The sequence below is a fragment of the Alphaproteobacteria bacterium genome (assembly GCA_030740435.1).
Classification (GTDB): Bacteria; Pseudomonadota; Alphaproteobacteria; order UBA2966; family UBA2966.
Genome location: JASLXG010000039.1, coordinates 1 through 55,413 on the forward strand (window position 1 = coordinate 1; position 55,413 = coordinate 55,413).

57 protein-coding genes (1 of these 57 only partly in view) are annotated in these 55,413 nt (G+C 67.5%); 36 read left to right on the forward strand and 21 right to left on the reverse strand.

Annotation, left to right across the window (positions count from 1 at the left end; translation table 11 throughout):
- Positions 1-234 precede the first annotated feature (234 nt).
- Together tsaB and QGG75_04475 are read left to right on the forward strand one after the other, a co-directional pair.
- Complete coding sequence (gene tsaB / locus QGG75_04470) at positions 235-900, forward strand: tRNA (adenosine(37)-N6)-threonylcarbamoyltransferase complex dimerization subunit type 1 TsaB (protein ID MDP6066494.1); 666 nt, start codon at positions 235-237, stop codon at positions 898-900.
- The gene (locus QGG75_04475) at positions 897-1,244 is read left to right on the forward strand and encodes a ribosomal-protein-alanine acetyltransferase (protein MDP6066495.1); all 348 of its coding nucleotides are present in this window, start codon (positions 897-899) and stop codon (positions 1,242-1,244) included. Before tsaB ends, QGG75_04475 begins: the two co-directional genes overlap by 4 nt.
- Here QGG75_04475 and QGG75_04480 read toward each other — a convergent pair.
- Entirely contained in the window at positions 1,225-1,461 is a 237-nt protein-coding gene (locus tag QGG75_04480; protein ID MDP6066496.1) for a sulfurtransferase TusA family protein, read from the reverse strand. The two genes, QGG75_04475 and QGG75_04480, sit on opposite strands and share 20 nt — an antisense overlap.
- A gap of 161 nt (positions 1,462-1,622) precedes the next feature.
- On the opposite strand from QGG75_04480, the gene QGG75_04485 reads away from it, so the two are divergent.
- From QGG75_04485 to QGG75_04600, 24 genes are all read left to right on the forward strand, one after another.
- Positions 1,623-2,036 carry a MucR family transcriptional regulator gene (locus tag QGG75_04485; GenBank protein MDP6066497.1) on the forward strand — a complete coding sequence of 138 codons (414 nt, stop codon included), beginning with the start codon at positions 1,623-1,625 and terminating at the stop codon, positions 2,034-2,036.
- A 54-nt stretch (positions 2,037-2,090) separates the two neighbouring features.
- Positions 2,091-2,567 carry a Fur family transcriptional regulator gene (locus QGG75_04490; GenBank protein ID MDP6066498.1) on the forward strand — a complete coding sequence of 159 codons (477 nt, stop codon included), beginning with the start codon at positions 2,091-2,093 and terminating at the stop codon, positions 2,565-2,567.
- Positions 2,568-2,693: 126 nt separating this feature from the next.
- Positions 2,694-4,058, forward strand: coding sequence for a tRNA (N6-isopentenyl adenosine(37)-C2)-methylthiotransferase MiaB (gene miaB / locus QGG75_04495; protein ID MDP6066499.1), 1,365 nt, complete (start codon positions 2,694-2,696; stop codon positions 4,056-4,058).
- A 64-nt stretch (positions 4,059-4,122) separates the two neighbouring features.
- On the forward strand, positions 4,123-5,109 hold the full coding sequence (locus QGG75_04500) for a PhoH family protein (protein ID MDP6066500.1): 987 nt from the start codon (positions 4,123-4,125) through the stop codon (positions 5,107-5,109).
- A complete protein-coding gene (ybeY, locus tag QGG75_04505; GenBank protein MDP6066501.1) occupies positions 5,102-5,638 on the forward strand; it encodes an rRNA maturation RNase YbeY in 537 nt (178 codons plus the stop codon). Before QGG75_04500 ends, ybeY begins: the two co-directional genes overlap by 8 nt.
- Positions 5,625-6,617, forward strand: coding sequence for a hemolysin family protein (locus tag QGG75_04510; GenBank protein MDP6066502.1), 993 nt, complete (start codon positions 5,625-5,627; stop codon positions 6,615-6,617). The genes ybeY and QGG75_04510 overlap by 14 nt, the downstream gene beginning before the upstream one ends.
- Positions 6,618-6,630: 13 nt before the next feature.
- Positions 6,631-8,247 carry an apolipoprotein N-acyltransferase gene (gene lnt / locus QGG75_04515; GenBank protein ID MDP6066503.1) on the forward strand — a complete coding sequence of 539 codons (1,617 nt, stop codon included), beginning with the start codon at positions 6,631-6,633 and terminating at the stop codon, positions 8,245-8,247.
- 193 nt (positions 8,248-8,440) lie between these two features.
- Positions 8,441-8,869 (forward strand): helix-turn-helix transcriptional regulator, encoded by a 429-nt coding sequence (locus QGG75_04520; protein ID MDP6066504.1) that lies wholly within the window; start codon positions 8,441-8,443, stop codon positions 8,867-8,869.
- Positions 8,870-9,061: 192 nt separating this feature from the next.
- Positions 9,062-10,231, forward strand: a complete 1,170-nt coding sequence (gene metK / locus QGG75_04525) for a methionine adenosyltransferase (GenBank protein MDP6066505.1) — start codon at positions 9,062-9,064, stop codon at positions 10,229-10,231.
- Between the two features lie 28 nt (positions 10,232-10,259).
- Complete coding sequence (gene trmB, locus QGG75_04530; protein ID MDP6066506.1) at positions 10,260-10,949, forward strand: tRNA (guanosine(46)-N7)-methyltransferase TrmB; 690 nt, start codon at positions 10,260-10,262, stop codon at positions 10,947-10,949.
- A 181-nt stretch (positions 10,950-11,130) separates the two neighbouring features.
- Entirely contained in the window at positions 11,131-11,637 is a 507-nt protein-coding gene (gene rimP, locus QGG75_04535; GenBank protein ID MDP6066507.1) for a ribosome maturation factor RimP, read from the forward strand.
- Between the two features lie 28 nt (positions 11,638-11,665).
- Entirely contained in the window at positions 11,666-13,264 is a 1,599-nt protein-coding gene (gene nusA, locus QGG75_04540) for a transcription termination factor NusA (GenBank protein ID MDP6066508.1), read from the forward strand.
- Between the two features lie 28 nt (positions 13,265-13,292).
- Positions 13,293-13,961 (forward strand): RNA-binding protein, encoded by a 669-nt coding sequence (locus tag QGG75_04545; protein ID MDP6066509.1) that lies wholly within the window; start codon positions 13,293-13,295, stop codon positions 13,959-13,961.
- A 39-nt stretch (positions 13,962-14,000) separates the two neighbouring features.
- Entirely contained in the window at positions 14,001-16,583 is a 2,583-nt protein-coding gene (gene infB, locus QGG75_04550) for a translation initiation factor IF-2 (GenBank protein ID MDP6066510.1), read from the forward strand.
- Positions 16,584-16,769: 186 nt separating this feature from the next.
- Positions 16,770-17,153: a 30S ribosome-binding factor RbfA gene (gene rbfA / locus QGG75_04555; protein MDP6066511.1), complete on the forward strand. Its 384-nt coding sequence runs from the start codon at positions 16,770-16,772 to the stop codon at positions 17,151-17,153.
- Positions 17,154-17,163: 10 nt separating this feature from the next.
- The gene (truB, locus tag QGG75_04560; protein MDP6066512.1) at positions 17,164-18,060 is read left to right on the forward strand and encodes a tRNA pseudouridine(55) synthase TruB; all 897 of its coding nucleotides are present in this window, start codon (positions 17,164-17,166) and stop codon (positions 18,058-18,060) included.
- 15 nt (positions 18,061-18,075) lie between these two features.
- Positions 18,076-18,345, forward strand: coding sequence for a 30S ribosomal protein S15 (gene rpsO / locus QGG75_04565; protein MDP6066513.1), 270 nt, complete (start codon positions 18,076-18,078; stop codon positions 18,343-18,345).
- Positions 18,346-18,530: 185 nt separating this feature from the next.
- Positions 18,531-20,738 carry a polyribonucleotide nucleotidyltransferase gene (gene pnp / locus QGG75_04570; protein MDP6066514.1) on the forward strand — a complete coding sequence of 736 codons (2,208 nt, stop codon included), beginning with the start codon at positions 18,531-18,533 and terminating at the stop codon, positions 20,736-20,738.
- Positions 20,735-22,132, forward strand: coding sequence for a nitronate monooxygenase (locus QGG75_04575; protein MDP6066515.1), 1,398 nt, complete (start codon positions 20,735-20,737; stop codon positions 22,130-22,132). Before pnp ends, QGG75_04575 begins: the two co-directional genes overlap by 4 nt.
- Before the next feature lie 156 nt (positions 22,133-22,288).
- On the forward strand, positions 22,289-22,711 hold the full coding sequence (locus QGG75_04580) for a Fur family transcriptional regulator (protein MDP6066516.1): 423 nt from the start codon (positions 22,289-22,291) through the stop codon (positions 22,709-22,711).
- Positions 22,712-22,893: 182 nt separating this feature from the next.
- A complete protein-coding gene (locus QGG75_04585; protein MDP6066517.1) occupies positions 22,894-23,313 on the forward strand; it encodes a rubrerythrin family protein in 420 nt (139 codons plus the stop codon).
- A gap of 90 nt (positions 23,314-23,403) precedes the next feature.
- Positions 23,404-24,762, forward strand: a complete 1,359-nt coding sequence (locus QGG75_04590; GenBank protein MDP6066518.1) for a heterodisulfide reductase-related iron-sulfur binding cluster — start codon at positions 23,404-23,406, stop codon at positions 24,760-24,762.
- Positions 24,759-25,352, forward strand: coding sequence for a DUF3501 family protein (locus tag QGG75_04595; GenBank protein ID MDP6066519.1), 594 nt, complete (start codon positions 24,759-24,761; stop codon positions 25,350-25,352). The genes QGG75_04590 and QGG75_04595 overlap by 4 nt, the downstream gene beginning before the upstream one ends.
- Before the next feature lie 17 nt (positions 25,353-25,369).
- Entirely contained in the window at positions 25,370-26,380 is a 1,011-nt protein-coding gene (locus tag QGG75_04600) for a cobalamin-independent methionine synthase II family protein (GenBank protein ID MDP6066520.1), read from the forward strand.
- 132 nt (positions 26,381-26,512) lie between these two features.
- On the opposite strand, the gene QGG75_04605 is transcribed toward QGG75_04600, so the two are convergent.
- The 10 genes from QGG75_04605 to mutM all read right to left on the reverse strand — a co-directional run bounded on the left by QGG75_04605 (position 26,513) and on the right by mutM (position 38,319).
- Positions 26,513-28,387, reverse strand: coding sequence for a PBP1A family penicillin-binding protein (locus QGG75_04605; protein MDP6066521.1), 1,875 nt, complete (start codon positions 28,385-28,387; stop codon positions 26,513-26,515).
- A 35-nt stretch (positions 28,388-28,422) separates the two neighbouring features.
- Positions 28,423-30,870: a DNA topoisomerase (ATP-hydrolyzing) subunit B gene (gene gyrB / locus QGG75_04610; protein ID MDP6066522.1), complete on the reverse strand. Its 2,448-nt coding sequence runs from the start codon at positions 30,868-30,870 to the stop codon at positions 28,423-28,425.
- 11 nt (positions 30,871-30,881) lie between these two features.
- The gene (gene recF, locus QGG75_04615; GenBank protein ID MDP6066523.1) at positions 30,882-32,048 is read right to left on the reverse strand and encodes a DNA replication/repair protein RecF; all 1,167 of its coding nucleotides are present in this window, start codon (positions 32,046-32,048) and stop codon (positions 30,882-30,884) included.
- Positions 32,049-32,140: 92 nt separating this feature from the next.
- Positions 32,141-33,259 carry a DNA polymerase III subunit beta gene (gene dnaN / locus QGG75_04620; GenBank protein ID MDP6066524.1) on the reverse strand — a complete coding sequence of 373 codons (1,119 nt, stop codon included), beginning with the start codon at positions 33,257-33,259 and terminating at the stop codon, positions 32,141-32,143.
- 292 nt (positions 33,260-33,551) lie between these two features.
- Entirely contained in the window at positions 33,552-34,937 is a 1,386-nt protein-coding gene (gene dnaA, locus QGG75_04625; protein ID MDP6066525.1) for a chromosomal replication initiator protein DnaA, read from the reverse strand.
- A 3-nt stretch (positions 34,938-34,940) separates the two neighbouring features.
- A complete protein-coding gene (locus tag QGG75_04630) occupies positions 34,941-35,408 on the reverse strand; it encodes a rhodanese-like domain-containing protein (protein MDP6066526.1) in 468 nt (155 codons plus the stop codon).
- Between the two features lie 407 nt (positions 35,409-35,815).
- Positions 35,816-36,082, reverse strand: coding sequence for a 30S ribosomal protein S20 (gene rpsT / locus QGG75_04635; protein MDP6066527.1), 267 nt, complete (start codon positions 36,080-36,082; stop codon positions 35,816-35,818).
- 114 nt (positions 36,083-36,196) lie between these two features.
- Entirely contained in the window at positions 36,197-36,973 is a 777-nt protein-coding gene (locus QGG75_04640; protein ID MDP6066528.1) for an enoyl-CoA hydratase, read from the reverse strand.
- Between the two features lie 69 nt (positions 36,974-37,042).
- Positions 37,043-37,405, reverse strand: a complete 363-nt coding sequence (locus QGG75_04645) for a hypothetical protein (GenBank protein MDP6066529.1) — start codon at positions 37,403-37,405, stop codon at positions 37,043-37,045.
- 68 nt (positions 37,406-37,473) lie between these two features.
- Positions 37,474-38,319 (reverse strand): bifunctional DNA-formamidopyrimidine glycosylase/DNA-(apurinic or apyrimidinic site) lyase, encoded by an 846-nt coding sequence (gene mutM / locus QGG75_04650; GenBank protein MDP6066530.1) that lies wholly within the window; start codon positions 38,317-38,319, stop codon positions 37,474-37,476.
- 65 nt (positions 38,320-38,384) lie between these two features.
- Here mutM and QGG75_04655 point away from each other — a divergent pair, with 65 nt between their 5' ends.
- From QGG75_04655 to moeB, 7 genes are all read left to right on the forward strand, one after another.
- Positions 38,385-39,161, forward strand: a complete 777-nt coding sequence (locus QGG75_04655; protein MDP6066531.1) for a class I SAM-dependent methyltransferase — start codon at positions 38,385-38,387, stop codon at positions 39,159-39,161.
- Between the two features lie 15 nt (positions 39,162-39,176).
- Positions 39,177-40,730, forward strand: a complete 1,554-nt coding sequence (gene ubiB, locus QGG75_04660) for a 2-polyprenylphenol 6-hydroxylase (protein ID MDP6066532.1) — start codon at positions 39,177-39,179, stop codon at positions 40,728-40,730.
- 115 nt (positions 40,731-40,845) lie between these two features.
- A complete protein-coding gene (gene coaBC / locus QGG75_04665) occupies positions 40,846-42,048 on the forward strand; it encodes a bifunctional phosphopantothenoylcysteine decarboxylase/phosphopantothenate--cysteine ligase CoaBC (GenBank protein ID MDP6066533.1) in 1,203 nt (400 codons plus the stop codon).
- A 4-nt stretch (positions 42,049-42,052) separates the two neighbouring features.
- Positions 42,053-42,505, forward strand: coding sequence for a dUTP diphosphatase (gene dut, locus QGG75_04670; GenBank protein ID MDP6066534.1), 453 nt, complete (start codon positions 42,053-42,055; stop codon positions 42,503-42,505).
- Positions 42,502-42,957 carry an Rrf2 family transcriptional regulator gene (locus QGG75_04675; protein ID MDP6066535.1) on the forward strand — a complete coding sequence of 152 codons (456 nt, stop codon included), beginning with the start codon at positions 42,502-42,504 and terminating at the stop codon, positions 42,955-42,957. The genes dut and QGG75_04675 overlap by 4 nt, the downstream gene beginning before the upstream one ends.
- Before the next feature lie 9 nt (positions 42,958-42,966).
- Positions 42,967-43,929 (forward strand): cysteine synthase A, encoded by a 963-nt coding sequence (cysK, locus tag QGG75_04680; protein MDP6066536.1) that lies wholly within the window; start codon positions 42,967-42,969, stop codon positions 43,927-43,929.
- 6 nt (positions 43,930-43,935) lie between these two features.
- Positions 43,936-44,757: a molybdopterin-synthase adenylyltransferase MoeB gene (gene moeB, locus QGG75_04685; GenBank protein MDP6066537.1), complete on the forward strand. Its 822-nt coding sequence runs from the start codon at positions 43,936-43,938 to the stop codon at positions 44,755-44,757.
- 176 nt (positions 44,758-44,933) lie between these two features.
- Here moeB and QGG75_04690 read toward each other — a convergent pair whose 3' ends face one another.
- A complete protein-coding gene (locus QGG75_04690) occupies positions 44,934-45,923 on the reverse strand; it encodes a D-glycerate dehydrogenase (protein MDP6066538.1) in 990 nt (329 codons plus the stop codon).
- A 160-nt stretch (positions 45,924-46,083) separates the two neighbouring features.
- Here QGG75_04690 and QGG75_04695 point away from each other — a divergent pair, with 160 nt between their 5' ends.
- Positions 46,084-46,623, forward strand: coding sequence for an SH3 domain-containing protein (locus QGG75_04695; GenBank protein MDP6066539.1), 540 nt, complete (start codon positions 46,084-46,086; stop codon positions 46,621-46,623).
- Between the two features lie 21 nt (positions 46,624-46,644).
- Here QGG75_04695 and QGG75_04700 read toward each other — a convergent pair whose 3' ends face one another.
- The 5 genes from QGG75_04700 to QGG75_04720 all read right to left on the reverse strand — a co-directional run bounded on the left by QGG75_04700 (position 46,645) and on the right by QGG75_04720 (position 50,718).
- Entirely contained in the window at positions 46,645-47,358 is a 714-nt protein-coding gene (locus tag QGG75_04700) for a SprT family zinc-dependent metalloprotease (GenBank protein MDP6066540.1), read from the reverse strand.
- Entirely contained in the window at positions 47,355-48,281 is a 927-nt protein-coding gene (locus QGG75_04705) for a dihydrodipicolinate synthase family protein (GenBank protein ID MDP6066541.1), read from the reverse strand. The genes QGG75_04700 and QGG75_04705 overlap by 4 nt, the downstream gene beginning before the upstream one ends.
- A gap of 39 nt (positions 48,282-48,320) precedes the next feature.
- Positions 48,321-48,758, reverse strand: coding sequence for a YcgN family cysteine cluster protein (locus tag QGG75_04710; GenBank protein ID MDP6066542.1), 438 nt, complete (start codon positions 48,756-48,758; stop codon positions 48,321-48,323).
- Complete coding sequence (gene phaZ, locus QGG75_04715; protein MDP6066543.1) at positions 48,755-50,008, reverse strand: polyhydroxyalkanoate depolymerase; 1,254 nt, start codon at positions 50,006-50,008, stop codon at positions 48,755-48,757. Before phaZ ends, QGG75_04710 begins: the two co-directional genes overlap by 4 nt.
- A gap of 125 nt (positions 50,009-50,133) precedes the next feature.
- Entirely contained in the window at positions 50,134-50,718 is a 585-nt protein-coding gene (locus tag QGG75_04720; GenBank protein MDP6066544.1) for an SCO family protein, read from the reverse strand.
- Between the two features lie 149 nt (positions 50,719-50,867).
- Here QGG75_04720 and QGG75_04725 point away from each other — a divergent pair, with 149 nt between their 5' ends.
- On the forward strand, positions 50,868-51,926 hold the full coding sequence (locus QGG75_04725; GenBank protein MDP6066545.1) for a cobalamin biosynthesis protein: 1,059 nt from the start codon (positions 50,868-50,870) through the stop codon (positions 51,924-51,926).
- On the opposite strand, the gene QGG75_04730 is transcribed toward QGG75_04725, so the two are convergent.
- From QGG75_04730 to QGG75_04745, 4 genes are all read right to left on the reverse strand, one after another.
- Positions 51,923-52,612, reverse strand: coding sequence for a lipid-binding SYLF domain-containing protein (locus QGG75_04730; protein ID MDP6066546.1), 690 nt, complete (start codon positions 52,610-52,612; stop codon positions 51,923-51,925). The two genes, QGG75_04725 and QGG75_04730, sit on opposite strands and share 4 nt — an antisense overlap.
- A 357-nt stretch (positions 52,613-52,969) precedes the next feature.
- Positions 52,970-53,605: a histidine phosphatase family protein gene (locus QGG75_04735; GenBank protein MDP6066547.1), complete on the reverse strand. Its 636-nt coding sequence runs from the start codon at positions 53,603-53,605 to the stop codon at positions 52,970-52,972.
- A 27-nt stretch (positions 53,606-53,632) separates the two neighbouring features.
- Entirely contained in the window at positions 53,633-54,469 is an 837-nt protein-coding gene (locus QGG75_04740; GenBank protein ID MDP6066548.1) for an ABC transporter permease, read from the reverse strand.
- Positions 54,466-55,218, reverse strand: a complete 753-nt coding sequence (locus QGG75_04745; protein ID MDP6066549.1) for an ABC transporter ATP-binding protein — start codon at positions 55,216-55,218, stop codon at positions 54,466-54,468. The genes QGG75_04740 and QGG75_04745 overlap by 4 nt, the downstream gene beginning before the upstream one ends.
- Positions 55,219-55,341: 123 nt before the next feature.
- Between QGG75_04745 and QGG75_04750 the strand changes: the two genes are divergently transcribed.
- Positions 55,342-55,413: the beginning of an ActS/PrrB/RegB family redox-sensitive histidine kinase gene (locus QGG75_04750; GenBank protein MDP6066550.1), read on the forward strand. 1,254 nt of this gene lie beyond the right edge of the window; the window shows 72 of its 1,326 coding nt (coding positions 1-72); the start codon lies at positions 55,342-55,344; the stop codon falls past the right edge of the window.

Here is a 55,413-nt window from a genome sequence, read left to right on the forward strand (position 1 = left end):
TGTCGCGCCGACAGGGTAGGAACGCTGCGCAGCGCGATGTGGGACATCGGGCAAGCAGCGTGACACACTCTGTCGGCGCGACAGCGCCGCCCGAAGGGTCGCCCCCAGCTGCGCGCCCGCTACGGAAAAGCTCGAAGAGCGTAGTACCACTACGCTCATCGACCTTTTCCTTCCGGATCACATCACCTGGGAGCTTTGCTGTCCGTGATCTGGTGAGAAATGCGGGCTAACGGCATGAAGGTGCTGGCCTTCGACACCACGCTGGAGGCCTGCTCGGCGGCGCTGTGGCAGGCCGGCCGGGTGCTGGCCGCGGAGCACCGGCACATCGTGCGGGGCCACGCCGAGGCCTTGCTGCCGATGCTGGAGAGGGTGAGGAAAAAGGCCGGGCTCGACTATGGCGAGCTCGACCTGATCGCCGTGACGCGGGGTCCCGGCACCTTCACGGGCTTGCGCATCGGCCTGGCGGCGGCGCGCGGACTGGGCCTGGCCAGCGGCCGGCCGGTGCTCGGCCTGACCAGCCTCGAGGCCTTGGCGGCCGGGGCCCAACCGGCGGCCAACGGGCAAAGCCTTTTAGTAGCCATCGATGCCCGTCGCGGCGAGGTCTACGGCCAGGCCTTCGATGCCCAACTTATGCCGCTTTGCCAGCCTTTCGCGAGGTCCCCCGCGGCCGCGGCCGAGGTCCTGCCCGAAGGCCCGGTACTGGTGCTGGGCTCGGGCGCGGCGCTGATCCGTGAGTGCCTGGCGGAGCTGCCGCCAGGCCTGCGTTTCAGTCCCGGCAACGAGCAGCCCGACGCCGCCGTCATGGCCGCCCGGGCCGCCGCCCTGGCGGCTGCCGGAGAGCTCCCCCAGCGGCCGCCGGCGCCGCTCTACCTGCGCCGACCCGACGCCCGCCTGCCGTGAAGGCGAGTCTCGCTAGTGCCGCCCACCTGGGCCTGCTGGCGGCGCTGCACGGCGTCTATTTCGATGAGTCCTGGGACCAAGATGCCATCGCCGGCCTGCTGGCCACGCCTGGCGCTTTTGCCCTGATCATGACCGACGGCGCCGACGAAGAGGCCTTTGCCGGCCAGGCCCAGGACCTTGGTGCCGGCGAGCTGTTTCTCGAAGTGGCGGAAGACAATGGCGCCGCCCTCGCCCTCTATGCTGGCGCTGGATTCGTTCAGGTGGGGCGGCGGCAAGGCTATTACCAAGGTGCCGGCGGGGCCCGGGCGGCCTTGGTCTTGCGCTCTAACCCTCGGCCTTCCTGAGGCGCAGGATGTGGACGGCGGCGTCTTCCGAGGCTTCCAGACTGAGCACGGTGTGGCCTTCCTCGGCTACCGAGCGCGGCACGTTCTTGAGCGGCTCGCCTTGGGGCAGCCGCACCTCGGCGATTTCGCCCGGTCGCATGCGCTCGATCAGCAACTTGGTCTTGACGAATGTAATGGGACAAACGTCGGCGGTAATGTCGAGATAGTGATCGGCCATTATGTCACTCGTTGCCGCTGCTACTGTCATCGCCAATAGTCCCCCGCCAATAATTCACCGCCAATAGTCCTCAAGGAGTCCGCAACGGGCTATTTTATGTTGATCCTCGAAGACGCAACCAATATACACAACATATCAATTGTCGCGAGGTTGTGATTTCTATGTCCCAGGAAACAGATACCGCTGAACTGCTTGCGCTAACGACCGATATCGTGGCCTCCCACGTTGCCAACAACTCGGTCAACGTGGCCGACCTGCCCGGGCTCATTCAGCAGGTCTTCGGGGCGCTTTCGGAGCTCGGCAATCCCTCCCAGGCGCCGGCCGCCAAGCCCAAACCAGCCGTCAACATCAAGCGCTCGGTGATGCCCGATTACATCGTCTGCCTGGAGGACGGAGTCAAGTTGAAGATGCTCAAGCGCCATCTCCAGACGCGCTACGGCATGACACCCGACGAATACCGCGAACGTTGGGCACTGGCGGCCGACTATCCCATGGTGGCGCCCAACTATGCCGCCCAGCGCAGTGCCCTGGCCAAGAAGATCGGCCTCGGCACCAAACGGCGCAAGAAAAGCTAGGGGTAGCAGAGCCTCCAGCGTCGGAATCCACCTTACCGGGCGGCGAGCTGAACCATGGTGACGAAAGAGACCACACCCTCCAGACTGGAGCGCCTATGCGTCGCCAAAGGCCTGAAAATGACCGGGCAGCGGCGTCTGATAGCCCGGGTGCTGTCGGATTCCTACGACCACCCCGACGTCGAGGAGCTCTACGGCCGGGCCAGCCGGATCGACCCCAAAATCAGCATCGCCACGGTCTACCGCACGGTGCGCCTCTTCGAGGAGGCCAACATCCTCGAGCGCCACGATTTCGGCGACGGCCGGGCGCGATATGAGCGCCTGCCGGACGAGCACCACGATCATCTCATCGACATACGTAGCGGTCGCGTGGTGGAGTTTCATGACCCCGATATCGAGGCCCTGCAGCAAGGCATCGCCCGACGTCTTGGGTTCCGGCTGATGGGCCACCGGATGGAGCTCTATGGCGTGCCCCTCGAAGACGAAGACGGCGGCGGCAACCACCAGCGGGACGACAATGGCGACAAGGATTGAGAGCCCATCGGCTGCCTTCAACTTGACAGACATCCGGCAAGTGCTAGTGTTTTCAAATAGATCCGAGCCTTGCGACGGCGGCGCGCCGGATGGCGGCCCGCGCCCAGGCAAGGGCTGAGAGCGCCTTTGGCCAAGAAGCTGTTCGTCAAAACCTACGGCTGTCAGATGAACGCCTACGATTCCGCGCGCATGGCGGATCTCATGGCGCCCCAGGGTTATACTCTGGCGGCCGCGGCCGAAGAGGCCGACATGGTCATCCTCAACACTTGCCACATCCGCGAGAAGGCGGCGGAAAAGGTTTATTCGGAACTGGGCCGGCTGCGTGCCCTCAAGCGAACCCGGCGGGCCCGGGGGGGCGATCTGGTCATTGCCGTGGCCGGTTGCGTGGCCCAGGCCGAGGGCGAGGAAGTGCGCCGGCGCGCCCCCTGGGTCGATCTGGTGGTCGGTCCGCAGGCCTTCCACCGCCTGCCCGAGTTGGTGGCCGGAGCGGCCAGCGGCGGCGCCAGCGCCATAGCCACCGACTTCCCGGGGGCTGCCAAGTTCGACCACCTGCCCGCGGAAGCCACGGGCCGCGGTCCCAGCGCCTTCCTCACGGTGCAAGAGGGCTGCGACAAGTTCTGCACTTTCTGCGTCGTGCCCTACACCCGAGGCGCCGAATATTCGCGCCCGGTGGCCGAGGTGACAACCGAGGCCGCGCGCCTGCTGGCCGGCGGCAGCCGCGAGATCACGCTCTTGGGCCAGAACGTCAACGCCTACCACGGTAGCGGCCCGGCTGGGCGGCCCTGGGGTCTGGCCCGCCTGATCCGCGGGCTGGCCGACCTCGAGGGCCTGACGCGGCTGCGCTACACCACCTCGCACCCGCTCGACATGGACGCCGAGCTGATCGCCGCCCATGCCGAAGTGCCGGCTCTCGCGCCATACCTCCATCTGCCGGTGCAGTCGGGCTCCGACGCCGTGCTGGCCGCCATGGGCCGCAAGCACCGGGCCGGAGACTACCTGCGCCTGGTCGAACGGCTGCGCGCGGCGCGTCCCGATCTGGCGCTTTCCGGCGACTTCATCGTCGGCTTTCCCGGCGAAAGTGACGCCGATTTCGCCGCCACCTTGGCCCTGGTCCGCGAAGTGGGCTACGCCAGCGCCTATTCCTTCAAATACAGCGCTCGGCCGGGCACCCCGGCGGCAGAGCTGCCGGGACAGTTGCCCGAGGCCCTCAAGGCGGCCCGCCTGGCCGAGCTGCAAAGCCTGCTCGAGGCCCAGCAACTGGCCTTCAATCGTGCCTGCGAGGGGCGCCGGCTCGAGGTGCTGCTGGAGCGTCCGGGGCGCCAGCCCGGCCAGCTCGTGGGGCGCAGCCCCTATATGCAAGCCGTGCACTTGCAGGCGCCCCCCGAGCTGACGGGCCAAGTCGTCAATGTCACCATCGAGCGCGGCCTGGCCAACAGCCTGGCGGCCCGCCTGACTGAAGAGCCGGACGAGCTGGGGGCCGATGCGGCGTGAGGACCGAGCGACCTTGAAGAGCGATCGCGACAGGGATACCGATGGCGGCCCGGCGCCGCTATTCATGGATTTCGACGACAACGGTCTGTTGACGCCGCTGTTTGGCGAGCACGACCGCAATCTGGCCCTCATCGAGAAGCGCCTCGAGGTTGCCATCACGCCACGCGGCAACCGGCTCTCGATCGAGGGCAGCGCCTGGTCTCAGCAGGTGGCCCAGACCGTGCTGGCGGATCTCTATGCCCGCCTGCAGCGGGGCCTGGAGACCGGCAGCGGCGAGGTCGACGGCGCCATCCGTATGGCCGAGGCCACGGTGGGCCGCGGCGCCCAGAGCGCGGCCCTGGACGAGGACGTCGTCATCCGCACGCGCCGCCGGGTGATCACGCCGCGCTCGCCCTTGCAGGCCGACTATGTGCGCCGGCTGCGCTCGGGCGAGCTGGTGTTCGCCCTGGGGCCGGCCGGCACCGGCAAAACCTATCTGGCCGTGGCGGTCGGCGTATCATTGCTGCTCGACGGCCTGGTCGAGCGTGTCATCCTATCGCGCCCGGCGGTCGAGGCGGGCGAGAACCTGGGCTTTTTGCCCGGCGACCTCAGGGACAAGGTTGATCCCTACCTCAGGCCGCTGTTTGACGCCCTCAACGACATGCTGCCCACCGACCAGGTCATGAGGCGCATCGAAAACGGCGAGATCGAGGTGGCGCCGGTGGCTTTCATGCGCGGGCGCACGCTGACCCGGGCCTTCGTCATCGTCGACGAGGCACAGAACACGTCCATGGTGCAGATGAAGATGCTGTTGACCCGGATGGGCGAGGATTCGCGCATGGTGGTGACCGGCGATCTGTCGCAGATCGATCTGCCGCGGGGCACTCGTTCGGGACTGGCCGACGCCGCCGAACTGTTACGCGGCACAGAAGGCGTCAGTTTCGTGCGATTCACCTCCGATGACGTGGTCCGCCACCCCCTGGTGACACGCATCGTGCGGGCCTACGACGAACGCGACCGCCAGTTTGGCGAAAGCGCCTCGAGCGCTGACGATGGTGGCAACCATGATTGAGCCGGCGCCTGCCGCTGGGCCGGACCGCATCGAGGTGGCGCTCGACGTCGCCGTGCCCTCCTGGCGGCACATAGGCGAGGGACCGGGGGCCCTAGAGACCCTGGTCGAGCGCGCCGTGCGGGCTGCCGTGGCGGCCACCGCCCGGCCCCCCGAGGCCGACCTCGAGATCTCCGTGCTGCTCAGCGACGATGCCCAGGTGCGGGCGCTCAATGCCCGCCACCGGGGCCGCGACCGGGCCACCAACGTGCTCGCCTTTCCCGCCGATCTGGCCGCGGCCGAGGTCGCGACAGAATTGCCCGGGTTGCTCGGCGATGTAGTCCTGGCCTTTGAAACGGTGGCCGGCGAGGCCCGCGATCAGGGCAAGACAGTGGCCGATCACCTGACCCACCTGTTGGTTCACGGGGTGCTTCACCTCAGGGGCTTCGAGCATCAGGACGAGGCCGCCGCGGCGGCCATGGAGGACCTCGAACGCCGGCTCCTGGCAACCCTTGGTATCAACGATCCCTACGCCGCCGATGACCGACTCTGACTCCAACGACACGAACCCCAAGGCTCCCGGCGCGGCACCGGCGCCGATGCCGGAGCCGCTCGACGACGAAGCCACCCTGGGCGGCAGTCTGGTGAACTGGGTCAAAGGACTGGCCCGCAACCGCAACGGTGATGCCAGCCTGCGCGAGAGCCTCGAGGAACTGATCGGCGAGCACCACGAGGCGGAGCAGCCGATCAATCCCGAAGAGCGGCTGATGTTGATGAACATCCTCAAGCTCGGTGAGCTCAGGGTCGACGACGTCATGGTGCCCAGGGCCGACATCGTGGCCGTCGAGGTCGGCACCTCGCTCAACGACATCGTCAAGCTGGTGGGCCAGGCCTTCCATTCCCGCATGCCGGTCTACCGCGGCAATCTCGACGATGTCCTGGGCATGGTCCACATCAAGGACCTGATGCGCTACTGGGATCGGCGGCCCTTCCACCTGCGCCGCGCCGTGCACGAGGTGTTGTTCGTGCCGCCCAGCATGCTGGTGCTGGATCTGATGCTCAAGATGCGGGCGGCGCGCATCCATATGGCGGTGGTGGTCGACGAGTACGGCGGTACCGACGGCCTGGTGACCATCGAGGATCTGGTCGAGGAGATCGTCGGCGAGATCGAGGACGAGCACGACCAGGTCGAAGGGCCGCTGATCGTCGAGCGTCCCGACGGCAGCCTGGTGGCTGACGCCCGCGCCGCCATCGCCGAGCTCGAGAGCCGGGTGGGCTGCGACCTGTTGCCCGACGAGCGCGATGAAGAAGTCGACACGCTGGGCGGCCTGGTCTTTTCGTTGGTCGGTCGGGTGCCGCAGCGCGGCGAGGTGGTGGCCCATGCCGCCGGCCTCGAGTTCGTCGTGCTCGACGCCGACCCGCGCCGCATCAAACGCATCCGGGTGCGCGGCTTGCCGGCCAAGGCCGAAAATGCGCCGCCAGAAGGCACCGACCGCCCCGAGACCTCTGGGTCGTCCGGGGACCAGAACTGAGCGCCCGAGGACCATGAGCGGGCTGGCCTCGCGGCTTGCGGCCCTGACCGGTTGGCGGCGCTACGGCGTAGCCCTGGCGGCCGGCGCCCTGGCCAGCACCGCGTTGCCGCCCGGCGCCCTCGCTAGCGTCGGCGTGCCGCACTTGTACCTGCTGCCGCTGCTGATCCCCGCTTTCGTTGCCCTGGTCTGGCTCAACGATGGCAGCCGGCGCCGCCGCGCCGCCTATTTCGTGGGCTTTTGCTTCGCCTTTGGCTTTTTCCTCTGCGGCCTCTATTGGATCGGCTTTGCCCTGCTGGTCGATGCCGCGCGTCACGCCTGGTTGTTGCCGCTGGCGGTGCTCGGCCTGCCGCTGCTGTTGGCGCTGTTTCATGGCTTGGCCACCTTGGCGGTCTATCTGTTGGAGCTGCGCGGCGGCGCCCGGGTGCTGGCCCTGGCGCTGGCCTGGACAGCCGCCGAATGGCTGCGCGGGCATCTCTTTACCGGCTTTCCCTGGAACCTGATGGGCTACGTCTGGACGGCCTCCGACGAGATGCTGCAGTTTGCCGCGCTGTTTGGCATCTATGGGCTTAGTTTCGTCACCATCGCCTGTGGCGGGGCGGCGGCGACGCTGGTGGCGCCGGCCGGCGCCAGGATCGGGCGCCGGGGCTGGGCCCTGCCGCTGGCCGCCGTGGCGCTGCTGCTGCTGATGTGGCTGGGCGGCGCGGCGCGGCTGCCGGGCCCGGGAGACAAATCGGCAAGCGTGCCCGAAGTGCGGCTGCGCCTGGTGCAGGCCAACCTGAGCCAGGCAGACAAATGGCGGGCCGATCTGCGCGAGGCCAACCTGGGCCGCCATCTGCAGCTCAGCTCGGGACCGGGTAGCGAGGCCGTCAGCCACATTATTTGGCCGGAAACCGCGGTGCCCTATTTTCTCCAGCGCGACAAGGCGGCGGCAGCTTTGGTGGGGGGCCTGGTGGGCCCGTCGGGGCTGGTGCTGAGCGGCGGCTTGAGAGCGGCCCCGGATGCCGCCGGCGAGCGGCGAATCTGGAACAGCCTGCTGGCCCTGGATGCCAGCGGCAGCGTCGTCGCCACCTACGACAAGGCCCATCTGGTGCCCTTCGGCGAGTACCTGCCCTTGGCCCCGGTTCTGGCCCGCCTGGGCTTTAGCAAGCTGGCCCCTGGGGCGGCCGGATTCGCCGCCGGAACAGGCCGGCAGAGCCTCACCGTCGGGGGCCTGCCGCCGTTCAGTCCTTTGATCTGCTACGAGGTGATTTTTCCCTCTGAGGTGGTGAAATCAGGCGCTCGCCCGAGTTGGCTGCTCAATCTCACCAACGATGCCTGGTACGGCCGCAGCGCCGGTCCCTACCAGCATTTCGCCATGGCCCGGGTGCGTGCCGTCGAGGAAGGCCTGCCTCTGGTGCGGGTGGCCAATACCGGCATTTCCGGTGTCGTCGACGGCTATGGCCGGGTGCTGCGGCGTCTCGGCCTGGGCCAGGCGGGGGTCATCGACTCGCCCTTGCCCCAGGCACTGGCAGCGCCGCCCTACGCCCGCTTCGGGGATGTCGGGCTGGGGCTATTGCTGGCCCTGGTGATGCTTTGCCTGGGTTGGCTCGAAAGACGCCGCCGCCGGGCGGCGCCTAGAGACCAATCATAGCTTGTTCGGGGCCGCCGCGCCCCACCCCGTCACGGCCGCGAAATAGTCCGGTTATGTGGACCCATGAGCCAAGGTTGGGCAGCAATATTCTTATTGACCGCGCATACCTTGTTATCTTATAAATACTATGAGTAGTTGCGGGGGTTTTTTTCTCGGTGTCCCGGTCGGCCCCTTCGGGGCGGAGATCGAACATTTGGCCAAGATTCCCAATCCCATTGACGTTCACGTCGGCGGCCGGGTGCGCCTGCGCCGGACGCTGCTGGGCATGAGCCAGGAAAAATTGGGCCAAGCCGTCAACCTCACCTTTCAGCAGATCCAGAAATACGAGCGTGGCGCCAACCGCATCGGCTCCAGCCGGCTCTACCAATTCGCCCAGGTGCTGGATGTGCCGGTGAGCTTCTTTTTCGATGATATGCCGGCCAACGTCACGGGGCGCGGGCCGGGCCTCAGCGAGGACAGCCCGGAAAAGTTCGAGCAGGAACAGTTCGTGCGCCGCGAAACCCTCGAGCTGGTGCGCGCCTACTACAAGATCAAGGACCCCATGGTGCGCAAGCGGGTGTTCGAGCTGACCAAGGCGATAGCCGGCATCGCCGGCGGCGGCAAGGCCGCGGCCGGCAAATAGCTGCCGGCGCGGCTCGCTGGGTACCTTTTTTCAGGCCCCAAAAGATGATGTTTCGGTGCTTGCCGCGGCGGCGCTCGAAGGCTTGGCGCCAGCCCGCTGCTCTGGCCCTTGACCTCGGCAGCAAAGCTTGCCACAAGAGCACGCCCGCTGGCAGCCGAAGGCGGGCCGGGGTAATTGGGCGGAGGAATGGCCGTGGCCGACATCGATTATTTGTTCACCAGTGAATCTGTTTCCGAAGGTCATCCCGACAAGGTATGCGACCGCATTTCCGACGCCGTGGTGGACGCCTTTCTCGAGGCCGACGCCCATAGCCGGGTGGCCGTCGAGACCCTGACCACGACCAACCGCATCGTGTTGGCCGGCGAGGTGCGGGGCCCCGACAGCATGACCGCCGAACGCATTGAGGCCACGGCCCGGGCCTGCGTGCGCGAGATCGGTTACGAGCAGGACGGCTTCCATTGGCAAAAGGCGGCCGTCGAGATCCACGTGCATTCCCAATCCGGCGACATCGCCCAGGGCGTCGATGCCGGCGCCGACAAGGACGAAGGCGCGGGCGACCAGGGCATCATGTTCGGCTATGCCTGTCGCGAAACGGAGCCCCTGATGCCGGCCCCGATTTACTATTCCCACGCCATCCTGCGGGCGCTGGCCGAGGTTCGGCATTCCGGCGCCGAACCGGGACTGGGCCCCGATTCCAAAAGCCAGGTCACCCTGGGATATGTCGCTGGCCAACCCGTCTGCGCCACCTCGGTGGTGGTCTCGACCCAGCACAGCGCCGATCTCACACAGGACCAGGTGCGCGAAATCGTGCGGCCCCACGTGGTCAACGTTCTGCCCGAAGGCTGGATGTGCGCCGAAGAGGATTTCTACGTCAATCCTACCGGCCGTTTCGTCACCGGCGGCCCCGACGGCGATGCCGGCCTCACGGGCCGCAAGATCATCGTCGACACCTATGGCGGCTCGGCACCCCATGGCGGTGGTGCCTTTTCGGGCAAGGACCCGACCAAGGTCGACCGCTCGGCCGCCTATGCGGCGCGCTACCTGGCCAAGAACGTGGTCGGTGCCGGTTTGGCCGAGCGCTGCACCATCCAACTGGCCTATGCCATCGGCGTCTCCAAGCCGTTGTCGGTTTACGTCGATCTACATGGCAGCGGCCAGGCTGACGAAAAGAGCCTGTCGGCGGCGCTGCAAGAGGTCATGGACCTGAGCCCCCGCGGCATCCGCGAGCACCTCAAGCTGAGCCGGCCGATCTACGCCCGCACCGCCGCCTACGGCCATTTCGGCCGGGCCCCCGATCCCGACGGTGGTTTCTCGTGGGAGCGCCTGGATCTGGTCGACGACCTCAAGTCGGCTTTGGGCTGAGGCCGCCACAAGTATCCCGGGGGCGGTCATGAGCGGATCGCCGCTCGACAACCGCACCTATGGCCGGCGCCGCGGACACCGCCTGAGGCCTGCCCGCCAGGCCCTGGTCGACAAACTGCTGCCGCGTTTGAGCGTTGGACTTCCGGCCACCGGAGTGCTCGACGCCGAACGCCTCAAGGACGGCGCCCGCGAGCTCTGGCTGGAGATCGGCTTCGGCGCCGGCGAACACCTCGCCAGCTTGGCGGGGCGCCATCCCGAGGTTCGCTTCATCGGTTGTGAGCCCTTCCTCAACGGCGTTGCCAGCCTGCTCGCCCAGGTCAACGAACAGGGCCTCGAGAACATCCTTCTCGTCCATGGCGACGCCCGGCCGTTGCTGGCGGCGCTGCCCGAAGCCTGCCTGAGCCGCGTGATTTTCCTCTTTGCCGATCCCTGGCCCAAAAAGCGCCACCACAAGCGCCGCTTCGTCTGCCGCGAAAACCTCGACGCCATCGCCCGGGTGCTGGTGGCGGGCGGCGATTTCCGCTTCGCCAGCGACCATGGCGAGTACGTGCGCTGGACGCTGGCCCGGGTACTGCGCCACGGCGCCTTCGCCTGGCCGGCCCGGAGCGTCGCCGACTGGAACCGCCGCCCGGCCGATTGGCCCGCCACGCGCTACGAGGCCAAGGCCCTGGCGGCCGGACGCCAGCCGCTCTATTTCCGCTTCCTCAGACGCCAGTGAGTGCAAGTTTCTTCTTGAAGCGCCGCTGCTTTCGACTAATATCCCGAGCGGTAACGGTTTTGGCCTAACATAATAAGCACTGACGCCGGGTGGGCCAGAGGCCCACTTTTTTTGTGTCGCCCCGGTGGCGCTGGGCGCGGTGCGGTGGTCTGGCATCTTTACCGCTTCGACCGAGGACGCGATGACAGAGACGACCCGCATCGAGGGATTGATCGCACCAGCGCTGGAGGCGATGGGTTTCGGTATCGTGCGCGTGCGCATGATGGGGGCCGATGGGGGCACGCTGCAGATCATGGCCGAGCCTTTGGCCGAGCGACAGATGACGGTGGATGATTGCGCCGACATCAGCCGGGCCGTATCGGCGCTCTTGGACGTCGAGGATCCCATCACCGGCTCTTACGTGCTCGAAGTGAGCTCGCCGGGGCTCGATCGTCCGCTGGTCAAAATCGAGGATTTCGAGCGTTTTGCCGGCTATCAGGCCAAGCTCGAGCTTGGCGTCTTGCGTGAAGGCCGCAAACGCTTTCGCGGCCGTCTGCTGGGGGCCGAGGCCGGCACGGTGCGCATCATCGTGCCGGATGAGGGTGAGGAACGGGTATTCAAGCTTCCCTATGTCGACATCGTTACCGCCAAGCTGACGCCGGGCGACGATGTCATCAGCGCGGCGCTGCAATCCCGGCAGCGCCACTAAGAGGCCGCAAAAGAGGCGGAAAGAGAAAATGGAATCAACAGTTTCGAGCTGGAACCGCGTCGAGCTTTTGCAGATCGCGGACACCGTGGCGCGCGAGAAGAGTATTGAGCCCCAGACGGTTATTCAGGCCATGGAAGAGGCGATCGAGAAGGCGGCGCGCTCCAAATACGGCCACGAGAACGAGATCCGCGCGGAAATCGATGCCAAGACCGGTGAAATCCGCATCTTCCGGGCCCTCGAGGTGGCCGACGAGGTGGACAACGATTACACCCAGATTTCCCTGGTTCGGGCCCGCGAGCATAACCCCGATGCCCAGATCGGCGACTACATCGCCGAGCCCTTGCCGCCCATCGACTTCGGCCGCATCGCCGCCCAGACGGCCAAGCAGGTGATCGTGCAAAAGGTGCGCGAGGCCGAACGCGAACGCCAATACGAGGAATACAAGGACCGCATCGGCGAGATCATCAACGGCCTGGTGAAAAGGGTCGAATACGGCAACGTCACCGTCGATCTCGGCCGCGCCGAGGCCGTGGTGCGGCGCGACGAGCTGTTGCCCCGCGAAACCTTCCACCAGGGCGACCGCATCCGGGCCTATATCTACGATGTGCGCCGCGAGCCCCGGGGGCCGCAGATCTTCCTGTCGCGCACCCACCCCCAGTTGATGGCCAAGCTGTTCGCCCAGGAAGTGCCGGAAATCTACGACAGCATCATCGAGATCAAGGCGGTGGCGCGCGATCCCGGCAGCCGGGCCAAGATCAGCGTCATGTCCAACGATGCCAGCATCGACCCGGTGGGCGCCTGCGTCGGTATGCGCGGCAGCCGCGTGCAAGCCGTGGTCAACGAATTGCAGGGCGAGAAAATCGACATCATTCCCTGGTCGCCCGATCCCGCCACCTTCAACGTCAACGCCTTGGCTCCGGCCGAGGTCACCAAGGTGGTGCTCGACGAAGAGAGCCGTCGCATCGAGGTGGTGGTGCCGGACGAGCAGCTCAGCCTGGCTATCGGCCGGCGCGGCCAGAACGTTCGCCTGGCTTCGCAGCTCACCGGCTGGGACATCGACATCATGACCGAGGCCGAGGAATCGGAGCGCCGCCAGGAGGAATTCCGGCGTCAGAGCGAAATGTTCATCGCCGCCCTCGACGTCGACGAGGTGATCGCCCAGTTGCTGGTCATCGAGGGCTTCTCGACGGTCGAGGAGGTGGCCTACGTCGAGGCCGCGGAATTGTCGGAGATCGAGGGTTTCGACGCCGACCTGGGCGCCGAGTTGCACCAGCGGGCGGAAAAATACCTGGCCGTCGAGGCCGCCCAGTTGAACCAGCGCCGCATCGAGCTTGGGGTGGCCGACGAAGTGGTGGAGCTCGAAGACGTGAGCTTACGCATGGCCGTGGCCTTTGGCGAGAACGGCGTCAAAAGCCTCGACGATGTCGGTGATTTGGCCAGTGACGAACTTTTGGATCTGCTTGGCAACAGCTCGCTGGAGCCGGCCGAGGCCGACGCCATCATCATGGCCGCCCGGGCGCATTGGTTCGCCGACGAGGAGTTGCCGGCCGCCGACGAAGAGCCGGCAGAGCCGGTCCAGGACGAGCCGCTGCCGGCCAGCGGCGAAGACGGCGAAGTCGGCGCCTGAGCCAGGCGGCCGGGGATGCCAAGCAGCCATGCCAGCACCAGCCAGCAAAGCCCGGAAGGGCCCGGCTCCAGCCTCTGGGCCGCGGCAACGACGCTGCATCGCCAGCGGCCGGCGGCTCGATTCGGCCCGGCTGGTGCGCTTCGTGGTGGCCCCCGACGGCGCCGTGCTGGCCGACGTTGGCGGCCGCCTGCCGGGCCGCGGCATGTGGCTGGAGGCGCGCCGGCAAGCGCTTGAGCTGGCGCTCGAGAAGCAGAGCTTCGCCCGTGCCGCCAAACGCCGGGTACGGGTCGAGCCCGATCTTGCCGAGCGCGTCGAAGGGTTGCTCGCCGGGCGCTGTCTGGAAGGCCTTGGCCTGGCCCGCCGGGCGGGCCAAGTGGTCACCGGTTTTGAGCGTGTGAGGGCGGCTTTGCGGACTTCCGAGGTGGCCCTTTTGCTGGCCGCCAGCGACGCCGCCGACGACGGCCGGCGCAAACTGGCGGCCCTGGCCGGGGACTGCAGGCAAGTGGCGCTCTTTTCGCGGGCCGAATTGAGTTTGGCATTGGGCAGGGAAAATGTGGTACATGCTGCGCTGTTACCGGGGGGATTGGCTGACCGCTTGGCGCTCGATGTCGAGCGACTGGCCGGTTTCCGGCCGCCGCCCACGTCGTCCCCGTGGCGGCAGCTTGACAACGTCGAGGCGCATTCGGGGGCGTCCTAGGCCGCTGTGGCCCGGGCGTCCGCAACGCAGGCAGTGAAGATGAGTGAGTCGAAAGAGACCGAACAGTCCGACGAGAGGAAGTCGCTGAGCCTGGCCCGGCCCGGCCGCCTCGAGCTCAAGAAGAAGGTCGAGTACGGGCAGGTAAGGCAGAGCTTCTCGCGCGGCCGCACCAAGGCCGTGGCTGTCGAGGTACGCAAAAAGCGCAGCGTCGGACGCGAGGCTCCGGTTGCTTCCCCGGCGCTGGTCGAGGCGCCGCCGGTCGAGATCAAGCCGGCCCCGCTGGAGGTGGTTGCGGAAGTCCGCGAAGAGTTTCTGGACGAGTCCGGCTCGGGCCGCGGCCGGGTGGTGTTGAAGTCGCTCACCGAGGATGAAAAGGCGGCCCGGGCGAAAGCTCTCGAAGGGGCCAAGGCGGCCGACGAGGCGGCCCGGGCGCGGGCCGAGGACGAAGCCCGGGTACAGGCCGAAGAGGACGTCCGCCGGGCCCAGGAGCACGAGGCCGCGGATCAGCGCGCGGCCGAGGAGGAGGAGCGCAAGCGCCTCGAAGCCGACGCCCGGCGCAAGGCCGAGGAGACGGCGCGCCAGAAGCTGGACGCGCCCGATCCCGAGGCGGCCGGCAGCGAGCCTGGCAAGACGGTCGAGACGGAAGCGCGGGAGGGCGAACGCGACGGGCTGCGGCGGCCCCGCCCCGACACCAAACGCCAGCCCGGCCGGCGTGGCCCGCAGCGGCGTCGCGGCGGCAAGATGACGGTCAGCGACGCGCTCTCCGATCGCGACGAGCGCATGCGCAGCCTGGCGTCCGTGCGCCGGGCCCGCGAACGCGAAAGAAAGGCGGCCCGCGGCGGCGGCGGGCTGGAAACGCAAAAGATCATCCGCGACGTCATCATCCCCGAGACCATCGTCGTGCAGGAGCTGGCCAACCGCATGGCCGAGCGCGGTGTTGACGTCATCCGCACCCTGATGAAGCTCGGCGTCATGGCCAACGTCAACCAGACCATCGACGGTGATACCGCCGAGCTGGTGACCACCGAGTTCGGCCACAAGGTGCGCCGGGTCTCGGAATCCGACATCGAATTCGGCCTCAAGGGCGATGCCGACGAAGCTGGCGTGCTGCAGTTGCGGGCGCCCGTCGTCACGGTCATGGGCCACGTCGACCATGGCAAGACCTCGCTCTTGGATGCCTTGCGCGAGACCGACGTGGCCGGTGGCGAAGCCGGCGGCATCACCCAGCACATCGGCGCCTACCAGGTTGAACTCAGCGGCGGCGACAAAATTACTTTCCTCGATACCCCGGGTCACGAGGCCTTCAGCGCCATGCGCGCCCGCGGTGCCACGGTCACCGACACCGTGGTCCTGGTGGTGGCGGCCGACGACGGCATCATGCCGCAGACCGTCGAGGCCATTAATCACGCCAAGGAAGCGGACTCGCCGATCATCGTCGCCATCAACAAGATGGATAAGCCCGAGGCCGACCCGGGCCGCGTGCGCCAGGAGCTCCTGAACCACGAACTGGTGGTCGAGGAATTGGGCGGCGACATCCTGTGCATCGAGCTCTCGGCCAAGGAGCGCACCAACCTCGACAAGCTCGAGGAAGCCATATTGCTGCAGTCCGAGGTGCTCGAGCTCAGGGCCAACCCGGACCGCGCCGCCGAGGGCGTGATCATCGAGGCCAAGATCGATCGCGGCCGCGGCCCGGTTGCCACCATCCTGGTGCAGCGCGGCACCTTGGCCGTGGGCGATGTCTTCGTGGCCGGTGGCGAGTGGGGCCGGGTGCGTGCCCTGGTCGACGACCATGGCACAAACGTCGAGACGGCCGGCCCATCGGTGCCGGTCGAGGTGCTGGGGTTGACCGGCGCGCCCGAGGCGGGCGACGAGTTTTCCGTCGTCGACAGCGAGCAACGCGCCCGCGAGGTGGCCGAGTTCCGGCAGCGCCGGTCACGGGCGATGAAGGTGGCCAAGCCCGAGCTCGGTACCCTGGAGGAGATGTTCGAGCGCATCTCGAGCGGCGAGACCAAGGAGTTTCCCTTGGTCATCAAGGCCGACGTTCAGGGCTCGCTGGAGGCCATCGTGGGCGGCCTCGAGAAGATGTCGACCGACGAGGTCAAGGCGCGCATCCTGCATGGCGGCGTCGGCGGCATCAACGAATCGGACGTCACCCTGGCCCAGGCCTCCGGCGCCCTGGTCATCGGCTTCAACGTCCGCGCCAATGCCCAGGCCCGCGAGTTGGCGCGGCGCGAGGCTGTGGAAATCCGCTATTACTCGGTCATCTACGACGTCACCAACGACGTCAAAGCGGTGCTGTCGGGCATGCTGGCGCCGGCCATCAAGGAGAATTTCCTGGGCAACGCCGAGGTGCTGCAGACCTTCGGCATCACCAAGGTCGGCCGTGTCGCCGGCTGCCTGGTGACCGAGGGAACGGTCAAGAAGGGGGCCGGCGTGCGCCTGCTGCGCGACAACGTGGTGATCCACGAAGGTTCGCTCTCGCAGCTAAAGCGCTTCAAGGACGATGTCGCCGAGGTCCGGGCCGGGCTCGAATGCGGCATCCAGTTCGAGAACTACCAGGACGTCCAGGACGGTGACGTGGTCGAGGCCTTCGAGCTCGAGGAAGTGGCGCGCACGCTTTAGAGCCTTTCGCGGTTGCACCGTTACGCCCAAGGATCCCATCCGTCATTCCCGCGCAAGCGGGAACCCAGGTTTGTTTGGGTTTGTCAAGGTAGCCGCCAAAGAACGCCAGCAAAAAACGGCGCAAAACCTGGGTTCCCGCGTGCGCGGGAATGACAAAAAGGCGCCGTTAGTGAGCCGGGGAATCTCATGGCAAGACATGGCCGGGCGCCCAGCCAGCGCCAGCTCCGGGTGGGCGAGGAACTACGCCACGCGCTGGCCGAATTGTTCGCGCGGCACGACTTGCGCGACCCTGATCTGGCCGACCTGACGATCACCGTAACCGAGGTGCGGGCCAGCCCCGACCTGCGCCAAGCCACGGCCTATGTGCTGGCGCTGGGCGGCGGTGAAGAAGGGCAGGAGCTGCTGCGCCGCGGCCTGGAGCGCTCGGCCGGCTACCTGCGAACGCAACTGGCCAAGCAGGTGCACCTCAAGTTCTCGCCCCGCCTGGTCTTCGAGATCGATCGCTCGTTCGATGCCGTGGCCCGTCTCGACAGCCTGTTGCACGGGCCCGAAACGAGCGACCAGAGCTAAGAAAAGAACCATGGCACGGCGACGCAAGGGCCTAGCGATCCACGGTTGGCTGGTCATCGACAAGCCCCAAGGTCTGACCTCGGCGGCGGTGGTGGCAAAGGTCAGGCGGGCCAGCGGTGCCGCCAAGGTGGGGCACGGCGGCACCCTCGATCCGCTGGCCACCGGCGTCCTGCCGCTGGCGCTGGGCGAGGCCACCAAGACGGTTTCCTACGTCATGGACGGCACCAAGGCCTACAGCTTCATGGTGGCCTGGGGCGAGGCCCGCGATACCGACGACAGCCAAGGCGCGGTAACGGAGCGGAGCGAGTCGCGCCCCTCGGCGGCGGCGGTGGCGGCGGCCCTGCCGGCTTTTGTCGGCACCATCGAGCAGCTGCCGCCGGCCTACTCGGCGCTCAAGATCGACGGCCGCCGGGCCTACGCCCTGGCCCGGGCCGGCCAGGAGGTGCAACTGGCGCCGCGCCGGGTGCGCGTGGACAGCCTGAAGCTGGTGGCCTGTCCGGACCCCGACCACGCCCGCTTCGAGCTGATCTGCGGCAAGGGCACCTACGTGCGGGCGCTGGCCCGCGACCTGGGCCGGCGTTTGGGCAGCTTTGGCCACGTCGTCGAAATACGCCGCACCCGGGTTGGCGATTTCTCGGAAGGGCAAGCGATTTCGCTGGCTAAACTGGACGAGTTACGGCATAGTTCGGCGCTCGATTCAGCGATCCTGCCGGTCGAGACCGCGCTGGCCGACATCCCGGCGCTGGCCCTGACCGGATCCCAAGCCGAACGCCTGCGACATGGCCAGGCGATTCGCGTGCTGAATATCGCGGATGGCATCTGCCGCACCATGACGGATGGACGCCTGGTTGCCCTAGCCGAAGCAAATGACGGCGAAGTGCGGCCACTGCGGGTTTTCAATTGTTAACGCCAGGAGAAGACGATGTCGATAACAGCGGAACGCAAGCATGAGCTTGTGGGAAAATTCGCGACCGCGGACGGCGACACAGGTTCACCCGAGGTCCAGGTCGCCGTTCTCACCGAACGCATCGTCAATCTGACGGAGCACTTCAAATCACACCACAAGGATCTGCATTCCCGGCGCGGACTGATAAGAATGGTCAACCGCCGGCGCAGCCTGCTGGATTACCTCAAGGGCAAGAACCAGCAGCGCTACGAGGTGCTGATCAAGGAACTCGGTCTGCGCAAGTAGAATGCCGATCCGCCTCGTCCCCGGTGCCGGCCCCGGTGCTGAACCCGGGGGTCGCCGAGGCGAGCGGCAAAGGAAAATCAGCAACCGCCGGCCAAGCCGGCGGCTGACTGTCGGCAACCGGAAGGCCGGTTGCCACGATGGCTGCGCCGCAAGGGCGGCGCGGCAGGTTGGAAGGAAACCAAAACATGTTTGAGATTCATCGCAAGGAACTTATGTGGGGAGGCCGCAAGCTGGTCATGGAGACCGGCCGCATGGCCCGCCAGGCCGATGGCGCCGTGCTGGTGACCTATGGCGAAACCGTGGTGCTGTGTACCGCCGTCGCCCAGAGGTCGGCGCGGGTGGGCATCGATTTCTTCCCCCTCACCGTCAACTACCAGGAAAAAACCTTCGCCACCGGCAAGATCCCCGGTGGCTTTTTCAAGCGCGAAGGCCGTCCCTCCGAGAAGGAGACGTTGACCTCGCGGCTCATCGACCGGCCCATCCGGCCGTTGTTTGCCAAGGGCTTCCGCAACGAGACCCAGGTCATCTGCACGGTGCTCAGCCACGATCTCGAAAACGATCCCGATATCGTTGCCCTGGTCGGTTCGGCAGCGGCGCTGACGCTTTCGGGAATACCCTTCCTGGGCCCCATCGCGGCCGCCCGGGTGGGTTTCATCGACGGCCAATTCGTGCTCAATCCCTTGGTCGAGGACTTGGAGCAAAGCCGCCTCGATCTGATTGTCGCCGGTACCGCCGATCACGTCATGATGGTCGAATCCGAGGCTCATGAGCTCAGCGAGGAGGAAATGCTGGGGGCCGTCAACTTCGGCCACGAGCAGTTTCGCCCGGTCATCGAGGCCATCATCGAACTGGCCGAGAAGGCGGCCAAGGATCCCTGGAATCTGCCCGAGCCGTCCGACAACAGCGCCGTGGCGCAAAAGGTCAAGGCCGAGGCCGAGGCCGAGCTTCGCGGCGCCTACGCCGAAGTGGTCAAGCAGACCCGGCAGGGCAAGATCGATGCGCTGCGCGACAAGGTGTCGGCCGGCTTCGAGGATGGCGATGAGGCGGACAAAAAGGCGGCTTCCGGAGCCTTCAAGGATCTCGAGAAGAGCATCGTGCGGCGCCAGATCATCGACAGCGGCGTGCGTATCGACGGCCGCGACACCAAGACCGTGCGGCCCATCTCGTGCGACGTGAATCTGCTGCCGAGAGCGCACGGCTCGGCACTCTTTACCCGCGGCGAGACCCAAGCCTTGGCCGTGGCGACGCTGGGCACCGGGCGTGACGAGCAGATCATCGACGCCCTGCAAGGCGAATATCGCGAACGCTTCATGCTGCACTACAACTTCCCGCCCTATTCCGTGGGCGAGGCCTCGTTCCTGCGCAGCCCCGGGCGGCGGGAAATCGGTCACGGCAAGCTGGCCTGGCGGGCGCTGCGGCCGCTCATGCCGAACTGGGACGACTTCCCCTACACCATCCGCGTGGTCTCGGAGATCACCGAATCCAACGGCTCCTCGTCGATGGCCACGGTCTGCGGCACCTCGCTCTCGCTGATGGACGCCGGCGTACCGCTCAAGCGTCCGGTGGCCGGTATCGCCATGGGCCTGATCCTCGAGGAAGACAGCCACGCCGTGCTCTCGGACATCCTGGGCGACGAGGACCACCTGGGCGACATGGACTTCAAGGTGGCCGGCACCGAGGAAGGCGTCACTTCGTTGCAGATGGACATCAAGGTGGCCGGCATCACCAGTGACATCATGGCGCTGGCGCTGGCCCAGGCCCGCGAGGGGCGTCTGCACATCCTGGGCGAGATGACGGCGGCCCTGGCCCGGCCGCGCGACGAGGTCGGCCAGTACGCGCCGCGCATCACCACCATCGAGATCCCCAAGGACAAGATCCGCGAGGTCATCGGCACCGGCGGCAAGGTGATCCGCGAGATCACCGAGGAGACCGGCGCCAAGATCGATATCGAAGACGACGGCACCATCCGGGTTGCCGCCGCCACCACCGAGGTGGCCGAGGCGGCCATCAATTGGATCAAGGAAATCGTGGCCGAGCCCGAGGTCGGCGTGATCTATACGGGCAAGGTGGTCAAGGTGGTCGATTTCGGCGCCTTCGTGAATTTCATCGGCAACCGCGACGGCTTGGTGCACATCAGCGAGCTGGCACCCAGGCGGGTCGGCAAGGTGACCGACGTGGTCAACGAAGGCGACGAGGTCTACGTCAAGATGCTGGCCATGGACGATCGCGGCAAGGTGCGGCTCAGCATGCGCTCCGTCGATCAGCAGTCGGGCCAGGAAATCAGCGACCAGAAGGGGGACGGCGAGGCGGCGACAGGCCGGTCGCAGGCCGCCGGCCCGCCCTCTTCCCCGCCGCCGCGCCGCCGCGCCGACGACGCAAAGCAAAGACCGTGAAAGCGTTGAACCCCGTGCTTGTCTCCGGACGGGAAGTGTTGCCCTTGGTCGAGGGCGGCAAAGGTGTGGCGGTGACCAACGGCGAATGTTCGGGGGCCTGGGCGGCGGCCGGCGGGGTAGGGACGTTCTCGGGCGTCAACGCCGACAGCTACGACGAATTCGGCGTCGTCATCCGGCAAATCTATCACGCCAAGACGCGCCGCGAGCGTCACGAGGAGCTGATCGCCTACGCCATCCGCGGCGGCATCACCCAGGCCCAAATCTGTCACGAGACGGCCGCCGGCGAGGGCCGCATCCACGTCAACATCCTGTGGGAGATGGGCGGCGCGCAGCACGTCGTCGAAGGCATCCTGGAGGGCGCCAAGGGCCTCGTCCATGGCGTCACCTGCGGCGCCGGCATGCCCTATAAGATCGCCGAAATCGCCGCCAATTACGGCGTTTACTACTATCCCATCGTGTCTTCGGCGCGGGCCTTCAGGGCGCTCTGGAAACGCTCCTATAACAAGTTCGCCGAGCTCATGGGCGGCGTCGTTTACGAGGACCCCTGGCTGGCCGGCGGCCACAACGGGCTGACCAACTCGGAGGATCCGCTAAAGCCCGAGGCGCCCTATCCCCGGGTGCTGGCGCTACGCCAGGAAATGCGCGCCTTCGGGCTTGATCAGACGCCGATCGTCATGGCCGGCGGCGTCTGGTATCTGCGTGAGTGGCAGGATTGGATCGATAATCCCGAGCTCGGCCCGATCGTCTTCCAGTTCGGCAGCCGCGGCCTTTTGACTCAGGAAATCCCCATTCCCGAGGCCTGGAAACAGCGCCTGATGACGCTGCGCGAAGGCGATATCCTGCTCAACCGTTTCAGTCCCACCGGGTTCTATTCCTCGGCCGTGCACAACGACTTCCTGCGTGAGCTCGAGCAGCGCAATGCCCGCCAGGTCAGCTATGCCAGCGCCGCCGACGGCGATCATGCGGCCGAGCTTGGCATCGGCCCGCGCAACCGCCTGGTCTATCTGAGCGAGAGCGACCGCAAGCGGGCCGAGGAATGGATCGCCGACGGCAACAGCGTGGCGCTGCGCACACCGTCGCAGACCTTGATCTTCGTCAGCCCCGAGCGGGCCGCCGAAATCCGTACCGACCAGGTCGATTGCATGGGCTGTCTGAGCCATTGCCAGTTCTCCAACTGGGCCGAGAACGAGGAAGGCACCACCGGCAAGAAGTCGGACCCCCGCAGCTTCTGCATCCAGAAAACCCTGCAAGACGTGATTCATACCGACAATACCGAGAACAACCTCATGTTCGCCGGGCACGGGGCCTATCGCTTCGCCAGCGATCCCTTCTATTCCAACGGTTTCATCCCCACGGTGCGCCAGCTCGTTGAACGCTTGATGACAGGCGACTAGCCAACATCAATGCGTTGCACTGTTTATTGAATTAGTTCAAAATAACCCGCGGGGCTGGGCTTCAGCCCTTTGCTTTTTTGTCAGGCGTTCTATCTAAGGGGTAGGGGCGCCAAGGGGCGGAACCTATCGTCGTCTATCAGAACCGTTGAGGCCACCGTGGAACAACAACGACCCTATTTCGAGGCTTTGACGCGGCTCAGGGCCGCCAACCTCCGTCCCACCCGCCAGCGGCTGGCGCTTTCAAGGCTGCTTTTCGATGACGGCGACCGGCACATAACCGCCGAAGTGCTGCACAGCGAGGCCTTGGCCTCCAATGTCAGGGTGTCCCTGGCAACCGTCTACAACACGCTGCACCAGTTCACCAAAGCGGGCCTGCTGCGCGAAGTGGTGGTTGATTCGGGACGTTCGTATTTCGACACCAACACCACGCCGCACCACCATTTCTTCTTTGAAAAGAGTGGCCGGCTGGAAGATATCCCGGGCCTTTCCTATTCCATCGACGATCTGCCGCCGCCGCCGCCGGGGACCCTGATCGACAGCGTCGCCGTCGTCGTCCGCTTGCGGGAGGCGGAGGAGTAGGCATCTAATTTGGTTTGAAAGGTATCGAGTTGCACTCTTTTTTGGAATCATTCTAGATTTTTCTCGATACCCATCCACATACCTTGTAAGGTAGCGGCCAGGTTGAACCGCCGAGGCGCGTGATAACCCCGCCGGTGCGGCCGCGACCGCTCATTCCGATGACGCCCATGAGGGAGAATCCGATGCCGTCTCTAGCTGGAAGCAAGACCGAACAGAACCTGAAGGACGCCTTCGCCGGCGAGTCCCAGGCCAACCGCCGCTATCTCTATTTCGCCCAGAAAGCCGACGTCGAGGGCTATCCCGATGTCGCCACGGTGTTCCGTTCCACCGCCGAAGGCGAAACCGGCCACGCCCACGGCCACCTGGAGTATCTCGAAGAGACCGGCGATCCGGCCACCGGCAAGCCCATCGGTGCCACCAGCGACAACCTGGTTGCCGCGGTGGCCGGCGAAACCCACGAATACACCGATATGTACCCGGGCATGGCGCGGGCCGCCCGTGACGAGGGCTTCGACGAGATCGCCGAATGGTTCGAGACCCTGGCCAAGGCGGAAAAGTCGCACGCCGGGCGTTTCCAACGCGCGCTCGACGAATTGGGCTAAAGCAGCGCAGTCTGCGAACAGCAAACAGGGGAGCGGAAACGCTCCCCTTTTTCGTTGCCTCGCAGTGCCGTTCCGCGCATCTTTGGCGGTATGAAAGAAGGCAGCACCCAAGCCCCCATCCGCCATCCCCTGGCCTGGAGGGAGGCGGATTTTCTCGCCGCCGACAAGATCGAGGCCGAGCTTACACGGGTCTTCGACATCTGCCACGGCTGCCGGCGTTGTTTCAATCTTTGCGACAGTTTTCCCCGCCTCTTCGACCTCATCGACGAATCCAGGACGGGCGAGCTCGATTCCGTGTCGCCGGCCGACTATGCCCCGGTGGTGGCGGCCTGCACGCTTTGCGATCTCTGTTTCATGACCAAGTGTCCCTACGTGCCGCCGCACGAGTTCGACCTCGATTTCCCCCACCTCATGCTGCGCGCCCGGGCCGCTGAATTCGCCGCCGGCCGTGTCGGCTTGTGGCAGCGTCAGCTGGGTCGGACCGACCGCAACGGCCGCCTGGCCGGAGCTCTGGCGCCGCTGGTCAACTGGGCCTCGACCTCTGGCAACGGCCTGACGCGGCCGCTCATGGAGGGTGTCGTCGGTATCCACCGCGAGGCCGAGGTGCCGCGCTTTTGTGCCCGCACGCTGGTCGCCGAGGCGGCAGGCCAGCCGCTCGAGATCAACCGCCAGGCGCCGGCCATGGGCCGCCAGGCGGTGCTCTTCGCCACCTGCTTCGTCAATTACAACAACACCGCCAGCGGCCAGGCGGCGCGCCTCGTGCTGGCCCATAACGGCGTCGATGCCCAGGTCGCGCACCCAGGCTGCTGCGGTATGCCCCAGTTCGAGCACGGCGACCTGGAGGCGGTGGCGGCCCAGGCGCGCCGGGTGGCCCAGGCCTTGGCACCGGCGCTCGACGAGGGCCGCGACGTCGTGGCGCTGACGCCGAGCTGTGCGCTGATGCTGAAGTTCGAGTGGCCGTTGTTGCTGCCCGACGACGCGGCCGTGCGGCGGCTCTGCGAAGCCAGCGTCGACATCTGCCAATACCTCGTCGACATTGCCGCCAACGAGGGCCTGGCGCCTGGCTTGGGGGCCCTCGAGGGCGGCGTGGCGCTACATCTGGCCTGCCACGCCCGAGCCCAGAACATGGGCCCCAAGGCGGCCGAGATGCTGCGTCTTTTACCCGACACCGAACTCAGCCTGATCGAACGTTGCTCGGGCCATGGCGGCTCCTGGGGCATGATGAAGGAAAATTTCGAGGTTGCCATCAAGGTCGGCCGGCCGGTGGCCCGCCAGGCGGCCGAAGCGGGCCGGCAATGGCTGGCCTCGGAATGCCCGCTGGCCGGCGCCCACGTGGTGCAGGGGATCGGGCGCCTCGAGGCGGCCGGGCCCGGGGTCCCGGATCGGGCCTATCACCCCATCGAGCTGATGGCCCGGGCCTGGGGCCTCGAAGGCGCGGCCCAGCCATGAGCGCGGCCCAGCGCCGCCTCACCCGGGCCGACATCATGGCCCCCGAGGCCTATGCCGCCGAGCGCCGCCAAAGGCGCCGGGAGCTGATGGCGCTGAAGGCCGACCGCCGCCTCGAGGTCGGCCCTTTCGCTACGTTCTATTTCGAAAACTACGACACCATGTGGCATCAGGTGCATGAGATGCTGCGCATCGAAAAGGGCGGCGAGGAACAGATCGCGGGCGAGCTGGCGGCCTACAATCCGCTGATCCCCCAGGGTCGTGAACTCGTTGCCACGCTGATGCTGGAGATCGAGGAGCCCGAGCGCCGGGCCCGCGAGCTGGCTGGCCTGGGCGGTATCGAGGAGACGGTGCAACTGCGCCTCGGCCAAAGCCTGGTGTGCGCCGTCCCCGAGGCCGACCTCGAACGCACGGACGAAAAGGGCAAGGCATCGGCGGTGCATTTTCTCCACTTTCCCCTGAGCGACGACCAGGCGGCGGCGTTCCGGGATCCCGCCCAGGATGCCGTGCTGGGCATCGAGCACGCCAACTATGCCCATTTGGCGCGGCTCTCCGAACGGGTGCGCCAGGCCCTGGCCGCGGATCTGGCCTGAGGCGCCGGTAGCCCGCCATGCCGCTGCTAACCACGCTGGTCGGCGCTCTGCCCAAGCACACCTTTACGCCCTATGCCATCGGCGGCGGCGGCTACATCTTCGCCGACGCCTTCGGGGCCGAGTACGACCGCCTGCAACAGCAACGGCCGCTGGCCGACGTGCTGGCCATGCAGCAGTTTTTGGCCGTGCTCAAGCGGGTGCAACTGGACCTCGACGTGGCCGTCGACGGCGAGCTCTCGCGCCTGGTCTACTGGCAGTACAACTGCCTCAACATGGCCGGCGTCGAACGTGATGGCGACGAGGTGGTGGTGACCGGACCGCTCTCGCCGGGCCCGGCTATGCTGGTCGACGACTGGCGCCAGGCCCAGTCCTTCACCGCACGACCGGTCAAGATCGCCACGGCCGGACCAGCGACCCTCAGCGAATACGTCGTCGACCGGCACTACGGCGACAAGCGGGCGCTCTGCCAGGCCTTTGCCGCAGCCCTTGGGACCGAGCTGGGGGCGCTGGCCGAGGCCGGCTGCCGCTGGCTGCAGCTCGACGAGCCGCAGCTCGGGTTCCAGCCCGAGATGGCGCTGGCCTACGGCTTCGAAGCCGTCGACGCCTGCTTTGCCGGGCTGCCTACCGAAGTCAATCGCGTGCTCCACATCTGCCGCGGCTACGCCCCCGTCGACGGTGACCGGGAGGGCCGCAATCCGGCCCGGCCCTACGCCCGGCTGGCGCCCGCCATCGAAGCCTCGGCGGCCGACGTGATCTCGCTCGAGGACGCCTCGGAATACCACGAAGACCTGGGATTCCTGGAACAGCTGGCCACCACCAAGGTGATGTTCGGCGCCGTCTCCAACCTCGATACCAAGGTCGAGCCCGTCGAGCAGATCCGCGAGCGCCTGAAAACCGCCCTCCAACACGTCGACGCCGAGCGCCTGATCGTGGCCCCCGATTGCGGCTTCGGCACCTATCGCGACGAGGACGCATCGTTCGTCTGGCAAAAGCTCGCCAACATGGTGGCGGCCGCCAAATCCCTGTAGCCCGCGCTCGGCACGCCGTTCGATTGGATGTTCTTCAACCACCTGATTTTATTTGAAAAAACTTCCGAGTTCAGCGCTGAACTCGGTTCTTTCGGATCCACCGGCACCTGGCCTCTAGCCGCCCCGGCCAGCCTATCGGCCGGCCGCGTCCGGGACCACGGTTGCCGGCGCCACCGGCCGGCCGGCCTTTGCCGCTCTGCCCTCGGCCGGCGTTGCAACTGCCGCCCGGGCCATGAAGGCGCGCCAGATGCGGGCCGGAAGGCCGGCGCCGGTGACCCGCTTCATGGCCTTTTCGTCATCGTTGCCGACCCACACCCCGGTCACCAGGTCGCCGGCATAGCCGATGAACCAGGCGTCGCGGTGGCCCTGGCTGGTGCCGGTCTTGCCGGCCGTGGCGATGCTCAGCCGGGCCGCCCGTCCGCCGCCCTCCGCCACCGCGGCGCGCAGCATGGCGTCGAGGTCGGCGGCCACGCCGGGCGCCATGACGCGGCCCGGGCCCGAGCCCGAACGGCGATGAATCCGGGCCCCGCCAATCTCGCTGATGGTGCTGATGCCGTGGCTCCAGACGCCCCGGCCGCCGGCCGCCACGGTGGCGTAGGCCGTGGTCATTTCAAGCAGTGAAATGCCAACTGTACCGAGCGCCGTCGAGGGGTGGGCCGGCAGCGGCGAAGTGACGCCGAGCCGCGCCGCGGCCTCGACGACGCGGCGCCGCCCGGCCCGCTCCGCCACCTTCACGGCCACCGTGTTGATCGAACGCGCAAAGGCCTGGGTCAGGCTGACCGGGCCGGCATATTTGCCTGAATAGTTGCGCGGCGACCAGCCGGCCACCGTCAGCGGCTCGTCGCGCATTTGCGTCTCGGGCTTGAGGCCGGCCTCGAGCCCGGCCAGGTAGACGAAGAGCTTGAAGGTCGAGCCCGGTTGGCGGCGCGCCTGGCTGGCCCGATTGAACTGGCTCAGGCGGTAGTCGCGCCCCCCCACCAGGGCCCGCACCGCACCCGCCGGGCTCATCGCCACCAGCGCCGCCTGGCTTACCGCCAGACGTTTGCCGGCCGCTGCCAGTTGGCTTTCGATGACCCGCTCGGCGAGCTTTTGCAGCCCCGCGTCCAGGGTGGTGGTGACGGAGATGTCGCGCCGGGCGTGGCCGCTGTAGCCCGACACCTGCTCGACGATCCAATCGGCGGCGTAGCGTCCGGTCCGGGTCCGCGCCGGTAACTTCCGAGGCGGCCGCAGACCGGCCAGGCGCTGCCCCGCCGTGGTGGCCTGGGCTTGGCTGATGGCGCCCGAGCGCACCATGCTGGCCAGCACCACCTGGGCGCGCCCACGGGCGCGCCGGGGGCTGGTGGTGGGGGCATAGCGCGTCGGCGCCTTCAAGAGGCCGGCCAGCAGCGCCGCCTGGCCCAGCGAGAGCCGCCGCGCCGAGAGGCCGAAATAGCGCTGCGCCGCCGCCTCGACGCCATAGGTGCCGGCCCCCAGGTAGACCCGGTTCAGGTAAAGCGTAAGAATTTCGTCCTTGCTGAAATTGGCCTCCAGCCAGAACGCCAACAGCACCTCCTGGACCTTGCGCTTGATCGTGCGTTCGGGCTTGAGGAAAAGGTTCTTGGCCAGTTGCTGGGTGATCGTACTGCCACCCTGGACGATGCGGCCGGCGCGCAGGTTGGCTACCGCCGCCCGCGCCAGGCCGATCAGGTCGATGCCGAAGTGCCAGCGGAAGCGCCGGTCCTCGATGGCCAGCACGGCCTGGGGCATGACCGGCGGCAGCTCGTCGAGCGCCACCTCGGCGCCGTAGAGATCGCCGAAGCGGGCAAGCGGGCTGCCGTCGGCGTAATGCAGTAACAGTGCCGGCCGCGGCCGCGGCGCGCCGGGGGCATCAACGTCGGGCAGGTCGTAGGCGTACCAAGCCACCACGCCGATCAGCAGCACGGCGCCCCAGATGCCCAGCACCGCCAGCCAATAGGCCAAGCGGCCGATCAGGCTGGGCCGGGCTGGGGAAGGCTCTTTTTTCGCCATCGCCCGGCCGCTGCAAGAATCAACGCCCGTGGCGCCTAGACATCGAGGTTGGCCACGGCCAGGGCATTTTCCTGGATGAAGTCGCGGCGCGGCTCCACCAGATCGCCCATCAAGGTGGAAAACAGGTCATCGGCCTCGTCGGCGTGGCTCACCTTGACCTGCAGGATGGTGCGCACCTCGGGATCGAGCGTGGTCTCCCAAAGCTGTTCGGGATTCATCTCACCCAGCCCCTTGTAGCGCTGGATTGCCAGCCCCTTGCGGCCCAGCGCCAGCACCTGCTCCAGCAACTGGGTGGGCGAGCGGATGATGAGCTCTTCGCCCTTGCGCGTGAGCACGGCGCGGACCAGGTAGGTTTCCTGCTGGCGGCCCAACTGGTCGTCGAGCTTGCGGGCATCGGCCGAGCGGATCAGCGGGCCGTCGATGAGGTGGCTCTCGCGCACGCCGCGCACGGTGCGGCTGAAGCGCAGCCCGCCGTCGTCGGTGGTCTCGCCCTGCCAGCCGCGCTCGGTCTCGGGGGCCAACTGGTCCAAGCGGCGGGCGACGTAGGCGCAGGCCGTGGCGGCCCGGTCGCTGTCGGCCAGGGCCTCGGGGTTGAGGGCGCCGGCGATGGCGGTCTGCTCGACCACCGACCAGGAGTAGCGCCTGGCCACCGATTCCAAAAGCTTGCGGCTGGCCCGGGCCTTTTGCACCAGTTCCATGAGATCTTCGCCGGCCCGCTGCTCACCGGTATGCAGTGTCAGCACGGCCTCGTCGATCCCTAGTGCCACGAGATAGTCCTCGAGCTCGCGCTCGTCCTTGAGATAGCGTTCGGATCGTCCTTGGCTGACCTTGTAGAGCGGCGGCTGGGCGATGTAGAGGTAGCCGGCCTCGACGATCTCGCGCATCTGACGATAGAAGAAGGTCAGCAAGAGCGTGCGGATATGGGCGCCGTCGACGTCGGCGTCGGTCATGATGATGATGCGGTGGTAGCGGATCTTCTCGAGGTCGAAGTCCTCGTGGCCGATGCCGGTGCCCAACGCCGTGATCAGGGTGCCGATCTCGGTGGACGACAGCATCTTGTCGAAACGCGCGCGCTCGACGTTGAGGATCTTGCCCCTGAGCGGCAGCACCGCTTGCGTTCCGCGGTCGCGGCCCTGCTTGGCCGAGCCACCCGCCGAATCGCCCTCCACCAAGAAGAGTTCGGCCTTCGACGGGTCGCGCTCCTGGCAGTCGGCCAGCTTGCCCGGCAGGCTGGAGATGTCGAGAGCACCCTTGCGCCTGGTCAGCTCGCGCGCCTTGCGCGCCGCTTCGCGCGCCGCCGCCGCCTCGACCACCTTGCCGATGATGGTCCGCGCCTCGCTCGGGTGCTCCTCGAACCATTGGCCCAGCTTGTCGGCGATGAAGCCCTCGACCGCCGGGCGCACCTCCGAGGACACCAGCTTGTCCTTGGTCTGGGAGGAGAACTTTGGGTCGGGCACTTTGACCGAGAGCACGCAGGTCAAGCCCTCGCGGGCGTCCTCGCCGGTCAGGTTGACCTTCTCGCGCTTGGCGATGCCGCTTTTGTTGGCGTAGCCGTTGATGGTGCGGGTCAGCGCCGCGCGCAAGCCGGCCAGATGGGTGCCGCCGTCGCGCTGCGGGATGTTGTTGGTAAAGCAGAGCACGTTTTCGTGGTAGCTGTTGTTCCACTGCAGCGCCACATCGAGGTCCAGCTCGTCGCGTTCGCCGGCTATGGTGATGGGCGGCTCGTGGCTCGCCGTCTTGTTGCGGTCGAGGTATTTGACGAAGGCCTCGACGCCACCCACGTAGTGAAGTTCGGTGTGCTGCGGCTCGATGCCGCGGGCGTCATTCAGCGCGATGGTGACGCCCGAATTGAGGAAAGCGAGCTCGCGCAAACGGTGCTCCAGGGTGGCGAAATCGAAATCGGTATCGGAAAACACCGTGTCCGAGGGGCTAAACTCGATCTCGGTGCCGCTCTGCTCGGCCTGGCCGACGATCTCCAGCGGCGCCTCGGGCTCACCTTCCTTGAAGCGCATGAAATGTTCGTTGCCGTCACGCCAGATGCGCAAGTTCAGGGTGCCCGAAAGGGCGTTGACCACCGAGACGCCGACGCCGTGCAGGCCGCCCGACACCTTGTAGGAGTTGTGGTCGAACTTACCGCCGGCATGGAGCTGCGTCATGATGACCTCGGCCGCCGAGACGCCTTCCTCGTCGTGCAGGTCGGTGGGAATGCCGCGGCCGTTGTCGCTGACGGTGACGGAGCCCTCGGGATTGAGGGTCACCTCGACGCGGTCGCAGTAGCCGGCCAGGGCCTCGTCGATGGCGTTGTCGACGACTTCGTAAACCATGTGGTGCAGCCCCGAGCCGTCATCGGTATCGCCGATGTACATGCCGGGGCGCTTGCGCACGGCATCCAGGCCGCGCAGCACTTTGATCGAATCGGCGCCGTAGTCTTCAGGCCCCGTGGCCTCATCGGCGGTGGGTTGTTCACTGATCGTGGCGGCCATCGGGTTTCCTCTCAGCCAGCCGGGACGGACACCAGCCGACCGGCCTCAAGCTCGCAAAACTGGGCCCGGCCGGCCAGCGCGGCAAACAGCCCGGCGTCGCTGCCGCTGAGCCAGGCCTGGGCACCGAGGGCCTGGATTTCGGCAAACAGCGCGGCCCGGCGTTCGGCGTCGAGATGGGCGGCGATCTCGTCCAGCAGCATGATCGGCGGCCGGCCCCGGCGCGCCAACTGCAGGCGGGCGTCGGCCAGCACGATGGCGATCAGCAGGGCCTTCTGCTCGCCGGTGGAACACTTGTCCGCCGCCAAATCGCGGCCGGCGTCGCTGACCACCAGATCGCTGCGATGCGGTCCCAGCTGGGCGCCGCCGCTCTCGCCGTCGCGCCGCCGGCCGGCCTCGAGCTGGTGCCGGAAGCGCTCCTCGACGGCCAGCGCCGGCTCGGCCTCGAGCCAGGTATCGAGGCTGCCGGCAATCTCGAGCCGGGCGCTGGGGAACGGCCCGGCGGCGCTCATGGCGCCGTTGAGGCGGGCCACGGCGTCACGCCGGGCCACCGCCACGGCGATGCCGTAGCCGGCCATGGTTTCCTCCAGCGCGGCCAGCCAGGCGGCGTTGGCCGAGCCCCCCTGCCCCCCCCGCAAGAGCCGCGAGCGTTCCCTCAGCGCCCGCTCGTAGGCCGATACACGGCCCGCGTGTTGGCTGTCGAGGCCGTAGACCAGACGATCCAGAAAGCGCCGGCGCGGTGCCGCGCCCTCGATGAAAAGCCGGTCCATCTGCGGCGTCAGCCAGACCAGCGAGGCGATGTCCGCCAGGGCGCCGGCGGTGGCTGCCGTCTTGCCGTCGATGCGGATCAGGCGGCGGTCGCCCGGCGCCCGGGTCTCGAGATCCCTGTCCGCACCCCCCTCAGGCACCTGCGGTAGGGCCGCCAGCCCGCTGCCCACCTCGACTTTTCCCCCCGCCGTATCCAGCGTGGCCGCCACGGCCCAGGGCCTGGCGCCCTGGTGGCGCTGCATGTCGGCCAGCCGGGCCCGGCGCAGGCCGCGTCCCGGGGCCAGCATCGATAGCGCTTCCAAAAGGTTGGTTTTGCCGGCGCCGTTGGCGCCGTTGAGCACCACCATGTCGGCCCCGGCTTGCAGGCGCAGGCTCTGGTAGTTACGGAAATCGGTCAGCACCAGGCGCCGCACCGCCAGCTGGCTGGGCTCGGCCCCAAGGGGCCCGGCCTCGAGAGGCTCGGCCTCGAGAGGTCCCGGCCTGGCTGTCGCCGCCGTCACCGCCATCACACCCGCATGGGCATCAGCACGTAAAGGGCGCCTTCGTCGTTGCCGTCGCGGACCAGCGTCGGTGACACCGCGTCGGCCAATACGAACTGTGTCTGGTCGCCCTCGATCTGGGCCGTGATGTCGAGCAGGTAGCGGGAATTAAAGCCTATTTCGATGGCCTCCTGGTCGTAGGAAACGGCGATTTCCTCGGAGGCGCTGGCGCTGTCGGGGTTGTTCGCGGCCAGCACCGCCCGGCCCTGGCTGAGGCTCAGCTTGACGGCCCGGGATTTCTCCGTCGATACCGTCGAGACGCGGTCGACGGCTTCCGCGAAAACCTTGGTGTCGGACTCCATCAGCTTGTCGTTGCCCTCGGGAATGACCCGGTGGTAGTCGGGAAAGGTGCCGTCGATGAGCTTCGAGGTGAGCACCGCCTGGTCGAAGGCGAAGCGGATCTTGGTGTCCGATAGCGCCACCTCGATGGCGCCGTCGCTTTCCTCGATCAGCTTACGCAGTTCGCCCACCGCCTTTCTCGGCGCGATGACGCCCGGTATGCCGGCGGCGCCTTCGGGCAGCGGCGTGTCGACCCGGGCCAGGCGATGGCCGTCGGTGGCCACCGCGCGCAGCATGGCCACGCCCCCGGCCTCGGCGGCGTGCAGGTAGATGCCGTTGAGGTAGTAGCGCGTCTCTTCGGTCGAGACGGCAAAACGGGTCTTGTCGATGAGGCGGCGCAGCTCGCTACCTCCGATCATGAAGCGGTGCGGCAGCTCGCCCTCGGCCATGGCCGGAAAGTCCTCTCGCGGCAGGCAAGGCAGGTTGAACTCCGAGCGCCCGGCGGTGAGGTTGAGGCGGCCGCCGTCCTCGCTCAGGCCCAGCGAGACCTGGGCGCCGTCGGGCAGTTTGCGCACGATGTCGAAAAGCGTGTGGGCCGGCGTCGTGGTGGCACCTTCCTGCGCCACCTCGGCCGGGGCACGGTCGACGATGGCCAGATCGAGGTCGGTGGCGGTCAAGCTGAGCCCCCCCTCGGCCGCTTCGAGCAGCACGTTGGACAGGATGGGAATGGTGTTGCGCCGCTCGACGACACTCTGAACGTGGCCCAGCGAGCTCAGAAGGTCAGCGCGTTCGGTTGTCAGTTTCATGCCTGCCTACGCCCTTTGTTGGGGACAAAAGTCACCTGCTTTTCAGCGTTACCGTGCCGTGGCTGGCCGTCAGCCCTGGCGTTTTCGCCGTGCCCGTGAGCGTGCTCGTGAGCAGGAAACCCGGGTCGCCAAACGCCGCCGCGCGGTCCCGGAAGATAGCCTCGAGCGCAACCCGGGAGTATCCCGGGCAAAGAGCTCGATTTCCGGTTTTGCAGTATAGCAGAAGGCAACCCCCGCCACACGTTTATTCGCTGAAATCGAGACCCCGGCGGCAGCCGGGCGGGGGCCGGATTCAGGCCTCCAGCATGCGCCGCAAGAGGTCGATGTCCTCGGCCAGGGTGCCGTCGGATTCCTTGAGCTCGGTGATTTTCTTGACCGCGTACATCACCGTGGTGTGGTCGCGGCCGCCGAACTTGCGCCCGATCTCGGGCAGCGAGCGGGTGGTCAGTTGTTTGGCCAGGTACATGGCCACCTGGCGCGGCCGGGCCACGGCCCGGGCGCGGCGCTCGGAATACATGTCGGCCAGGCGGATATTGAAGTGCTCGGCCACCCGCTTTTGGATGTCGTCGATGGTGACGCGGCGGTCGTTGGCCCGCAACAGGTCGCGCAGCACTTCTTGCGTTGTCTCCAGCGTGATGGGCCGGCCGACCAGGTTGGAGTACGCCAGCACGCGGTTCAGCGCGCCCTCCAGCTCGCGCACGTTGGAGGTGATGCGATGGGCCAGGAATTCCAGCACCCGCATGGGCACGTGGCTGGCACCGGCCTGTTCCGCCTTGCTTTGCAGGATGCCGATGCGCAGCTCGTAGTCGGTGGCGTGGATGTCGGCCACCAAGCCCCAGCCCAGCCGCGAGCGCATGCGCTCTTCCATGCCGTCGAGGTCGGAGGGCGAGCGGTCGCCGGAGATGATGATTTGGCGGTTCTGGTCGACCAGGGCGTTGAAGGTGTGGAAGAACTCCTCCTGGGTGGAATTCTTGTTGGCGATGAACTGCACGTCGTCGATCATCAATACGTCGACCGAGCGGAACTGGTCCTTGAAGGCCATCACGTTCTTGTACCTGAGCGCCCGGATGAACTGGTACATGAACTTCTCGGCCGAGAGATAGATCACCTTGCGTTCGGGCTGGCCCTCGCGGATGTGCCAGGCGATGGCGTGCATCAGGTGGGTCTTGCCCAGGCCCACGCCGCCATAGAGATAGAGCGGATTGAAGGGCACCACCGGCGCCTCGGCGACGCGCCGCGCCGCGGCGTAGGCCAGTTCGTTGGGTTTGCCGGCGATGAAGTTCCGGAAACTGAAGCGCGGATCGAGCGGTGCCCCCAGTTCCAGGGCCCGGCCAGGGCCCAGGTTTTCGGCTTCGACCCGGCCACTGGCCGCGCTTTCGGCGCCGTCGTCGAGCGTGTTGCCGAGCTCCGCCGGGCGCACGAAGATATCCACCGAAGTCACCGCGTTGTTTTCCTCGCCCCACAACAGGCGCAGCTTGTCGGCATAGTTCGAGACCACCCAATCGCGCATGAAACGCGTCGGCAGGGTCATGACGATCTGGTCGTCGCTCAAGGAGGCCAGCGTCAGGGGCCGGAGCCAGCTGTTGAAGGCGGCGTCGCCGACCTTGTGGCGCAGGCGGTTTCGCACCCGGCCCCACTGGGCCTCGATCTCCGCCGCGATGGTGGCCGACCGGCTCACGCCCTAGTCCTGGATCCAGGGCAGTCCGGCGTGGCGCCAGCCATCCGTCGTGCCGCGTTGCCCGGCTTCGCTGCGCTCGCCCTCGAAGCCGTCCGAGATGTTGTAGCAAGGCCCAAAACCGGCTTCGGTCATGGCCCGCGCCGCCGCCCGGCTGCGCACGCCGGAGCGGCAGAGGAAGAAGATCGGCTGGCCGGGCCGCAGGCCCGCCGCTGCGAGCTGGCCCCGGAAATCGGCATTCCCGGTCATCGCCGGAAAAAGTTTCCACGAGACGTTGAGCGGCCGCCTGTCGAGCGTCGTGAGGTCGGGTACGCCGACGTAGGACCACTCCGCATTGGTCCGCACATCGACCAGCACGGCCTCGGCATCGTCGGCCAGTTGCTGCCAGACCAGGGCTGACGGGATGTCCCCGGCATAGCCCTCAGGTGATGAAGTCGCTGTCGTCGTCGTCTCGTTGAGTGTTCCGCCAGACATACGTGGACCCGCCCCCGGAGACCTTTCGACTTTTAGAACCAATCGGCTGCCGCCCCTGCTGCCGCAAACTTCCGCCGGGCCACCATGATATTCTATTACTTGTTTTTTACTTAGGCCCAGCCCTCTGGGTCGGCCCAAGGGTAGTCTAGCGCACGTATAGCTCGCCCCGGAGCCGGGTTTTTACTTTGCTTGCACTTGATTTAGTGAACCGCAGCGTTGTATCCGAGAGTAATTGACAGCGTGTCCCGGCGCAACGAGATCGAAAGGGGAACACAAAAAAAACTTCGGCCGCCTTGCGTCTCCACCCCGGGTCGCCACTAGATGTTGGGCCGGTGCGGCGGGGCAAAAAAAACCGCGCCCGAGGCGCGGTTTTGCCGACCGCCGCAGCGGCATTCCCGTCCGGCTCTTCAGCCGGCCATCGCCTTGATCCGGGCCGACAGCCGCGAGACCCGCCGCGACGCCGTGTTGGGGCGCAGCACGCCATGGCTGGTGCCGCGCATGATCTCGGGCTGGGCCGCCTTGAGCGCCGCCCTGGCGACATCGGGGTCACTGGCCGCGATGGCCTCCTCGACCTTGCGGATGAAGGTGTGGATGCGGCCCTTGCGGGCGCGGTTGACGGCGGTACGCGTTTCGGCGCGGCGCATGCGTTTCTTGGCGGACTTGTGATGCGGCATGGTGCGGGTTTTCTACTATTCTTCTGCGGGCGGAAAGACCGCGCGCTTATACTGCCGGCAGCGGCTGCCGTCAACGCTTGAGTGCGATGCACATCAGCCGGCTGGCGGCGGCAATCAGCGGTTTTTGAAGTCGGGCGGGCGCTTTTCGATGAAGGCGGCCATGCCCTCTTTCTGGTCCTCGAGCGCGAAGGTGGCGTGGAAGATGCGGCGCTCGGCCTTGACGCCCTCGGCCAGCGTGGTCTCGAAGGCCCGGTTGACGGCGTCCTTGACCATCATCACCACGGGCAGCGAAAGCGCCGCGATCTCGCCCGCCAGCTTGATGGCTTCGTCGAGCAGCTCGGCCGCCGGCACGACCCGGGAGACCAGGCCGGCGCGTTCGGCCTCCTCGGCGTCCATCATGCGGCCGGTGAGGCACATCTCCATGGCCTTGGCCTTGCCCACCGCCCGGGTCAGGCGCTGGGTGCCGCCGGCCCCGGGGATGATGCCGAGCTTGATCTCGGGCTGGCCGAAGCGCGCCGTGTCGGCGGCGATGGCGATGTCGCACATCATGGCCAGTTCGCAGCCGCCGCCCAGCGCAAAGCCGGCCACCGCCGCGATCAGCGGTTTGCGGCTCTGCGTCGCACTTTCCCAGTCGCGGCTGATGAAGTTCTCGAGATAGACGTCGGCATAGTTCTTGGGCTGCATCTCCTTGATGTCGGCACCGGCGGCGAAGGCCTTTTCGCTGCCCGTGATGACCACGGCGCCGATCGCCGCGTCGGCCTCGAAGGCGCTCAGCGCCTGGCCCATCTCAATCACCAGCGGGGTGCTGAGCGCGTTCAGGGCTTCGGGCCGGTTGAGCGTGATCAGCCCCACCGGGCCGCGGCTCTCGACGAGGATGAATTCATACGACATGGGGGACTCCATAAGTGATGCGACGCCGGGCGTGGTGCAAGATCGCACCGCCCTTGTCAATAGTGCTCTTTAGCCCGGAGCGATGGAAAACCGCACCAACAAGCCGTCATCGCCTGCCGGCTGGGGAAATCGGATGATCAGAGTTTCGCTCTCGCGGCGGTATTGGCTTTTGGATTGGGCGGTCCAGCCAAGCTGGGGCAGGGTCTCGGCGTAGAACTCGAGCACCCGGGCCGGCGCCACCCGGCCCCGGGCATAGGCCTCGACGATGCGCCCCTCGGGCTTGTCGTAGACCAGGCCCAGCTCCGCCACCTCGCTGAGGCCGGCCATCAGCGGCAAATCCTCGAGGCTGGCAAAAAAACGCTCCTTGGCACCGCCCGGCGCCGCCCACAGCGCCAGCAGCAACAAAGCCAGTGCGAGCGTTCGTGCTATCATCATCCCCCTAGTAAACGCCCCCGAGCTGCCGCCGTCCAGTACCCGGCATTCGGCTTTCCGGTTCCCCCTCAACGCTGGCGCTTGGCACAATAGAACGTCGAGCGGCCGGCCTGGCTGATGCGGCGCACGGTGGCGTCGCAATCGCAGCCCGGGCACTTCTCTCCCTCGCGCCCGTAGACCGAAAAATCGTGCTGGAAATAGCCCAGCTCGCCCGAGGCCTGGACGTAGTCGCGCAAGCTCGAGCCGCCGGCCGCGATGGCGTCGCGCAGCACCGCCTGCACCGCCGGCACCAGCCGTTCGGCCCGCTTGCCGGCCACCGAGGCGGCCAGGCGGCGGGGCGAGATGCCGGCCCGGAAGAGCGCCTCGCAGGCATAGATGTTGCCCACCCCGGCGACGATCTTTTGGTCCAAGAGCGCCGCCTTGATGGGGGTTTGCCGGCCGCGCAAGCGGGCCGAGAAATCCTCGGCGTTGAACCGGTTGCCCAGGGGCTCGGGCCCCAGCCCGGCGAGCAACGGGTGGCTTTCGATCTCGTCCGTTGCGGCCAGCACCATCAGGCCGAAGCGGCGCACGTCGTTGAAGACCACGGTGGTGCCGTCGTCGGTTTCGATGATGACATGGTCGTGCCGGCCTGGGATGAAATTTTCGTGCCGGCCGGGCTCGTGGTTCTCGGCAAAAATAAGCCGTCCCGACATGCCCAGGTGGACGATCAGCACGCTGTCGCCGAGATCCCACAAGAGGTACTTGGCGCGGCGCCGGATGGCTTCGATGCGGCGGCCCTCGAGACGGGCCGGAAAGTTCTCGGGAAAGGGCAGCCTGAGCCCCGCCCGGCGCTGCTCCAGGCGGCGGATGCGCCGCCCCACCAGGCGGCCCTGCAGGCCGCGGCAGACGGTTTCGACTTCGGGAAGTTCAGGCATGGCGCACTCGTTCGGCTGGTGGCCCCAAGGTAGCGCCTCTCTCGGCCCTGCGCTATGGTTCGGAAATGGACCAGCGGCGCGCAGACACCACCCATTTCGGCTTCCGCACGGTGGCCAGGCGGCACAAGGCGGCCCTGGTGCGCGAGGTCTTCGACGACGTCGCCGGGCGCTACGACCTGATGAACGACCTCATGAGCGGCGGCGTTCACCGGCTCTGGAAGGCCGCCCTGGTGGAATGGCTGAAGCCGCGCCCGGGCATGCATCTCGTGGACGTGGCCGGCGGTACCGGCGATATCTCGTTCCGCGTGCTCGACAGCCTGGGAGGCGGCCAGGCGGCCCAGCGCGCCGGGTTTCGGGCCAGCATCTGCGACATCAACCAGAACATGCTCGAGGCTGGCCGCAACCGGGCACAGGACCGCGGATTCGTCGCCGGCGTCGACTGGCTCTGTGCCGATGCCGAGGCGCTGCCGCTGGACGACGCCAGCGTCGACGCCTACACCATCGCCTTCGGCATCCGCAACGTCAGCCATATCGCCGCCGCCCTGGCCGAGGCGCGGCGCGTGCTGCGCCCGGGCGGGCGCTTCCTCTGCCTCGAATTCAGCCGCCTGGTGCTGCCCGGTCTGACGGCGCTATACGATGCCTATTCCTTCCGCGTGCTGCCGGCGCTGGGCGAGGTCGTGACCGGCAACCGCGAGGCCTACCTCTATCTCGCCGAGAGCATCCGCCGCTTTCCCGACCAGCAGGATTTTGCCGCCATGATCGGCGCGGCCGGCCTTGACCGCGTGCGGGTACGCAATCTCTCGGGTGGCATCGCCGCCATGCACTCGGCCTGGCGGCTCTGAGTTCCGGGGGCTGAGGTGATACGAGCGCTGCGCAATCTGGGCCGGGTGATCCGAATCGGCCGCACCCTGGCGCGCCATGACGCCTTGTTTCCGCTCGATGGCGCCGGCCTGCCGCCCTATCTGGTGCGCGGCCTGAAGTTGCTGGCCGGGCCGCCGGGGCGTTTGCCGGGCGAGCTCAGGCCTGGCCAGCGCCTGGCCGCGGCGCTGCAGGAACTGGGCCCCAGCTTCATCAAGTTCGGCCAGGCGCTGTCGACCCGGCCCGATGTCGCCGGCGATGCCATCGCCGCCGATCTGGGTGAGCTGCGCGACCAGTTGCCGCCCTTTGCCGCCGATGCTGCGCGCCAGATCGTCGAGACCGAGTTCGACCGTCCGCTGGACGAGATGTACGCCCGCTTCGACGACCAACCGTTGGCCGCCGCCTCGATCGCCCAGGTTCACATGGCCGAAACCAGCGACGGTGCCTTGGTCGCCGTCAAGGTACTGCGGCCCGGCATCGAGCAGGCCTTCCAGCGCGACCTCGAGCTGTTTTATTGGCTGGCCGAAATGGTCGAGTCCTTCCAGCCCGACTTCCGCCGCCTGCGCCCCGTCGAAGTCGTGCACACCTTCAACGACACCGTCGATCTCGAGTTGGACCTGCGCCTCGAGGCAGCCGCGGCCTCGGAACTGGCGGAGAACTTCGAGGGCGACGAGAGCTTTCGCGTGCCCCAGGTCGACTGGAGCCGCACCGAACGGAGGGTGCTGACGCTGGAACGCATCGAGGGCATCCCGATCGACGATATCGAAGCCCTGAAGGCGGCCGGCCACGACCTCGACGCGGTGGCCGCCAAGGTGCTGCTGGCTTTTCTCAGGCAGGCCTTCCGCGACGGCTTCTTCCACGCCGATTTGCACCAGGGAAACCTTTTCGTCGACCCAGACGGCAACATCATCGCGGTCGATTTCGGCATCATGGGCCGGCTCGACCGCCGCACCCGGCGCTACGTCGCCGAGGTGCTGCTGGCCTTCCTCACCGGCGAATATCGCCGCGCCGCCGAGGTCCATTTCGAGGCCGGCTACGTACCAATGCACAAATCCCTCGATCTTTTCACCCAGGCCTGCCGCTCCATCGGCGAACCCATCCAGGGCCGGCCGCTGAACGAGATCTCCATCGCCCGCCTTTTGGCCCAGCTCTTTCGCATCACCGAAACCTTCGCCATGCAGACCCAGCCCCAGTTGCTGCTCTTGCAAAAGACCATGGTGGTGGCCGAAGGGGTGTGCCGCAACCTGGGCCCCGGCGCCAACTTCTGGGAAATCGCCAAGCCCTTCCTGGCCGACTGGGTCAAACAGAACCTGGGACCCGAAGCCGCCGTACGCGACACCGTGGACGAGGCCGCCGCCACCATGCGCCAAATCCCCGGGCTGATGGAAAAGGCCCAATTCGCCGCCAGCGCCTTGACGCCCCGAGGCCTGCGCCTCCACCCTGACAGCGAACGCGCCATTGCCTACCAGGCGGCGCGGCGGCGCGGCCTGGTGCCGATGCTGCTGTTCGCCGTGGCGGTGGGCTTGGTGCTGCTGCTGGCAGCCAAAATGTAGCCCCCAGAGGAGGTCTTGCGGGCCTTGCGTTGATTATCGTGGAGAGCTAGGCTGCGGTGGAGTTCCACAGGCATTTTGCGTGAATTAGGCCTTTTTTCGAAAATAGGTATCCGTCGTGCTGAATGGCAAACGTATCCTGTTGATCATCTCCGGCGGCATCGCCGCCTACAAGACGCTCGAGCTGATCCGCCGCCTGGGCGAGCGCGGCGTCGGCGTGCGCACCATCCTGACGAAATCCGGGGCGCAATTCGTGACGCCCCTTTCCGTGGCGGCGCTGAGTGGCGAGCGGGCCTACCAGGACCTTTTCTCGCTGACCGACGAAAGCGAGATGGGCCACATTCGCCTCTCGCGCGAGGCCGACCTGGTGGTGGTGGCGCCGGCCACCGCCAACATCATGGCCAAGGCCGCCGCCGGCATCGCCGACGATCTGGCCACCACGGCGCTCTTGGCCACCGACAAGCCGGTGCTGATGGCGCCGGCCATGAACCTACAGATGTGGGCCCACGAGGCCACCCAGCGCAACGCCACGCGGCTGGTCGACGACGGTGTTCTCATGGTCGGCCCCGAGGCCGGCGACCTGGCCTGCGGCGAAATCGGTTCGGGCCGCATGGCCGAGCCGGCCACCATCTTGGCCCGCATTAGCGAGCTGCTGGCCCCGGCGGGAACGCCGCTGGCGGGCCGGCGGGCGCTGATCACCTCGGGCCCGACGCGCGAGCCCATCGATCCGGTGCGCTACATCTCCAACCATTCGTCCGGCAAACAGGGCCACGCCGTGGCCGGCGCCCTGGCCGCCTTGGGGGCGGCGGCGACGCTGGTCACGGGCCCCAGCGCCGAGGCCGACCCGGCCGGCGTCGAGGTGGTGCGGGTCGAGACGGCGCGCCAGATGTTGGATGCCTGCCAGGCGGCGCTGCCGGTCGACATCGCGGTTTGTGCCGCGGCCGTGGCGGATTGGCGCATTGCCGCCCCGGCCAGCGGCAAGATGAAGAAGGACGGCGCCGGGCCGCCCGAGCTCAGTTTCGTCGAGAACCCCGACATCCTGGCCACCATCGCCGGCCTCGCCGAGCAGCGCCCGGCGCTGGTCGTCGGTTTTGCCGCCGAGACCGAAAACGTGGTCGAAAACGCCCTCGCCAAGTGCCGGCGCAAGGGCTGCGACTGGCTGGTCGCCAACGACGTTTCCAGCCAGAGCGGCACTTTCGGCGGCGAGCACAATACCGTTCACTTGATAGAAGGCGATGCCAGCGAAGCCTGGCCCAAGCTCAGCAAACAGGCGGTGGCCGAGCGTTTGGGCCGGCGCATAGCGGATCATTTCGCGGGCTAGCGCGATGACGCTCGAGGTTGCGATCACCCAGCTTCCCCACGCTGCCGGCCTGGAGTTGCCGGCCTACGAATCCGATCTCGCGGCCGGGCTCGATTTGCGCGCCGCCGTGACCGATCCGGTGGTGCTCGAGCCGGGCGCCCGGGCGCTGATTCCCACCGGCCTGGCCCTGGCCCTGCCGGCCGGTTTCGAGGCGCAAGTGCGGCCGCGCTCGGGCCTGGCATTGAAAAACGGCGTCACCGTGCTCAATAGCCCCGGCACCATCGATGCCGACTATCGCGGCGAGGTCGGCGTAGTGCTGGCCAATTTCGGCGATCAGGCCTTCAGCGTGACGCGCGGCGACCGCATCGCCCAGCTCGTGGTGGCGCCGGTGACTCGCGTGGTTTGGCGGTCGCAGGACGACCTGGTGGCCAGCGACCGTGGCGCCGGCGGATTTGGCTCGACCGGAGGCGGCTGGTGATCCGGCTTTCCAAGCGCATGGTGCACGCCCTCGAGGCGGTGGTCGACATCGCCTACAACGCCGGTCCCCATCCCGTGCAATCGCGCGACATCACGGCGCGCCAGCACATTCCCCAGCGTTACCTGGAGCAAGTCATGCAGCGCCTGGTGCGGGCCGGCGTGCTCAAGGGCGTGCGCGGTCCCAAGGGCGGCTACCGGCTGGCCCGCGAGCGCCGCCGCATCACGGTGGGCGAGGTGGCCCGGGTGATCTACGAGCTCGAGGCGGCCGACGATCCCATCACGGGGGCAGAGGGCTCGGAGCTGGCCCAACAGGTGGTGCGGCCGGTGTGGCATGAGTTGCGCCAGGATTTGATGAGCCGGCTCGACACCATCACCATCGAGGATCTCTGCCGCCAGGCCCATCAGTTGGGCATCGAAAGCGACGCCCGCCGGCGCGCCGATTTCGCCATCTGAGGCACCTACATGCCAAAATCAAAAAGCCCGCAAGCGGGCGGCGCCATTTACGCCAACATCTCGGAGACCGTCGGCCGCACCCCGCTGGTGCGTCTCGAGCGCCTGGCCTTTGATGCCGGCTGCGGCGCCGACATCGTGGCCAAGCTCGAATTCTTCAATCCCCTGGGCTCCGTCAAGGATCGCATCGGGGTGGCCATGATAGAGGCCCTCGAGGCGGCCGGCCGGCTCGGCCCGGAGACCGTGCTGGTCGAACCGACTTCGGGCAACACCGGCATCGCCTTGGCCTTCGTCTGCACCGCCAAGGGCTACCGTTTGATTCTGACCATGCCCGAAACCATGTCCGCGGAAAGGCGCAAGATGCTGCGCATCCTGGGCGCCGAGATCGAGCTCACCCCGGCCGAACGCGGCATGTCCGGTGCCATCGCCCGGGCCGAGGAGCTGATCGCTGCGCTGCCCGACGCGGTCATGCCGCAGCAGTTCGAGAACCCGGCCAATCCCGACGTCCACCGCCGCACCACGGCCGAGGAGATCTGGCACGACACGGCCGGCCAGGTCGATGCCGTGGTGCTGGGCGTCGGCACCGGCGGCACGCTCACCGGCGTCGGTGGTGTGCTCAAGCAACGCCGGCCCGGGCTCAGGATGATCGCCGTCGAGCCCGAGGATAGCCCGGTGCTGTCGGGCGGGCCGCCGGGACCGCACGCCATCCAGGGCATCGGCGCCGGTTTCGTGCCCCAGGTGCTGGACACCGGGTTGATCGACGAGATCGTCACCATCGCCAACGAAACCGCCTTCGAGACGGCCCGCCGGGTGGCCCGGCTCGAGGGTCTGCCGGTGGGTATTTCTTCCGGGGCAGCATTGGCCGCGGCACTTGAGGTCGGTGTCCGGCCCGAGATGGCGGGCCGGATGCTGGTGGTGATCGTGCCCTCGTTTGCCGAGCGCTACGTCACCACGGCGCTTTTCGACGAGCTCTGAGCGAACATGGATTTCTCCGAAGAACAGATCGAGCGCTATGCCCGCCACATCGTGCTGCGCGAGGTGGGCGGCATCGGCCAGGCAAAACTGCTGCAATCGAGCGTGCTGCTGGTCGGTGCCGGCGGGCTGGGCTCGCCGCTCTTGATGTACCTGGCCGCCGCCGGTGTGGGCCGCATCGGCATCGTCGACGACGACACCGTCAGCGCTTCCAACCTGCAGCGCCAGATCGCCCACACGCTGGACCGTTTGGGCCAGCCCAAGACCGAAAGCGCGCAACGCACCGCGGCGGCGCTAAACCCGGACGTCGTGGTCGAGACCCACACCACCCGGCTGGCGGCCGAGAACGCCCTTGAGCTGATCGCCGCTTACGACCTGGTGGCCGACGGCAGCGACAATTTCGCCACCCGCTTCCTGGTCGCCGACGCCTGCCACCTGGCGGGACGCAGCCTGGTTTCAGCCTCGATCCTGCGTTTCGACGGTCAGCTTTCGACCTTCCGCTCGCACCTGGGTGGCGACAATCCCTGCTACCGCTGCCTCTACCCCGAGGCGCCGCCGCCGGGCCTGGTGCCGAGCTGTGCCGAGGGTGGCGTGCTGGGCGCCCTGGCCGGGGCCATGGGATCCTTGCAGGCCACCGAGGTGATCAAGGAGATCCTCGGTGTGGGCGACAGCCTGGCCGGCTGGCTGGTGATCTACGAGGCGCTCGGCACCACCTGGCGCAAGGTGCGCGTCCGCCCCGACCCCAACTGCCGGCTCTGCGGCCCCGAGGCCAGTATTACCGATCTTTCGCAGCACCGGGGCGGCGACGAAGACGCCCAGCGAAACCTATGATACCGAATCCGAATGATTAATTCGGGTGCGGTATCAAGCCGCCATTGAGGCGGCGGCCAAGTGCGCGGACGCGCACGCCCGGTGAGGGAGCAAAAAAAACCATACGAAATCCGAATTAATCATTCGGATTTCGTATGACGTCATAGTTTTTCTAGGTTTTCGATCGTTTGTCCGGGCTACGTGTACTGCCCCGGCAGCACGCGGTCCGGCGGCACGTGGCCGTCGGCGAAGGTCTTGATGTTGATGATCACCTTCTCGCCCATCTCGACGCGGCTTTCCAGGGTGGCCGATGCCATGTGGGGCAAGAGCACGACGTTGTCGAGCTGCATCAGTTTGGGGTTCACCGCGGGCTCGTGTTCGAAGACGTCGAGCCCGGCCCCGGCCAGGCGGCCGGCGCGCAACAGGCGCGTCAGGGCGTTTTCGTCGATGACCTCGCCGCGCGAGGTGTTGACCAGGTAGGCGTGCGGCTGCACCAGCTCGAGGCGCCGGGGCGACAGCAGGTGGTAGGTGGCGGGCGTGTGCGGGCAGTTGACCGAGATGATGTCCATGCGCGCCACCATCTGGTCGAGGCTCTCCCAGTAGGTGGCTTCGAGCTCGGAGGCGATCTCGGGATGCACCTGGTTGCGGTTGTGGTAGTGGATCGAGAGGCCGAAACCCCGGGCCCGGCGGGCCACGGCCTGGCCGATGCGGCCCATGCCGATGATGCCCAGCCGCTTGCCGCCGACGCGGTGGCCCAGCATCGAGGTCGGCGACCAGCCCCGCCAGTCGCCCGAGCGCATCAGCCGCTCGCCCTCGGCCAGGCGCCGCGCCACGGCCAGGATCAGGGCCATGGTCATGTCGGCCGTGTCCTCGGTGAGCACGCCCGGCGTGTTGGTTACCGTGATGCCGCGCTCGCGGGCCGAGGCCAGGTCGATGTGGTCGACGCCGTTGCCGAAATTGGCGATCAGCCGCAGACCGGCGTTGCTCTGCGAGAGCACCCGGGCGTCGATGCGGTCGGTCACCGTGGGCACCAGCACGTCGGCGGTCTTGACCGCCTCGACCAATTGCTCGGAGCTCAGGGGCACGTCTTCGACGTTCAGCCGCACCTCGAAGAGTTCCATCATGCGGGTCTCTATGACGTCGGGCAGCTTGCGCGTGACGATGGCCAGGGGTTTGTTGCTGCTCATCAGGCTCTCCGGGCGGCGCCCCGTGGCGCGGGTCGATGGTGCGGCCGGCGCCGGCACCTGGGATCACCCCTGTCTAGCAAATACCGCTGCGGGTGACAAATCGCCCGCCGCCACGCCGCCCGCCCTTGACCATGGCCCATACCGGCGGCATAGAAGGGGTATGCTACGTCTGCTCCGGCTGGCCCCCCCCGGCTGCTCCATCGGCGCCCCCAACGGCGCCTTCTTCGGCGCCCTGTTGATGGCGCTGGCAAGCCTGCCGCTGGCTGCCCTGGCGGCCGGCGAGAGCGGGCTCAAGGTGCCGCGCTTCGTTTCCTTGCGCGCCGATCCGGTCAATGTCCGGGCCGGCCCCGGCGTGCGCTTTCCCATCGCCTGGATATTCGTGCAAAACGACCTGCCGGTCGAGGTGGTGGCCGAATACGAATTCTGGCGCCGCATCCGCGACCTCGACGGGGCCGAGGGCTGGGTCCACAAAAGCCTGATCAGCGGCGACCGCTGGGCCATCGTGACGGGCAAGAAACCGCGTCCCTTGCGCCGCCGGCCCAAGGCCAAGGCAGCGCCGGTGATGCGCGCCGAGGCCGGCGTGCTGGGGCGCTTGCTGCGCTGCAACGGCCAGTGGTGCCAGTTGCGCATCGCCGGCCGCAAGGGCTGGATCCGCCAGGCCTTCGTCTGGGGCGCCTACCCCGGCGAAACCGTGGACTGACGCTACGGGCTTTTCTTGGTGTCAGCCGTAGCGGTGCAGCGCCGTGCCGTGCTGCGAGAGCCAATCCCGCGGTGACTGGCTGTCGAGCACCAATTGCTCGACCAGATCCCAGAACCGGGCGCCGTGGTTGAGCTCGAGCAAGTGCGCCACCTCGTGGGCGACGACGTAATCGAAAACCGCCTCCGGCGCCAGGATCAGGCGCCAAGAGAACGAGAGCCCGCCCTGGGCCGAGCAACTGCCCCAGCGGGTGCGGGGGTCGCGGATGGTCAGGCGCTGGAAGCCGGCATCGATGCGCCCGGCCGCCGCCTCGACGCGGTCGAGCGCTTCGCGGCGGGCCGAGAGCTTGAGCCAGTCGCCGAGCCGTCGCCCGAGGTGGGCGAGCCCGCCACTGACGCAAATGTTGCCGGCTTCGAGCCAGACCGGGGCGGGCCGCTGGCCCAGCCGGGTCTCGGGCCGATGGCAGACGACGTGGGGCCGGCCGAGATAGGGGATCGTGGCGCCGGCGGCGAACGGTACCTGTTCGGGCAAGGCCGCCAGGCGGTCGGCCAGCCAGGCGCCATGCTCGGCCGCGAAGGCCAGGCCGCGGCGGCGCGAGATGCCACGCGGCAGTACCAGCTCGGCGCCGCGCCGGGGATCGATCTTCAGCGCCATGCGCCGGGCCCGGGCGCTGGGGCGTACGCGGATGGCGTAGTGCTGCCCGCCGTGCGTTATGACCGCCGGATCGTCTCGGCTCATGCCACCTCTGCCGGGCGCTCGAACGATCCCAGTCCGGTCTCGGTCAGGGCCTCTTCGAGATCGTTGCCGGCCTCGGCCGCCAACGCCGTCAAGGGCGGTCGCAGGCGGCGCCAGGCGGCATCGCCCGTGTGCCGCGCCCAGACGTCTTTCAGGGCGCCGATCAGGGGATAGCGGTCGAAGACCTCGCGGATGGCGGTGAGGTCTTGCTGGCGCCTCCGGGCGCCCTCTTCCCGCCAGGCAGCAAAGACCATCTGGCAGTGACGGCTGGTGGCGTTGGCGGTGGCCGAGATGCAGCCCACGCCGCCGGCCTCGAGCACCGGCTGCAGGTAGCGCTCGGTGCCGGCATAGACGGCGAAGCCGGGGAATTTTTCGCACATGGCCTGCATGTTGCCGAGATCGCCCGAGGAATCCTTGATGCCGGCAATGGCCTCGCCGTGGCTGGTGCGCAGCATGGCGATCAGCTCGTGGCCCAGCGGCACGTCGCTCATCTTGGGAAAATGGTAGAGGCAGACGCGCATCTCGGGCTCGCCCACGGCATCGATGACGCGGGCGAAGGCGGCATGCAGGCCCTCGTCGCTGGCGCCTTTGTAGTAAAAGGGCGGCAGCATCAGGATATTTCGAAAGCCGTGGTCGATGGCGGCCCGGCTCAGCGCGATGGTGTCGGGAAGGGCGCAGCAGCCGGTGCCGATGAGCAGCTTGCCGGCCGGCAGCCCGGCCTTGGCCACGGCCTCGATCAGGGCCAGGCGTTCGTCCAGGCTGAAGGAATTGGCTTCCCCCGTGGTGCCCAGCACGGCCAGGCCGTCGCAGCCATTGGCCAGCAGCCAGCGGTAGTGGTCGAGGGTTGCCGTGATGTCGACGTTGAGCTCGCTGTCGAGGCGGGTGAGGGCGGCGGCAAAGACGCCGCGGGGCAGATCGGTATTCATCGCGGTACTCCCATCAGATCCGCCGGGGGGCGCTGCGTTTCATTCCGGCCAGATTACCACGTGATCCTCGAGGGCGCCCGCCCGGCGTTCCGAGATCACGCGGCCACGCACCGAAATGCCGGCCCGGTGCACGCTTTCGCCATCGCCCGCGACCAGCGGGTGCCAGTCGGGCAGCGGGCGGCCCTCGGACATCAGGCGGTAGGCGCAACTCGACGGCAACCAGCCCAGGTTCTCGACCAGGCCCGGCTCCAGGCTGACGCAGTCCGCCACCAGGCGCCGGCGCTCGGCATAATTCGTGCAGCGGCAGCTTTGCAAATCCAGCAGTCGGCAGGCCACCTCGGTGTAGGCGATCTCGCCGCTCTCGATGTCCTCGAGCTTGTTGAGGCAGCATTTGGCGCAGCCGTCGCAGAGCGCTTCCCATTCCTCGCCGCTCATTTCGTCGAGGCGCTTTTGGCGCCAGAAGGGCCGCTCGCTCACGTGCCCTCGTGACGGCGCATGAAGCGCGCGATGCGGGGCGCGATGTGGCGCCGCCAGCGGCGCCCGTTGAAGACGCCGTAGTGGCCCACGCCGGGCTCTTCGTGGTGGCGCCGCTGGCGCTTCGTGAGGCCGGTACAGAGCTTGTGCGCCGCCCGCGTCTGACCCAGGCCGGAGATGTCGTCTCGCTCGCCCTCGACAGTCATCAAGGCGGTGGCGCTGATGGCGGCGGGCTCGATCGGCTGGCCCCGCCAGGTCATGGTGCCGCGCGCCAGCGCCTGGTCCTGAAACACCGTCTTGACGGTCTGGAGGTAATATTCCGCCGGCAGGTCCATGACGGCGAGGTATTCGTCGTAGAAGCGCCGATGCGCCTCGGCGCCGTCGCCGTCGCCTTCGATGAGGTGGTGGAAAAGTCGCATGTGGGCGCCCAGGTGGCGCTCCAGATTCATGGTCATGAAGCCGCTGAGCTGCAGAAAGCCGGGATAGACGCGGCGCCCGAAGCCGGGGTAGATCAGCGGCACCCGGGTGATGACGTGACGTTCGAACCAGGCCAGCGAGCGCCTCTGGGCCAGCTTGTTGACCTCGGTCGGGCTCTCGCGGGTATCGATGGGGCCGCCCATCAGGGTCAGTGTGCGCGGCGCCGCCTGGTCGCCGGCCGCCGCCAGCAGCGCCGTCGCCGCCAGCACCGGCACCGAGGGCTGGCAGACGGCGATGACGTGCGTAGGCGGACCCAGGAGCCGCAAAAAGTCGATCACCGTGTCGATGTAGTCGTCGAGGTCGAAGCGGCCGGCCGCCGGCGCCACGTCGCGGGCGTCGCGCCAGTCGGTGATGTGGACGTCGTGGTCGGGCAACAGCGCCGCCACGGTATCGCGCAGCAGCGTCGCGAAATGGCCCGACATGGGCGCCACGATAAGCACCCGCGGGTCTTGGCCCTGCGGGTCTTGGCCCTGTGGGTCTTGGCCCTTGCCTTCGCGGCAAAAGCGCAAGAGGCGGCAAAAGGTGGTCTCGGCGACCACGCTCTCGCGCACTGCCAAGCGCTCGCCCTCGGAGAACGTCTCGCTCAGCCCGAAGTCCGGTTTGCTGCGCCTGCGCGTGGTGCGGTCGAAGACCTCGCAGGCCGCCGCCAGGGTCCGGCCGCTCCGGGTATAAGCCAGCGGGTTGAAGGGGTTCAGAAAGAATTGCTGGCTGGCCTGGGCGGCAAAGCGTAGCGGCTCGAGGGCCGCGTGGTGAAGCTCATGGGCGTGGTAAAGCATACAAAATCCCCTTCTCGATCAAACCAAGCGCCGTCTGCGGACGCCGTCATGCTAGCACTATATTTTGTGTCCGAGGAAGGTATGCGACACAAATTAGTGATTGTTCCGCAGGCGAAATGATAATGTTAGAGTGCCTGGCGCAGTCTCTCGGCCAGGCGCTTGGGCGGCGTGGCGCTGGGGAAATGAGCCAGATAGCGGCCCTTGCGATCCATCAGGTAGACGATGGCGGTGTGGTCCATGCTGTAGTCGTCAGCGTCGGCCTCGGCGCCGTTGTTTTGTACTTTGACGTAGTAGATGCGATAGGACCGGGCGGCGGCGGCGACCTCGTCTGGGCTGCCGCTGAGCGCCCGTAGCGCCGGGTGGAAGTTGGCCGCATAGTCCTTCATCTGGGCCACCGTATCGCGGGCCGGATCGACGCTGATGAAGATCGGCACGATTTCCGCCGCCGCCGGCCCCAGCGCCTCGAGCGCCGTGGTGATGGTCTGCAGTTCGGTGGGGCAGACATCGGGGCAATAGGTGTAGCCGAAATAGACCAGCATCAGCTTGCCCCGGAAGTCGGCCTCGCGCACCCGGGCGCCGAACTGATCGGTCAGGCTGAAGGGGCCGCCGATGACGGTGTTTTGGCGTTCGCCAAACGACGGCAGCGGTTGGTCGAAAAACAGCCAACGTCCCGCCGCCCCCAGGCCGACGCCGAGGAGCACGGCCAGCACGATGCTGACAAGGCGCCGAAGCGACGGTCGTCTTGGGCTTGGGCCAGGGGTTGGGACGGACATTGTTGGCTCCATTCTTACCCTGCCGGGCGGCGCCGGAGCAAACGGCCAAGATTGACGCCCGGCCGGCTTCTACCCATGCTGGCGCCATGGCGGACATCGAGCCACGGTTCGACTTTGCCGCCCTGGCCGGCGGGCCCGAGCCCATGGTGTTGCTGCTGCTGGTGCTGCTGGCCGATGCCGTGCTCGGCAATCCGGCCATTCTGCGGCGCTGGCTGCCGCATCCGGCGCTGCTGCTGGCGGTCACGGCGAGCGGCCTCGAGCGCCGCCTCAACCGCGGTGGCCGCAGCCCCGTCAAACGCCTGGTGCGCGGCGTCCTGGCCCTCGTTTTGGTGCTGGCGCTGGCGCTCGGGGCGAGCTGGCTGGTGCTTCTCGCCAGCGCCGTGCTGCCCTTTGGCTGGCTCATCGAGTTCCTCTTCCTGGCTTCGCTGATTGCCCAGCGCGGACCGCTGGACGAAGCCCGGCTGCTGCTGCGGGCGCTCGAAGGCGGCGGTCTCGAGGCGGGGCGGCAGGCGGCGGCCGAGATCGCCGGCCCGGCGGCGCAGAACATGGACCAGCCGGCCCTGGTTCGGGCCGCCGTCAGCCACCTGGCCGAGCGCCTGCTCGACGGCCTGGTGGCGGCGCTGTTTTGGCTCATCCTGCTCGGCCTGCCGGGACTGGCCGCCTACCAGGCCATCAACATCGCCGGCCGGCTCTGGGATGACCGCAATCCCGAACGCCGCGATTTCGGCCTGGCGGCCAGCCGCCTCGACGACGTGGTGGGCTATCTGCCGGGCCGCCTGGCCGGCCTGCTGGTGGTGCTGGCCGCGGTCTTCGTGCCCTCGACCAGCCCCGGCGCGGCGCTGCGGGTGATGGGCCGCGATGCGCTGCGCCACCGCTCGCTCAGCCTGGCCTGGGTGGTGGCGGCCATGGCCGGCGCGCTGGGGCTGGCGCTGACCGAAGCCCGGGTTGCCCGCGGCCCCCAGGGCCGCGCGGCCCCCGCCGCCGAGCGCCAGGGCGCGGCGCCGAGCATTTGGCTGGGCCAACGCGAGGGCCGTGCCCTGGCCGGCACGGCCGACATCATGCGGGCGATTTACCTCTACGCCGTGGCGGCCCTGATCAGCTTCGCCCTCGTCACCATGGTGGCCATGGTGCAGCTCTCGCTCTAGCCGCCGGCCGCCTTGGCCAGGGCGGCCCGCAGGGCTGCCGCATCGCGCTTCGAGACGGCGCGCTTGAGAATGATGTCCTGGGGCGTCACGGCCTTGCCGTAGTAGGCCTTGTTGGCGTCGGCGTCGGGCTGGATCACGGCGCCCTCGACGGAGGCGCCGGCGAAAAGGCCCTTGTTGCGCGAGTAGGAATAAACGTCGTCGCGCAGGTTGGTGGTGGTCGCCGTCTCGCGGCCCACGCCCTGGGGCCCGGCGGCGGCGCTCAACTCGGCGCCCAGCTTGACCCGGTTGTGCAGCACCGCATCGAGGGCGCGCTCGGTCATCATCAGCAGTACCACCTCGGAGGACTGGGCGCCGATCTGCAGGCCGATGCTGCCGGCACCCAGGTTGAAGAAGGCCGGTGCCGACCAGCCCCGCTGGCCGCGGGCGAGCAGCACGCCGGAGCCGCCGGCGCCGCCCAGGATGAACCCGGCCTTGAGCATTTGCGGCACTACCAGCACAGCCTTTGCCCGCTTGAGCAAGGCCCGCATGGGCGCCATCTTGGCATCACCGGCAAAACTTTCGACGGTGATGCGGGCGCGGTCGACCAGGGCCTGTTGGTCGTCGGCCAGGGCCGCCGGCGCGGCCAGCCCCATGGTCAGCACGATGAGCGCGGCCAGGGCTGAGCGGCTGCCGATTGATCTGGTCATGGTTTTGCTTCCTCTCCCTTGCAGGATTGAACGTCGGCCCAGCTTAGCAGACCTTTAACCCGCATTTCTCACCGGGTCACGGCCTGCGTCGCTCCCAGGTGATGTGATCCGCTAGGAAAAGACCGAAGCGCGTAGTGGTACTACGCGCTTCGGTCTTTGACAACGCGGGCGCGCGCACAGGGACACTGCGGAGCGACCCTGCGGGCGCCGCTGTCGCACCGACAGGGTGTGTCACGCTGCTTGCCCGATGTCCCACATCGCGCGGCGCAGCGTTCCTACCCTTTCGGCGCGACAGCGACGCGCAGGCCATGACCCGGTGAGAAATGCGGGTTAAGCCCGTTGCCGCGAACGAAATAGTCAACCCGCCCGGCTGTTGCTGAAGGCCAGCCGCCAGTCGCCGCCCAGGCCCTCGCCCGGCATGTGGTCGAGGCGGGTGGTACCCAGGTTCTCGACGGCGATCGAGAGCGCCCTGTCGGGCTCCATGTTCATGGCGTAGGCGATGGCGGCGCGGATGGTGCCGCCGTGGATGACGGCGACGATGCTGCGCCCGCGAAAGCGCTCGGTGTGGCGCTCCAGCGCCAGGCCCACGCGCTCGATGACGTCGAGGAAGCTCTCGCCGCCGGGCGGCCGGTGGCCGGCCGGGGCCAGCCAGTAGCGGTGCCACTGGCCGGCGGCGGCGATCTTGGCCAGATCCATGGCCAGGTCGTCGTAGCGCTTCATCTCCCATTCGCCGTAGCGCTGTTCGGCCAGGTCGGGCTCGATCAGGCGCTGGTCCTGGTTGACCCCGGCGGCGGCGATGGCGTCGGCGGTCTGCTGGGTGCGTTTGAGGCCGCTGGTCAGCCACACGGCTGCGTCGGGCAACCAGCCGGGAAAGGCCGCGAACATGGTCTCGTCGGAGACGTCGGCGGCCACGTCGGAGCCGCCGTAGAAAAGATCCTGGGCCCCCACCACCGGGGCATGCCGGATCAGCCACCACCGTGTACGTTCATTCATCCGTTGTTACCTCGAGTCCTGTCGATCTCATTCGCCGATCTGGTGCAACAGCCCGTGTTTGCGGGCCGAGCGGAAGAAGCCCAAGAAGATGCTCACGCCGAGGCCGAGATAGATGACGTTGAGGCCGATGGCCTTGAGCATCAGCTCGGGCAGGAAGCGGCCCTCGACCAGGATCGCCCGCATGCCCTCGAAGACATGGCTGGCCGGCAGCAGCGCCGACACGGTCTGCAGCCATTCGGGCAGCACCGCCACCGGGTAATAGATGGCGCAAACTGGCGCTATGGCGAAGATCAGGGCCCAGGCCAGGCTCTCGGCGCCCAAGCCCCAGCGCAGCACGATGCCCGAGACCGCCAGACCGAAAGCCCAGCCCATGACAACCAGATTGAGGAAAAAGCCGACCAGTGCGAAGCCCAGCGAATAGACCGAGAAGCCGAAAAAGGCGATGGCCAGCAAGGTGGCGGGAAGGGCGCCGATGACGGTGCGGCAGAAGCTGGTGGCAAAGAGCGCCACCATCAGCTCGCTGGGCCTCAGCGGACTGACGAAGAGGTGGCCCAGGTTGCGCGACCACATCTCCTCGAAGAACGACAATGAGACGCCCAACTGGCTGCGAAAGAGAATGTCCCAGAGCAGCACGGCGCTGATCAGCACGCCCAGGGCCTGGGCCACGTAGTTCGAGCTCTGGGCCAGGAACTGGGTGAGGAAACCCCACAGGATCATCTGTACCGTGGGCCAGTAGGCCAGTTCCAAAAGCCGGGGCCAGGAGCTGCGGATGAGGTAGGTGTAGCGCAGCACCATGGCAAAAACGCGCTGGGCCGAGAAAATATCGGCCGGAGCCCGCGGCCCGGTGCCCACCTGGTCCCTCATGCCTCCACCTCAAGCGCCGCGCCACGGCCGCGGGCGACGTCGAGAAACACTTCCTCGAGGGTGGGCCGGCCGTAGCGTCCCAGCAGCTCGGCCGGCGGGCCGCGGTCGACCAGGCGGCCGGCCCGCAGCATCAGCACGTCGTCGCACAGCCGCTCGACCTCGTTCATGTTGTGCGACGCCAGCAGCACGGAGGCACCGCTCCGGTGCTGGTAGTCGGCCAGGGTGCCGCGCACCCAGTCGCCGACGTCGGGATCGAGCGACACCGTGGGCTCGTCGAGCAACAACAGCTCGGGCTCGTTGATCAGGGCCTTGGCCAGGGCCACCCGGGTGCGCTGGCCGGCCGAGAGCGTGCCGAAGGGGCGGTCGACGAAGGCGCCCAGGTCGAACATCTCGGTCATTTCGCCGAGCCGGCGGTCGATGGCCCGGAGACCATAGAGGTGGGCATAGATGCGCAGGTTCTGGCGCACTGTAAGGCGGTGCGGCAGGTCGACGTAGGGCGAGGAGAAGTTGAGCCGCGGCAGCACCCGGTGGCGCCGGCGCAGCATGTTCTCGCCCAGCACCTCGACGCGGCCGGAGCTGGGCAACAGCAGCCCCAGCAAGATGGCGATGGTGGTGGTCTTGCCGGCGCCGTTGCCGCCCAGCAGCGCCGTGGTCTGGCCGCGGGCGATTTGGAAGTCGAGGCCGTCGACGGCGACCACGTCTCCGTAGTGCTTACAGAGGCCTTCGACAATGATGGCGGGCTCGGGCATGGCGCCAATATGGGGCCAAAGCGGCGCTGCCGCCAGGGTGAGAAATGCGAGCTGGTTGCCCTATGTGTGCTATGTTGGCGCCCCAGGGACCGGGCGGCGGCCAACCGCCACTGATGGCAAGACATGTTGAGTTCGGCGATCGATCTTTCCGACAAGAGCGGCGCGGCGCCGCTGGTGCAGCCGCTGGGCACCGGC

Bases quoted from the DNA above. Each gene is read 5' to 3' on its own strand.
- trmB (MDP6066506.1), top strand. From the start codon at position 10,260: ATGAGCGGATCGCCGCTCGACAACCGCACCTATGGCCGGCGCCGCGGA.
- QGG75_04740 (MDP6066548.1), bottom strand. From the start codon at position 54,469: ATGAGGGACCAGGTGGGCACCGGGCCGCGGGCTCCGGCCGATATTTTC.
- mutM (MDP6066530.1), bottom strand. From the start codon at position 38,319: ATGCCTGAACTTCCCGAAGTCGAAACCGTCTGCCGCGGCCTGCAGGGC.
- rbfA (MDP6066511.1), top strand. From the start codon at position 16,770: ATGGCAAGACATGGCCGGGCGCCCAGCCAGCGCCAGCTCCGGGTGGGC.
- QGG75_04690 (MDP6066538.1), bottom strand. From the start codon at position 45,923: ATGAGCAGCAACAAACCCCTGGCCATCGTCACGCGCAAGCTGCCCGAC.
- QGG75_04735 (MDP6066547.1), bottom strand. From the start codon at position 53,605: ATGAATGAACGTACACGGTGGTGGCTGATCCGGCATGCCCCGGTGGTG.
- QGG75_04500 (MDP6066500.1), top strand. From the start codon at position 4,123: ATGGATTTCGACGACAACGGTCTGTTGACGCCGCTGTTTGGCGAGCAC.
- phaZ (MDP6066543.1), bottom strand. From the start codon at position 50,008: ATGCTTTACCACGCCCATGAGCTTCACCACGCGGCCCTCGAGCCGCTA.
- QGG75_04585 (MDP6066517.1), top strand. From the start codon at position 22,894: ATGCCGTCTCTAGCTGGAAGCAAGACCGAACAGAACCTGAAGGACGCC.
- QGG75_04605 (MDP6066521.1), bottom strand. From the start codon at position 28,387: ATGGCGAAAAAAGAGCCTTCCCCAGCCCGGCCCAGCCTGATCGGCCGC.
- QGG75_04480 (MDP6066496.1), bottom strand. From the start codon at position 1,461: ATGGCCGATCACTATCTCGACATTACCGCCGACGTTTGTCCCATTACA.
- pnp (MDP6066514.1), top strand. From the start codon at position 18,531: ATGTTTGAGATTCATCGCAAGGAACTTATGTGGGGAGGCCGCAAGCTG.
- truB (MDP6066512.1), top strand. From the start codon at position 17,164: ATGGCACGGCGACGCAAGGGCCTAGCGATCCACGGTTGGCTGGTCATC.
- QGG75_04510 (MDP6066502.1), top strand. From the start codon at position 5,625: ATGACCGACTCTGACTCCAACGACACGAACCCCAAGGCTCCCGGCGCG.
- QGG75_04595 (MDP6066519.1), top strand. From the start codon at position 24,759: ATGAGCGCGGCCCAGCGCCGCCTCACCCGGGCCGACATCATGGCCCCC.
- QGG75_04645 (MDP6066529.1), bottom strand. From the start codon at position 37,405: ATGATAGCACGAACGCTCGCACTGGCTTTGTTGCTGCTGGCGCTGTGG.
- QGG75_04545 (MDP6066509.1), top strand. From the start codon at position 13,293: ATGCCAGCACCAGCCAGCAAAGCCCGGAAGGGCCCGGCTCCAGCCTCT.
- QGG75_04490 (MDP6066498.1), top strand. From the start codon at position 2,091: ATGGTGACGAAAGAGACCACACCCTCCAGACTGGAGCGCCTATGCGTC.
- QGG75_04630 (MDP6066526.1), bottom strand. From the start codon at position 35,408: ATGTCTGGCGGAACACTCAACGAGACGACGACGACAGCGACTTCATCA.
- QGG75_04590 (MDP6066518.1), top strand. From the start codon at position 23,404: ATGAAAGAAGGCAGCACCCAAGCCCCCATCCGCCATCCCCTGGCCTGG.
- rimP (MDP6066507.1), top strand. From the start codon at position 11,131: ATGACAGAGACGACCCGCATCGAGGGATTGATCGCACCAGCGCTGGAG.
- lnt (MDP6066503.1), top strand. From the start codon at position 6,631: ATGAGCGGGCTGGCCTCGCGGCTTGCGGCCCTGACCGGTTGGCGGCGC.
- QGG75_04485 (MDP6066497.1), top strand. From the start codon at position 1,623: ATGTCCCAGGAAACAGATACCGCTGAACTGCTTGCGCTAACGACCGAT.
- infB (MDP6066510.1), top strand. From the start codon at position 14,001: ATGAGTGAGTCGAAAGAGACCGAACAGTCCGACGAGAGGAAGTCGCTG.
- QGG75_04655 (MDP6066531.1), top strand. From the start codon at position 38,385: ATGGACCAGCGGCGCGCAGACACCACCCATTTCGGCTTCCGCACGGTG.
- moeB (MDP6066537.1), top strand. From the start codon at position 43,936: ATGGATTTCTCCGAAGAACAGATCGAGCGCTATGCCCGCCACATCGTG.
- tsaB (MDP6066494.1), top strand. From the start codon at position 235: ATGAAGGTGCTGGCCTTCGACACCACGCTGGAGGCCTGCTCGGCGGCG.
- nusA (MDP6066508.1), top strand. From the start codon at position 11,666: ATGGAATCAACAGTTTCGAGCTGGAACCGCGTCGAGCTTTTGCAGATC.
- QGG75_04730 (MDP6066546.1), bottom strand. From the start codon at position 52,612: ATGACCAGATCAATCGGCAGCCGCTCAGCCCTGGCCGCGCTCATCGTG.
- dut (MDP6066534.1), top strand. From the start codon at position 42,053: ATGACGCTCGAGGTTGCGATCACCCAGCTTCCCCACGCTGCCGGCCTG.
- QGG75_04600 (MDP6066520.1), top strand. From the start codon at position 25,370: ATGCCGCTGCTAACCACGCTGGTCGGCGCTCTGCCCAAGCACACCTTT.
- QGG75_04640 (MDP6066528.1), bottom strand. From the start codon at position 36,973: ATGTCGTATGAATTCATCCTCGTCGAGAGCCGCGGCCCGGTGGGGCTG.
- dnaN (MDP6066524.1), bottom strand. From the start codon at position 33,259: ATGAAACTGACAACCGAACGCGCTGACCTTCTGAGCTCGCTGGGCCAC.
- QGG75_04705 (MDP6066541.1), bottom strand. From the start codon at position 48,281: ATGAATACCGATCTGCCCCGCGGCGTCTTTGCCGCCGCCCTCACCCGC.
- QGG75_04700 (MDP6066540.1), bottom strand. From the start codon at position 47,358: ATGAGCCGAGACGATCCGGCGGTCATAACGCACGGCGGGCAGCACTAC.
- cysK (MDP6066536.1), top strand. From the start codon at position 42,967: ATGCCAAAATCAAAAAGCCCGCAAGCGGGCGGCGCCATTTACGCCAAC.
- QGG75_04745 (MDP6066549.1), bottom strand. From the start codon at position 55,218: ATGCCCGAGCCCGCCATCATTGTCGAAGGCCTCTGTAAGCACTACGGA.
- rpsO (MDP6066513.1), top strand. From the start codon at position 18,076: ATGTCGATAACAGCGGAACGCAAGCATGAGCTTGTGGGAAAATTCGCG.
- rpsT (MDP6066527.1), bottom strand. From the start codon at position 36,082: ATGCCGCATCACAAGTCCGCCAAGAAACGCATGCGCCGCGCCGAAACG.
- QGG75_04695 (MDP6066539.1), top strand. From the start codon at position 46,084: ATGCTACGTCTGCTCCGGCTGGCCCCCCCCGGCTGCTCCATCGGCGCC.
- QGG75_04725 (MDP6066545.1), top strand. From the start codon at position 50,868: ATGGCGGACATCGAGCCACGGTTCGACTTTGCCGCCCTGGCCGGCGGG.
- gyrB (MDP6066522.1), bottom strand. From the start codon at position 30,870: ATGGCCGCCACGATCAGTGAACAACCCACCGCCGATGAGGCCACGGGG.
- ybeY (MDP6066501.1), top strand. From the start codon at position 5,102: ATGATTGAGCCGGCGCCTGCCGCTGGGCCGGACCGCATCGAGGTGGCG.